This is a genomic window from Kitasatospora purpeofusca (assembly GCF_036010405.1).
Classification (GTDB): Bacteria; Actinomycetota; Actinomycetes; order Streptomycetales; family Streptomycetaceae; genus Kitasatospora; species Kitasatospora purpeofusca.
The window spans coordinates 6,173,590-6,231,260 of record NZ_CP108561.1 but is presented as its reverse complement, the minus strand read 5'-3'; the positions used below and the strand labels follow the sequence as shown (position 1 = coordinate 6,231,260).

Annotated in this window: 46 protein-coding genes, 1 pseudogene and 1 riboswitch (2 of these 48 only partly in view); of the genes and pseudogenes, 12 read left to right on the top strand and 35 right to left on the bottom strand. The window is 72.6% G+C overall.

Annotated elements, in window-relative coordinates; all coding sequences use genetic code 11:
• The 16 genes and pseudogenes from gatB to OG715_RS27315 form a co-directional block, all read right to left on the bottom strand.
• Window positions 1–1,448: the 5' portion of an Asp-tRNA(Asn)/Glu-tRNA(Gln) amidotransferase subunit GatB gene (gene gatB, locus OG715_RS27390; RefSeq protein ID WP_266271583.1), read on the bottom strand. Its footprint begins 61 nt before the window's first position; only the first 1,448 of its 1,509 coding nucleotides appear in the window; its start codon is at window positions 1,446–1,448; the stop codon falls past the left edge of the window.
• Between the two features lie 83 nt (window positions 1,449–1,531).
• A complete protein-coding gene (locus OG715_RS27385; protein WP_375977877.1) occupies window positions 1,532–1,792 on the bottom strand; it encodes a hypothetical protein in 261 nt (86 codons plus the stop codon).
• Window positions 1,789–3,282: an Asp-tRNA(Asn)/Glu-tRNA(Gln) amidotransferase subunit GatA gene (gatA, locus tag OG715_RS27380; RefSeq protein WP_030392704.1), complete on the bottom strand. Its 1,494-nt coding sequence runs from the start codon at window positions 3,280–3,282 to the stop codon at window positions 1,789–1,791. Before gatA ends, OG715_RS27385 begins: the two co-directional genes overlap by 4 nt.
• Before the next feature lie 3 nt (window positions 3,283–3,285).
• Window positions 3,286–3,582, bottom strand: a complete 297-nt coding sequence (gatC, locus tag OG715_RS27375) for an Asp-tRNA(Asn)/Glu-tRNA(Gln) amidotransferase subunit GatC (RefSeq protein WP_073926050.1) — start codon at window positions 3,580–3,582, stop codon at window positions 3,286–3,288.
• A gap of 187 nt (window positions 3,583–3,769) precedes the next feature.
• Window positions 3,770–5,425, bottom strand: a pseudogene (locus tag OG715_RS27370) (putative bifunctional diguanylate cyclase/phosphodiesterase); the annotation flags it as partial.
• Between the two features lie 374 nt (window positions 5,426–5,799).
• On the bottom strand, window positions 5,800–8,304 hold the full coding sequence (gene ligA, locus OG715_RS27365; RefSeq protein WP_407661134.1) for an NAD-dependent DNA ligase LigA: 2,505 nt from the start codon (window positions 8,302–8,304) through the stop codon (window positions 5,800–5,802).
• 24 nt (window positions 8,305–8,328) lie between these two features.
• Complete coding sequence (locus tag OG715_RS27360; protein WP_266271581.1) at window positions 8,329–9,357, bottom strand: methionine synthase; 1,029 nt, start codon at window positions 9,355–9,357, stop codon at window positions 8,329–8,331.
• Between the two features lie 116 nt (window positions 9,358–9,473).
• The gene (locus OG715_RS27355) at window positions 9,474–10,163 is read right to left on the bottom strand and encodes an SDR family oxidoreductase (RefSeq protein ID WP_266271580.1); all 690 of its coding nucleotides are present in this window, start codon (window positions 10,161–10,163) and stop codon (window positions 9,474–9,476) included.
• A 13-nt stretch (window positions 10,164–10,176) separates the two neighbouring features.
• A complete protein-coding gene (locus OG715_RS27350) occupies window positions 10,177–10,701 on the bottom strand; it encodes an LOG family protein (protein WP_266271579.1) in 525 nt (174 codons plus the stop codon).
• Window positions 10,702–10,759: 58 nt separating this feature from the next.
• Window positions 10,760–11,317 carry a Uma2 family endonuclease gene (locus OG715_RS27345; RefSeq protein ID WP_266271578.1) on the bottom strand — a complete coding sequence of 186 codons (558 nt, stop codon included), beginning with the start codon at window positions 11,315–11,317 and terminating at the stop codon, window positions 10,760–10,762.
• A 28-nt stretch (window positions 11,318–11,345) separates the two neighbouring features.
• The gene (locus tag OG715_RS27340; RefSeq protein WP_266271577.1) at window positions 11,346–11,810 is read right to left on the bottom strand and encodes an NUDIX hydrolase; all 465 of its coding nucleotides are present in this window, start codon (window positions 11,808–11,810) and stop codon (window positions 11,346–11,348) included.
• Complete coding sequence (locus tag OG715_RS27335; RefSeq protein WP_266271576.1) at window positions 11,791–12,795, bottom strand: hypothetical protein; 1,005 nt, start codon at window positions 12,793–12,795, stop codon at window positions 11,791–11,793. Before OG715_RS27335 ends, OG715_RS27340 begins: the two co-directional genes overlap by 20 nt.
• Window positions 12,796–12,993: 198 nt before the next feature.
• Window positions 12,994–13,533: a GNAT family N-acetyltransferase gene (locus OG715_RS27330; RefSeq protein WP_266271575.1), complete on the bottom strand. Its 540-nt coding sequence runs from the start codon at window positions 13,531–13,533 to the stop codon at window positions 12,994–12,996.
• The gene (locus tag OG715_RS27325; protein WP_266271574.1) at window positions 13,530–14,720 is read right to left on the bottom strand and encodes a hypothetical protein; all 1,191 of its coding nucleotides are present in this window, start codon (window positions 14,718–14,720) and stop codon (window positions 13,530–13,532) included. The genes OG715_RS27330 and OG715_RS27325 overlap by 4 nt, the downstream gene beginning before the upstream one ends.
• A 494-nt stretch (window positions 14,721–15,214) precedes the next feature.
• Entirely contained in the window at window positions 15,215–16,354 is a 1,140-nt protein-coding gene (gene mnmA, locus OG715_RS27320) for a tRNA 2-thiouridine(34) synthase MnmA (RefSeq protein WP_266271573.1), read from the bottom strand.
• A gap of 143 nt (window positions 16,355–16,497) precedes the next feature.
• Window positions 16,498–17,679, bottom strand: coding sequence for a cysteine desulfurase family protein (locus OG715_RS27315; RefSeq protein WP_266271572.1), 1,182 nt, complete (start codon window positions 17,677–17,679; stop codon window positions 16,498–16,500).
• 300 nt (window positions 17,680–17,979) lie between these two features.
• On the opposite strand from OG715_RS27315, the gene OG715_RS27310 reads away from it, so the two are divergent.
• A complete protein-coding gene (locus OG715_RS27310; protein ID WP_266271571.1) occupies window positions 17,980–18,735 on the top strand; it encodes an IclR family transcriptional regulator in 756 nt (251 codons plus the stop codon).
• Here the strand turns inward: OG715_RS27310 and OG715_RS27305 are convergent.
• The 8 genes from OG715_RS27305 to OG715_RS27270 all read right to left on the bottom strand — a co-directional run bounded on the left by OG715_RS27305 (window position 18,671) and on the right by OG715_RS27270 (window position 27,871).
• Window positions 18,671–19,330: a trimeric intracellular cation channel family protein gene (locus tag OG715_RS27305; RefSeq protein ID WP_266271570.1), complete on the bottom strand. Its 660-nt coding sequence runs from the start codon at window positions 19,328–19,330 to the stop codon at window positions 18,671–18,673. The genes OG715_RS27310 and OG715_RS27305 overlap by 65 nt on opposite strands.
• A 43-nt stretch (window positions 19,331–19,373) precedes the next feature.
• Entirely contained in the window at window positions 19,374–20,438 is a 1,065-nt protein-coding gene (locus OG715_RS27300; protein ID WP_266271569.1) for an ABC transporter ATP-binding protein, read from the bottom strand.
• Between the two features lie 34 nt (window positions 20,439–20,472).
• Window positions 20,473–21,543, bottom strand: a complete 1,071-nt coding sequence (locus tag OG715_RS27295; protein ID WP_266271568.1) for an ABC transporter ATP-binding protein — start codon at window positions 21,541–21,543, stop codon at window positions 20,473–20,475.
• A complete protein-coding gene (locus tag OG715_RS27290; RefSeq protein WP_030392717.1) occupies window positions 21,540–22,550 on the bottom strand; it encodes an ABC transporter permease in 1,011 nt (336 codons plus the stop codon). Before OG715_RS27290 ends, OG715_RS27295 begins: the two co-directional genes overlap by 4 nt.
• Window positions 22,551–22,651: 101 nt before the next feature.
• The gene (locus OG715_RS27285; RefSeq protein ID WP_266271567.1) at window positions 22,652–24,433 is read right to left on the bottom strand and encodes an ABC transporter substrate-binding protein; all 1,782 of its coding nucleotides are present in this window, start codon (window positions 24,431–24,433) and stop codon (window positions 22,652–22,654) included.
• A 56-nt stretch (window positions 24,434–24,489) separates the two neighbouring features.
• Window positions 24,490–25,479 (bottom strand): ABC transporter permease, encoded by a 990-nt coding sequence (locus OG715_RS27280; RefSeq protein ID WP_045938975.1) that lies wholly within the window; start codon window positions 25,477–25,479, stop codon window positions 24,490–24,492.
• Between the two features lie 474 nt (window positions 25,480–25,953).
• Window positions 25,954–26,769 (bottom strand): enhanced serine sensitivity protein SseB C-terminal domain-containing protein, encoded by an 816-nt coding sequence (locus OG715_RS27275; protein ID WP_266271850.1) that lies wholly within the window; start codon window positions 26,767–26,769, stop codon window positions 25,954–25,956.
• Window positions 26,770–27,076: 307 nt separating this feature from the next.
• On the bottom strand, window positions 27,077–27,871 hold the full coding sequence (locus tag OG715_RS27270; protein ID WP_266271566.1) for an enhanced serine sensitivity protein SseB C-terminal domain-containing protein: 795 nt from the start codon (window positions 27,869–27,871) through the stop codon (window positions 27,077–27,079).
• A 241-nt stretch (window positions 27,872–28,112) separates the two neighbouring features.
• A riboswitch (glycine riboswitch) is annotated at window positions 28,113–28,219 on the top strand.
• 215 nt (window positions 28,220–28,434) lie between these two features.
• Between OG715_RS27270 and gcvT the strand changes: the two genes are divergently transcribed.
• From gcvT to OG715_RS27250, 4 genes are all read left to right on the top strand, one after another.
• On the top strand, window positions 28,435–29,556 hold the full coding sequence (gene gcvT, locus OG715_RS27265) for a glycine cleavage system aminomethyltransferase GcvT (RefSeq protein WP_266271565.1): 1,122 nt from the start codon (window positions 28,435–28,437) through the stop codon (window positions 29,554–29,556).
• Between the two features lie 87 nt (window positions 29,557–29,643).
• Window positions 29,644–30,027: a glycine cleavage system protein GcvH gene (gene gcvH / locus OG715_RS27260; RefSeq protein WP_266271564.1), complete on the top strand. Its 384-nt coding sequence runs from the start codon at window positions 29,644–29,646 to the stop codon at window positions 30,025–30,027.
• A 78-nt stretch (window positions 30,028–30,105) separates the two neighbouring features.
• Window positions 30,106–31,374 (top strand): serine hydroxymethyltransferase, encoded by a 1,269-nt coding sequence (gene glyA / locus OG715_RS27255; RefSeq protein ID WP_266271563.1) that lies wholly within the window; start codon window positions 30,106–30,108, stop codon window positions 31,372–31,374.
• Between the two features lie 190 nt (window positions 31,375–31,564).
• Window positions 31,565–32,932 carry an L-serine ammonia-lyase gene (locus OG715_RS27250; protein ID WP_266271562.1) on the top strand — a complete coding sequence of 456 codons (1,368 nt, stop codon included), beginning with the start codon at window positions 31,565–31,567 and terminating at the stop codon, window positions 32,930–32,932.
• Here the strand turns inward: OG715_RS27250 and OG715_RS27245 are convergent.
• From OG715_RS27245 to OG715_RS27235, 3 genes are all read right to left on the bottom strand, one after another.
• Entirely contained in the window at window positions 32,919–33,230 is a 312-nt protein-coding gene (locus OG715_RS27245; protein ID WP_266271561.1) for a VOC family protein, read from the bottom strand. The two genes, OG715_RS27250 and OG715_RS27245, sit on opposite strands and share 14 nt — an antisense overlap.
• Window positions 33,231–33,384: 154 nt before the next feature.
• Window positions 33,385–34,170 (bottom strand): S1 family peptidase, encoded by a 786-nt coding sequence (locus OG715_RS27240; protein WP_266271560.1) that lies wholly within the window; start codon window positions 34,168–34,170, stop codon window positions 33,385–33,387.
• Between the two features lie 71 nt (window positions 34,171–34,241).
• Window positions 34,242–34,958: a hypothetical protein gene (locus OG715_RS27235; RefSeq protein WP_266271559.1), complete on the bottom strand. Its 717-nt coding sequence runs from the start codon at window positions 34,956–34,958 to the stop codon at window positions 34,242–34,244.
• A gap of 212 nt (window positions 34,959–35,170) precedes the next feature.
• Here OG715_RS27235 and OG715_RS27230 point away from each other — a divergent pair, with 212 nt between their 5' ends.
• Complete coding sequence (locus tag OG715_RS27230) at window positions 35,171–36,439, top strand: helix-turn-helix domain-containing protein (protein WP_266271558.1); 1,269 nt, start codon at window positions 35,171–35,173, stop codon at window positions 36,437–36,439.
• Between the two features lie 17 nt (window positions 36,440–36,456).
• Here the strand turns inward: OG715_RS27230 and OG715_RS27225 are convergent, their stop codons facing one another.
• The 3 genes from OG715_RS27225 to OG715_RS27215 all read right to left on the bottom strand — a co-directional run bounded on the left by OG715_RS27225 (window position 36,457) and on the right by OG715_RS27215 (window position 38,990).
• Window positions 36,457–37,221 (bottom strand): HNH endonuclease family protein, encoded by a 765-nt coding sequence (locus tag OG715_RS27225; RefSeq protein ID WP_266271557.1) that lies wholly within the window; start codon window positions 37,219–37,221, stop codon window positions 36,457–36,459.
• Window positions 37,218–38,594, bottom strand: coding sequence for an AAA family ATPase (locus OG715_RS27220; protein ID WP_266271556.1), 1,377 nt, complete (start codon window positions 38,592–38,594; stop codon window positions 37,218–37,220). The genes OG715_RS27225 and OG715_RS27220 overlap by 4 nt, the downstream gene beginning before the upstream one ends.
• A gap of 186 nt (window positions 38,595–38,780) precedes the next feature.
• A complete protein-coding gene (locus tag OG715_RS27215) occupies window positions 38,781–38,990 on the bottom strand; it encodes an ATP-binding protein (RefSeq protein WP_266271866.1) in 210 nt (69 codons plus the stop codon).
• 325 nt (window positions 38,991–39,315) lie between these two features.
• On the opposite strand from OG715_RS27215, the gene OG715_RS27210 reads away from it, so the two are divergent.
• A complete protein-coding gene (locus tag OG715_RS27210; protein WP_266271554.1) occupies window positions 39,316–40,119 on the top strand; it encodes a MarR family transcriptional regulator in 804 nt (267 codons plus the stop codon).
• A 315-nt stretch (window positions 40,120–40,434) separates the two neighbouring features.
• Here OG715_RS27210 and OG715_RS27205 read toward each other — a convergent pair whose 3' ends face one another.
• The 4 genes from OG715_RS27205 to OG715_RS27190 all read right to left on the bottom strand — a co-directional run bounded on the left by OG715_RS27205 (window position 40,435) and on the right by OG715_RS27190 (window position 45,439).
• Window positions 40,435–40,932 (bottom strand): ATP-binding protein, encoded by a 498-nt coding sequence (locus tag OG715_RS27205; protein ID WP_233290167.1) that lies wholly within the window; start codon window positions 40,930–40,932, stop codon window positions 40,435–40,437.
• A 178-nt stretch (window positions 40,933–41,110) separates the two neighbouring features.
• Window positions 41,111–42,400 carry a L,D-transpeptidase gene (locus OG715_RS27200; protein ID WP_266271553.1) on the bottom strand — a complete coding sequence of 430 codons (1,290 nt, stop codon included), beginning with the start codon at window positions 42,398–42,400 and terminating at the stop codon, window positions 41,111–41,113.
• A 176-nt stretch (window positions 42,401–42,576) separates the two neighbouring features.
• The gene (locus OG715_RS27195) at window positions 42,577–43,866 is read right to left on the bottom strand and encodes a L,D-transpeptidase (protein ID WP_266271551.1); all 1,290 of its coding nucleotides are present in this window, start codon (window positions 43,864–43,866) and stop codon (window positions 42,577–42,579) included.
• A 187-nt stretch (window positions 43,867–44,053) separates the two neighbouring features.
• The gene (locus OG715_RS27190) at window positions 44,054–45,439 is read right to left on the bottom strand and encodes a L,D-transpeptidase (protein WP_327064165.1); all 1,386 of its coding nucleotides are present in this window, start codon (window positions 45,437–45,439) and stop codon (window positions 44,054–44,056) included.
• 221 nt (window positions 45,440–45,660) lie between these two features.
• Between OG715_RS27190 and glgX the strand changes: the two genes are divergently transcribed.
• The 4 genes from glgX to OG715_RS27170 all read left to right on the top strand — a co-directional run bounded on the left by glgX (window position 45,661) and on the right by OG715_RS27170 (window position 52,632).
• On the top strand, window positions 45,661–47,916 hold the full coding sequence (gene glgX, locus OG715_RS27185) for a glycogen debranching protein GlgX (protein ID WP_266271549.1): 2,256 nt from the start codon (window positions 45,661–45,663) through the stop codon (window positions 47,914–47,916).
• Between the two features lie 128 nt (window positions 47,917–48,044).
• Window positions 48,045–49,904, top strand: coding sequence for an ABC transporter ATP-binding protein (locus OG715_RS27180; RefSeq protein ID WP_266271548.1), 1,860 nt, complete (start codon window positions 48,045–48,047; stop codon window positions 49,902–49,904).
• On the top strand, window positions 49,901–51,754 hold the full coding sequence (locus OG715_RS27175; RefSeq protein ID WP_266271547.1) for an ABC transporter ATP-binding protein: 1,854 nt from the start codon (window positions 49,901–49,903) through the stop codon (window positions 51,752–51,754). The genes OG715_RS27180 and OG715_RS27175 overlap by 4 nt, the downstream gene beginning before the upstream one ends.
• A gap of 125 nt (window positions 51,755–51,879) precedes the next feature.
• Window positions 51,880–52,632, top strand: a complete 753-nt coding sequence (locus tag OG715_RS27170; protein ID WP_266271546.1) for a class I SAM-dependent methyltransferase — start codon at window positions 51,880–51,882, stop codon at window positions 52,630–52,632.
• 105 nt (window positions 52,633–52,737) lie between these two features.
• Here the strand turns inward: OG715_RS27170 and glgP are convergent, their stop codons facing one another.
• Window positions 52,738–55,401: an alpha-glucan family phosphorylase gene (gene glgP / locus OG715_RS27165; protein WP_266271544.1), complete on the bottom strand. Its 2,664-nt coding sequence runs from the start codon at window positions 55,399–55,401 to the stop codon at window positions 52,738–52,740.
• 1,037 nt (window positions 55,402–56,438) lie between these two features.
• Between glgP and OG715_RS27160 the strand changes: the two genes are divergently transcribed.
• Window positions 56,439–57,671 carry the 5' portion of an alpha-1,4-glucan--maltose-1-phosphate maltosyltransferase gene (locus OG715_RS27160; protein ID WP_266271849.1) on the top strand. The gene runs 723 nt beyond the window's last position, so the window shows 1,233 of its 1,956 coding nt (coding positions 1–1,233); its start codon is at window positions 56,439–56,441; its stop codon lies off the right edge, out of view.

Sequence of the window (57,671 nt, the reverse complement as noted above, 5' to 3'; positions counted from 1 at the left end):
CCCCGGGTGGTCTTCATGACCGCGCCGACCAGCGCGCCCACCGCGGCGACCTTGCCGTCGCGGATCTTGGCGGCGATCGCCTCGTTCTCGGCGATGGCCTGGTCCACGGCGGCACCGAGCGCGGAGTCGTCCGAGACCACGGCCAGGCCGCGCTGCTCGACGACCGCGTCCGGCTCGCCCTCGCCGGCCAGCACGGCCTCGATGACCTGGCGGGCCAGCTTGTCGTTCAGCTTGCCCTCGGCGACCAGCGCGGCGACCCGGGCGACCTGCGCCGGGGTGATCGGCTGCTCGGCCAGCTCGGTGCCGGTCTCGTTGGCCCGGCGGGCCAGCTCGCCCATCCACCACTTGCGGGCCTGGTCGGCCGGGGCACCGGCGGCGATGGTCTCCTGGATCGGCTCGACGGCGCCGGCGTTCAGCACCGACTGCATGTCCTTGTCCGTCAGGCCCCACTCGGCCTGCAGCCGGGCCCGGCGCACCCGGGGCAGCTCGGGCAGCCCGGCGCGCAGCTCCTCCACCCAGGCGCGGGCCGGCGCGATCGGCACCAGGTCCGGCTCCGGGAAGTACCGGTAGTCCTCGGCGTTGTCCTTGATCCGGCCGGCCGTGGTGCTGCCGTCCTCCTCGTGGAAGTGCCGGGTCTCCTGGACGATCGTGCCGCCGTCGGTCAGCACCGTGGCGTGCCGCTGGACCTCGAAGCGGGCGGCCCGCTCCACGCTGCGCAGCGAGTTGACGTTCTTGGTCTCCGAGCGGGTGCCGAAGGTCTCGGTGCCGATCGGGCGCAGCGACAGGTTGACGTCGCAGCGCATCTGGCCCTTGTCCATCCGGGCCTCGGAGACGCCCAGCGAGCGGATGACCTCGCGCAGCTCGGCGACGTACGCGCGGGCGACCTCGGGGGCGCGCTCGCCGGCCCCCTCGATCGGCTTGGTGACGATCTCGATCAGCGGGATGCCGGCCCGGTTGTAGTCCAGCAGCGAGTGGGTCGCGCCGTGGATCCGGCCGGTGGCGCCGCCGACGTGGCTGGACTTGCCGGTGTCCTCCTCCATGTGGGCGCGCTCGATCTCCACCCGGAAGGTCGAGCCGTCCTCCAGCTGCACGTCGAGGTAGCCGTTGAAGGCGATCGGCTCGTCGTACTGCGAGGTCTGGAAGTTCTTCGGCATGTCCGGGTAGAAGTAGTTCTTCCGCGCGAACCGGCACCACTCGGCGATCTCGCAGTTCAGCGCCAGGCCGATCTTGACGGCCGACTCCACGCCGATCGCGTTGACGACCGGCAGCGAGCCCGGCAGGCCCAGGCAGGTCGGGCAGACCTGGCTGTTCGGCTCGGCGCCCAGCTCGGTCGAGCAACCGCAGAACATCTTGGTCTTGGTGCCCAGCTCGACGTGGACCTCCAGGCCCATCACCGGGTCGAACGACGCGAGCGCGTCCTCGTAGGAGACCAGGTTCTTGACGCTCACAGCGTCCCCTTCACTAAAAAAGTCTTCGGTGGTGCGGGCCCGGCCCGCACACGGGAGTGCGGGCCGGGGCCTCACGGGCCGGGTCAGCCCAGCAGGACGTCGTCGTCGCCGAGGCGGCGCAGCTCACGGACCAGCAGGGCGGTGCCGGTGACCAGGGCGGCGGCGCCGACCAGGGCGTTGACCAGCTTGAGCGTGTCGCTCTCGCCGCGGGCCTTGCGCACGTCCTTGACGATGGAGATCGCGCCGAAGGCGCTGGTGCCGATGGACAGCCAGAGCCCGGGCTTGGAGTGCTTCCACCCCTTCAGCGATGCCGATTGGGCCTTGGCGTTCTCGATCTTGCTCACAGTGCCGGTGCCTCCTCCAGCAGGGTGTGCCCCCACTTGTCGTTGAGTGCGGCCTCGACGGCGCCGCCCACGCGGTACAGGCGGTCGTCCGCCATCGCGGGTGCGATGATCTGCAGGCCGACCGGGAGATTGTCCTCCGGGGCCAGGCCCACCGGCAGCGACATGGCCGCGTTGCCCGCAAGGTTGGACGGAATCGTGCACAGGTCGGCCAGATACATCGCCATCGGGTCGTCGGCGCGCTCGCCGATCGGGAAGGCGGTGGTCGGCGTGGTCGGCGAGACCAGCACGTCCACGCCCGCGAAGGCGGCGTCGAAGTCGCGGGAGATCAGCGTCCGCACCTTCTGGGCCGAGCCGTAGTAGGCGTCGTAGTAGCCCGAGGACAGCGCGTAGGTGCCCAGGATGATGCGGCGCTTCACCTCGGGGCCGAAGCCGGCCTCGCGGGTCAGCGCGGTGACCTCCTCGGCCGAGCGGGAGCCGTCGTCGCCGACCCGCAGGCCGTAGCGCATCGCGTCGAAGCGGGCCAGGTTGGACGAGGCCTCGCTCGGGGCGATCAGGTAGTACGCCGGCAGCGCCAGGGTGAAGGACGGGCAGGAGACCTCGACGACCTCGGCGCCCAGCTCGCGCAGCAGCTCGACCGACTCGTCGAAGCGCTGCATCACGCCGGCCTGGTAGCCCTCGCCGGAGAACTCCTTCACCACGCCGATCCGCATGCCGCGCACGTCGCGCAGCTTCGCGGCCTCGACCACGGCCGGGACCGGGGCATCGATCGAGGTGGAGTCCAGCGGGTCGTGGCCGGCGATCGCCTCGTGCAGCAGCGCCGCGTCCAGCACGGTGCGGGCGCACGGGCCGCCCTGGTCCAGGCTGCTGGAGAACGCCACCAGGCCGTAGCGCGACACCGAGCCGTAGGTCGGCTTCACGCCGACGGTGCCGGTGACGGCGCCGGGCTGGCGGATCGAGCCGCCGGTGTCGGTGCCGATCGCCAGCGGCGCCTCGAAGGCGGCCAGCGCGGCGGCCGAACCGCCGCCGGAGCCGCCGGGGATCCGGGAGAGGTCCCACGGGTTGCCGGTCGGGCCGTAGGCGGAGTTCTCGGTGGAGGAGCCCATCGCGAACTCGTCCATGTTGGTCTTGCCGAGGATGACCACGCCGGCGTCCTTGAGACGCGTGGTCAGGGTGGCGTCGTACGGCGGGATCCAGCCTTCGAGGATCTTCGAACCGCAGGTGGTCGGCACGCCCTTGGTGGTGAAGACGTCCTTCAGCGCCAGCGGGACGCCGGCCAGCGGGCCCAGCTCCTCGCCCTTGGCGCGCTTCTCGTCGACGGCCCGGGCGGCGCTCAGCGCGCCCTCGGTGTCGACGTGCAGGAAGGCGTTGACCTTCTTGTCGACGGCCCCGATGCGGTCCAGGTGCGCCTGGGCCACCTCGACGGCGGACACCTCGCCCTTGGCGACGGCGGCGGCGGTCTCGGCCGCGGTGTAACGGATGAGCTCGGTCATGGGTCAGTCCTCCCCGAGGATCTGGGGCACACGGAAACGCTGCTCCTCGGCGGCCGGGGCCCCGGCCAGCGCCTCGTCCGGGGTGAGCGACGGCCGGACCTCGTCCGCGCGCATGACGTTGGTCAGCGGCAGCGGGTGGGAGGTGGGCGGGACGTCCTGTCCGGCGACCTCGGAAACGCGGGCGACCGCGCCGATGATCACGTCCAGCTGCTCGGCGAAGTGGTCCAACTCTTCGGCCTGCAACTCAAGACGCGACAGCCGAGCGAGGTGGGCGACCTCCTCGCGCGTGATGCCAGGCATGCAGCGATCCTCAGGGTGAGTTCTGGTGAGGCCCGGATCCGCCTTCCGGCGGCGCCGGGCCCGGGCCGGGAGCCGCCTGTCCGGCGCTCCCGTCCTCGTGGTCTGTGGTCCCCATCCTAGGGGGCACGGGACGGCCACCGGCCGACGACCGGCGGTGGGACCGGGTCACCCCCGCCGCGCGGCACCCTCACTGCGGGCGGGTCGGCGCCCAACTCTGCTGCTTGGGCGCCTGGATCTCCAGCTTCGCCGCCTGCGCCGCCTGGATCACCGGCGGCAGGACGGGCTGGATCGCGGGCGGCAGCCGGTCGGCGGCGGCGGAGCCGAGCCGCTCCACCGGCGGGGCGCCGGTGCGGTGCACCCGCAGCCAGGCGGTGGCCTGCTCGGCCGGCAGCGCCGCCGACACCAGCCAGCCCTGCACCGCGTCCACGCCCATGCCGTGCAGCCGCTCCCAGGTCTCGTCGTCCTCGACGCCCTCGGCGACCACGGTCAGGCCGAGCGAGTGGGCCAGCTCGACCGAGCAGCGGACCACCGCCGCGTCGTGGTCGTCGGTGGCCATCCGGGAGACGAAGGAGCGGTCGATCTTCAGCTCGCCGACCGGCAGGCTGCGCAGCCGCACCAGCGAGGAGTGGCCGGTCCCGAAGTCGTCCAGGGACATCCCGACCCCGTAGCCGCGCAGCTCCGCCAGGGTGTCGGCGGCCCGGCGGGAGTCGTCCAGCAGCAGCCGCTCGGTGATCTCCAGCTGGAGCGCGTGGGCCGGCACCTGGTGGCGGACGAGGTGGCCGGCGACCCGCTGGGCGAAGCCGGGGTTGAGCACGTCGCGGGGCGAGACGTTCACCGCGACCTGCACCTGGAGGCCCTGCTCGCGCCAGCTGGCGAGCTGGCCGACGGCGGCCTCCAGCACGTAGTCGGTCAGCCGGGGCATCAGCCCGCTGGACTCGGCGAGGCCCACGAACTCGTCCGGGGACACCCGGCCCTGGCCGGGACGCTCCCAGCGCAGCAGCGCCTCCAGACCGACCACCCGGCCGTCGAAGGCCACCTTGGGCTGGTAGTGCAGCTGGACCTCGCCGGTCTCCAGGGCCCGCCGCAGATCGCCCAGCAGTCCGATCCGGTACGGGGTGTCGGCGTCCTGGGTCTCGTCGTACTGCTCGACCGAGGTGCGGCCGCGCTGCGCGTGCCCCATCGCCACGTCGGCGCGGCGCAGCAGCGACTCGGCGTCCTGGGCGTGCTGGGGGAAGACGCAGACGCCCGCGCTGGCCTCCAGCACCAGCAGCAGTCCGTCCAGGCGGATCGGGGCGGCGAGTTCGGCGATCAGCGCCTTGGCCACCTTCTCCAGCGAGTCCGGGCAGCCGATGCCGGGCAGCAGGACGGCGAACTCGTCGCCGCCCATCCGGGCCACCATCGGGCGGCCCCGGTAGTGCCGGGGAAGGCCGGCGAAGACGTCGTCGATGGACTCGCGGGTGGCGCTGCCGGCGGCCCCGCCGGAGCGCAGCGCCCGGTGCAGCCGGCGGGCGATGTGGACGAGCAGACGGTCGCCGGCGGTATGGCCGAGGGTGTCGTTGAGCGACCGGAAGCGATCGAGGTCGAGCAGGATCAGACCGACGCTGTAGCCCTCGGTGTGCTCCGCGATCGACTCCTGGGCGGCGAGGAGTAACGCCTGGCGGTTGGGCAGATCCGTCAGCGGATCGGTGAGCTGGTCGCGCGCCCGGTCGCGGGCGATCCGCCAGGCCGCGACCAGGACGGCCAGCGGCACCGCGAACAGTGGCAGCAGCTCCGCCTCGTAGCGGTAGACCAGCACGGCCAGCGGGATGAGCGGCGCGGCGCCGGCCAGCAGCACGCCGAGCAGCAGGACCGCTCCCGCCACCCCCTGCGGCGGGCGTGTGGGCGCACCGCCGGTCGTACGATCCATAAGCCCAGTCCTCCGTCGGGCCCGCCCCGTCAGGCCGCCTAGCGGTGAGGCACCGTACCGGTGCCGGCAGCCTGCCAGGCATGGAGCGGCCCCGCGGAGTCCGGCTCGGCCGGTACCCCCACCCCTGCTGACACTCTGTTGCGCTCCAGGGTATGCGCGGCTTCACCCGACGGGCAGACTTTCGGACAACCGGACATACGCCACCGCGCTGGGTGCCGCACAGTGTCACGATGCCCGCTATCACTGTGCGGCACCCGATGACGTTGCATCAGGACGATAACAAGCCGGATTCGGGGCTTCCGCGCGCGGGGTCAGCCCTCGGCGCCCTCCTCGACGGGCTCGGCGGCGGCCTCGGTGGCGGTCTCGGCGGCGGCCGGTGCCCCCACCTCGGGATCCTTCGCCGCGGCGGCGCTCCCGGCGCCCCCGGCGGCGTCCTCCGCAGCGTCCCCGGCGGCGTTCTCGGCGGCGTTCTCGGTGGCCTCCCCCGCGTCCCCGGCGGCCTCGGCGGCCTCGGCGGCGTTCTTGGCGGCGGCCTTCTTCCGGGCCGGTGCCTTCTTCACCGGCTCCTCCGGCGGCTCCGCCGGCAGCCCGAGGTGGACCCTGGCGGCGGCCGGGCCCTGCTCCAGCAGGATCGTGAAGCCCGCGTCGTCGAGGACCGGCAGCCCCAGCTGAACGGCCTTGTCGTACTTGGACCCGGGGTTGTCGCCCGCGACCACGAAGTGGGTCTTCTTCGACACCGAACCGGTCACCTTCGCACCCCGCGAGGTCAGCGCCTCCTTGGCGCCGTCCCGGGTGTGCCCGGCCAGCGTGCCGGTGACGACGACGGTCTGCCCCTCCAGGGGGCGCTCGCCCTCCTCCTCGGTGGCCTCCTCGGTGAAGCGGACCCCGGCGGCGCGCCACTTCTCCACGATCTCCCGGTGCCAGTCGACCTGGTACCACTCGACGATCGAGCGCGCGGTGCCCGCGCCGACCCCCTCGGTGGCGGCCAGCCGCTCCTCGCTCGCCGCGAAGATCGCGTCCAGGTCGCGGAACTCCCGGGCCAGGTCCTGGGCGGCGACCGGGCCGACGTGCCGGATCGAGAGGCCGTTGAGGAAGCGCCAGAGCGGGCGGTCCTTGGCCTTCTCGATGTTCTCCAGCATCAGCCCGGTGTTCTTCTTCGGCGCACCGGCGGTGGTGGCGAAGAAGAACACCTCCTTCTCCTCGCCGGTCTCGTCGTCCAGCTTCGGCATACCGGTCTTCTGGTCGCGCACCAGCACCTTGATCGGCAGCAGCCGCTCGACCGTCAGGCCGAAGATGTCGCCCTCGTTCCCCACCGGCGCCTCGACCGGCTCCAGGGGCTGGGTCAGCGCGGTGGCGGCGACGTAGCCGAGGCCCTCGATGTCCAGCGCCGAGCGCCCGCCGAGGAAGGCGATCCGCTCCCGGATCTGGGCCGGGCAGTACTGGGCGTTGGGGCAGCGCAGGTCGATGTCCCCCTCCGCCATCGGCCGCAGCCCGGTGCCGCACTCGGGGCAGTGCGAGGGCATCACGAACGCCTGCTCGCCGCCGTCCCGCAGGTCGTAGACCGGGCCGAGGATCTCCGGGATGACGTCACCGGCCTTGCGCAGCACCACGGTGTCGCCGAGCAGGACGTCCTTGGCCTTGACCACGTCCTGGTTGTGCAGGGTCGCGTACTGCACCATCGAACCGGCCACCTTCACCGGCTCGGCCAGCACCGCGTACGGGGTGGCCCGGCCGGTGCGGCCGATCCCGACCTTGATCGCGGCGAGCTTCCCGGTGACCTCCTCCGGCGGGTACTTCCAGGCGATCGCCCAGCGCGGGGACTTCGAGGTGGAGCCGAGCCGGCCCTGGAGGGCGATCTCGTCCACCTTGACGACCACGCCGTCGATCTCGTGCTCGACCGAGTGCCGCTGCTCGCCGAAGTGCGCAATGAACTCCCGCACCTCCGCCAGCGTGCCGACCACCCGGTTGTGCCGGGCGGTGGGCAGGCCCCACCCGCGCAGCAGCTCGTAGGCGTGCGACTGGTTGTCGATGTCGAAGCCGACCCGGGCGCCGATGCCGTGCACCACCATCCGCAGCGGGCGGGAGGCGGTGACCAGCGGGTCCTTCTGGCGCAGCGAGCCGGCCGCGGCGTTCCTCGGGTTCATGAACAGCCGGATCATCGCCCGGGGCCGCTTGCCCTCCTTGGCGCGCTCCTCGTTCTCCAGCCGGCGGCGCTCGTTCTCCTCCGCGAAGGAGGCGTTGAGCGCCTCGAAGGCTTCGGTCGGGAAGTAGACCTCGCCGCGGATCTCGACCAGCTCGGGCACGTCCTCGCCGGTGAGCCGGTGCGGGATCTCCTCGATGGTGCGGACGTTGGCGGTGATGTCCTCGCCGACCCGGCCGTCGCCCCGGGTCGCCGCCTGCGTCAACCGGCCGTTCTCGTAGGTGAGGTTGACGGCCAGGCCGTCCACCTTGAGCTCGCACAGGTAGTGGTAGTCGATCCCGGCCAGCTCGCCGGCGACCCGCTCGGCCCAGGCGGCGAGCTCCTCGTCGTCCATCGCGTTGTCCAGGCTGAGCAGCCGCTCGCGGTGCTCGACCGGGGCGAACAGCAGGGTCGGCGCGCCGCCGACCCGCTGCGAGGGCGACTCCGGGGTGACCAGGGCGGGGTGCTCCGCCTCCAGCCCCTCCAGCTCGCGCATCAGCGCGTCGAACTCGGCGTCGCTGACGACCGGCGCGTCCTGCTCGTAGTACCGGGCCCGGTGGTCCGTGATCTCGGCGGCCAGTTCGGCGTGCCGCTTGCGCACCTCCGCCGGAACGTCCTCCCAGCCCTCGACAGCCACCACCGCAAGCCCTCCGTCAATCTCTCATTCCGGGTTGTCCACCAGGCTCCGGGCCGCGTTCACACTGAGTGACAACGCCCGGCGCGCATAGTCCGGGGAGGCCCCGGCCAGCCCGCAGGTCGGCGTCACCAGCACGCGGCGGCCCAGCAGCTCCGGGGAGAACCCGAGCCTGCGCCACAACGCCCTGACACCCTGGACACTACCGGCCGGGTCCGACAGCGCCGTTGATTGAGCAAGCGCCCGCTCGGTGGAGGGGACGACGCCCGCGAGGATCACGGTGCCGGCGTCGACCGCCTCGCCGAACTCCTCGTCCTCACGCTCGGTCAGCAGCGAGAAGTCCAGCGAGACACCCGCGACTCCGGCCCGGCGCAGCAGCGGCAGCGGCACCCCGGGGGCGCAGCAGTGCACCACCACGGGCACGTCCAGGGCACCGATCACGTCCCGCAGCGCCTCCTCGGCGCGCTGCCGGTCGACGGAGCGCAGCCGCTGGAACCCGCTCGCCGTCCGCACCTCGGCGGACAGCACGGCGGGCAGCGAGGGCTCGTCGAGCTGGAGCACCAGCTCCGCCCCGGGCACCCGGCGGCGGACCTCGGCGAGGTGGCGGCGCAGGCCCTCGGTGAGCGAACCGGCGATGTCCCGGCAGGCGCCGGGGTCGGCCAGCGCCTTCTCGCCGTACTTGAGCTCGATCGAGGCGGCCAGCGTCCACGGCCCGACCGCCTGCACCTTCAGCGCGCCGGTGTACCCCTGGGTGAACTCCTCCATCGCGTCGAGGTCCTCGCCCAGCCAGGAGTGGGCCCGCCTGGTGTCCCGGCCCGGACGGTCGGCGAAGCGCCAGCCGCTCGGCTCGGTCTGCGCGAACAGCTCCACCAGCAGGCCGGCGGACCGGCCGATCATGTCGGCACCCGGCCCCCGGGCGGGGAGTTCGGGGAGGAACGGCAGGTGCTCCAGCGCCCCGGTGGAGGTCCTGGCGGCCTCCCGGGCGTCGGTGCCGGGCAGCGATCCGACGCCGGTGGCGGCGCCGACCAGGTCGGGGAAGGACAGTGGGTTGCTCACGGCCGAAGCCTATGGGGTCGGGAACGCCGACGGCCCCGGCACCGGGCGCGGGGCTCGGTGACGGGGCCGTCGGGTGGTCCGGGAGACCGGGTCGTCCGGGGGACCGGTCCCGGGCGCTACCGCCCGGGGCGGACGGTGATGTCGGTGATCTCCGCGTCCCGGGAGGCGTCCAGCGCCGCCAGGATCGCCCTCGCCACCGACTCCGGCTCGATCCACTGGCCGGCGTCGTACACCCGGCCCTCCTGCTGGTGCACCTTGACCTGCATCGCGGTGGCGGTGCGGCCCGGGTACACCGAGGTGACCCGCACGCCGTTGCCGTGCTCCTCCAGCCGCAGCGAGTCGGCGAGGGCCCGCAGCCCGTGCTTGCTCGCCGCGTACGCCGACCAGTCGGCACTCGCCCGCAGCCCGGCACCGGAGTTGACGAACACCACGTGGCCCTTGGCCAGCCGCACCGACGGCAGCAGCAGCCGGGTCAGCTCGGCGGGGCCGACCAGGTTGACGTTCAGAGTCGCCTGCCAGGCCTTGACCGGCAGTTCGCCGACCGGGGCCAGCTCGACCATGCCCGCCACGTGCAGCAGCGAGTCCAGCTCGACCGGCGGCGCCTGGTGCCCGAGGGCCCAGGAGAGCTTCGCCGGGTCGGCGAGGTCGCCGACCAGGGTCTGCGCGCCGGGGAAGCGTTCGCGCAGCTCGGCGGCGCGGCGGGCGTCGCGGGCCAGCAGCCAGAGTTCGTCCCCGCGCTCGGCGAGACGGGCGGCGAGAACCGCGCCGATGCCGGAGCCGGCGCCAGTGATCAGATGAGAGGCCATGACCGTGATCCTCTCAGCCCTTGAGCTGCTCGAAGACCTGGGCCGGGGTGTCGGCGAAGGTGATCAGCTCGCCCAGCGGGCGGGGCAGGAAGCCCTCGGCGTCCATCCGCTCCAGCTGGGTGCGCAGGCCCGCGTAGAAGCCCTCGGTGTCGAGCACGACCACGGGCTTGTCGTGCAGCGCGTGCTTCTTCAGCTCCAGCACCTCGGTCACCTCGTCCAGGGTGCCGAGACCGCCGACCAGGACCACCAACGCGTCCGCACGCGCCAGCAGCTTCGCCTTGCGCTCGGCGAGGTCGGCGGTGGTGACCAGCTCGTCGGCCCCGTCGTACGCCTTGTGCTTCAGGAACTCGACGGAGATCCCGACCAGCCTGCCCCCGGCCTCCTTCACGCCGTCGGCGATCAGCCCCATCAGCCCGGCGTTCGACCCGCCCCACACCAGGGTGTGCCCGCCCTCCCCGAGCAGCCGGGCGAATTCGGCGGCGGGCACGGAGTAGCGGTCGTCGAGCGAGTACGCGGAGCAGAAGACGCAGATATTCATAGTGCCTCCCGGTCTATCACGCCCCCGCACCCCCGCTCACCAGGTTTGTTCGCCCGCCTCAGTCCCGGTAGGGGACGAGCACCGCCAGGTCCAGCGTGAAGCCGAACGGCTCCGGAATTCCGATCCCGTCGCCGAACTTCCGGTCAGTACGGGTGTGGTACCGGTCGTGGTCGGGCTCGGAGAACAGCGTCACCGTCCGCTCGCGCGGGTCCACGATCAGGTAGAGCGGGATCCGCATCACGGCGTAGTCGTGCAGCTTGTCCATCCAGTCGTTGCCCGGGTTGGACGGCGACACGATCTCCACCGCGATCAGCGCCTCGGCGGCGGGGGCCCGGTTGCCCGGCTCGGAGAGCACCTCCACCGGCAGGTAGGTGAGGTCAGGCTCGCGCCCCTTGGAGACGTCAGGGCTGACGATCCTGGCCCGTTCACCGGAAACGTACCCGTCCGGAGCGTGCCGCTCGAACTGCCCGCGCAGCAACTCGACGTCGAGCCGATGAATGTCCGGCGGCGACGCCTGCATGACCAGCACGTCCCCGAACCACTCGATCCGGACGCCTTCCGGAGCGATCCGCTCCAGCTCCTCGACGAACTCGCGGTGCCGTTCGTAGAAGCTCACGCCACGCCCTCCAGGCGGCTCGCGACCGTCAGCCGAGCAGCTGCCGGCCGTCATGGGACCGCGCGGCCGGTGCGGCACCCTCGCGGAGCGCGTCCAGTACACGCACCGCGTACACCTCGGCCATCCGGTCGGAGACCTCGGCCGGTGTGAGCCAGGCGACGGCGGTCGACTCCTCCGAGAGCCGCTCGCTCCCGCTCTCCGGTCGGCAGCGGAACACCAGGGCGACGATTCCGCGGCTCACGTTCTTGTACACGCCGGTCAGCCGCTCCACGCCGACCTTGATCCCGGTCTCCTCGAACACCTCGCGCCGCACGCCGTCCTCGACGGCCTCCGTCACCTCCAGCACTCCGCCCGGCGGCTCCCAAGTCCCGTTGTCCGCTCGCCTGATCGCCAGCACCCGGCTGTCCTCACGGACGACCGCCCCGGCGACGGACACCGAGTGGAGCGGCGTCGACCCGCGATTCCCGGTGCGGTCACTCATGCGCAGGAGCATACGACCCCCGGCCCACCTGGGCATGTCGGTCCGAGAGGACACCCAGGACGGCGACCAGACCTGCGGCAAGACGGTCCGCAGGGGCGGGCTCGTCGGGGGCCTGCGCCAACCGGTGGGACGCCAGGCGGGCGGCGAGCCAGCCCGGGGAGGCCCAGCCGGCCCCGATGGCCATGGCAGTGACCCGGCGCAGCAGGTCGTCGCCCGGGACGGCGCGGGCGGGCTCCTGGAGGTCGGGCGGCAGGTGCTCGGTCATCCGCTCCCAGCCCGTGGGGTCGGGCGGTGCGGGCTGCTCGCTCGCGCGCGGAGTGGTACCTGTCACCACAACAGCAACCATCTTCTCTACCTGGTAAGGGACTTCCTGGTTGAATCCGCACGTGCGGAGCTTCGAGCCTTCACGTGCGGACCTGCCCGAATCCGCACGTGCGGACTTCTTCTCGCCGCAGCGCGGTTGCGGCAGCACCGCACGTGCGGACCTCACCGACTCCGCACGTGCGGACTTACCTGCGTCGCAGCGGAGTTGCTCCTGCTTGACACGCCGGGCGTCGGCACGCAGGACGGCGAGGGCGGCGTCCCAGTCGGGGACGCCACCCAGGGGCATGGTGACGGCGTAGCCGCGCACCCGGACGCCGGAGGGGCCGTGGACCAGGGCCATGAGTCCGGCGGCCTCGGCGGCGCGATAGAAGCCGGGGACGGAGTCCTTGGAGACCCGGCAGGCGCGGGAGAACCAGAGGTTGGACGGCGGGCAGTGGAGGTTGGTGCCGTCCGCATCGGCCTTCTGTGCGGCGTGCATGAGGAAGAGGACGAAGGACGACCCGAGGGACTTCCAGGGCCCGCCGGTCGGGACGCTCTGCATCCACTGCCCGACCCGGATCCGGAACTCGTTCGCGGGCGGGGTGCCGGTGGGGCGGGAGAGGGCGAGAGCTTCGGTCGTGACGACGTGCACGTTCAGCCTTTCGTGGCCGATGTGCGAGCCGGAAGACAGCACGGCTGGCATACTGGCCGGTGTGGAATGCGCGTGCGCCGGAACCGCCAAGTTGTAGGCGTACGCGGGAATGGCCACCGCCCAGCTGGGCGGTGGCCATTGCAGTTTATGCCACGAAGGCAGTGGATTTGACGGACAGTCATAGATTCACTGCGCTGAGTGTTCCCACGTGCGGAGGGGTCCCCGGGGCTCCGCTGCGGATCAGAGCAGGTCGAGAACCATCACGTCGTGCCGGGCCGCACCCTCCCACGGAATCGCCGAGCCGACCCGCTGGTAGCCCCATGCGCGGTAGGAAGCCTGAGCCCCCTTGGCCTCCGGTCGGCTGTTCAGCATCACCCGGGCATTGTCGAGGTCCTCGACAAGCGCGTGATGCATCCGGGTGGCGACGCCTTGGCGGCGCCACTTAGGCCGAACCGCCAACTCGAAGAGCCCGAACGTACGCTTCCCGTCCTCCCGCCTGAGATCGTCGGGCACGGGATCGGTCAGGGTGTCCCACCACCCGGTGTTCGCCGACAGCGGGTAGCCGTACGCCATACCCACCACGGTGTCGCCGTCGAAGGCGACAACCGCCCGAAAGCCGCGCCTCCGCACCTGCGAGCGGAACCGGCGGAAGGCCCGCTCCACGTCGGCCGGCCCCTCCCCGTACGGGGGCTCCGCGAACGCCTCGGAGAAGACCTCTTTCAACTGCCCCTCAAGCCCGGCTGTCTGCTTGCCATCCAGAGGGCGAATCGTCACCGTCACACCGTGCTCCGCTTCCGTACCGTCACGCCGAGCGCGCGGAGTTCCTCAACACAGTCCCGTGCCACCCCTGTATCCAAGCCTGCGGCCGAAGATGCCACCGTACGCAGCCGGTCAGCGAGTCTGGTTGAGGTCATCCCCTGCGCGGCGTCGGCACTGGCAACCGCCTCGGCGCAGGCTTCATCAACCTCGCCCGCATTCATCAGCACCTCGGCCAAGCGTGCCCGATACAGCGCCGCATTTCGGCTGTAAGTCGGTCCGAGCCGGTCAATGGCTGACCGGAGGAACGGGATCGCGTACGCCAGGTGCCCGGTCTCCACATGCCACGCGGCCGTTGCGTAGTCCACCTCGACCTGACCGGCGAACGCCGTCCACGGAGGTGCATCGGTGTCCTTGTCGGACCGGTCTTGCCACGTCAACGCCTGCGAGAGAGCCCGACGGGCCCCCTGATGGTCCCCCGCCGACGACAGCGCCCGGGCCTGCCGAAGCGCAACCACTGATTTCACCTTCGGTCCGCCGTGCACCTGCGCGATCTCCCCGGCGGCGGTCGCCGCCGCGACTGCTTCCCATGGTCGTTTCTGCTCAACCGCGAGCAGGGACAGGCTGTCAAGTGCCCTGACTTCCAACAACGGGTCGTCGACCAGCCGCGCCGAGGTCAGCGCCTCTGTGCACGCCGCGCGCGCCGCCGTCGACCTCCCCGCATCAAACTCGATCCACCCGAGGTGGGAGTGCAGTGTTCCGACCAGCGCATGAAGGTCACGACCGACCGGGGCTAGGTATGCCCCGCCGGTCATGACCTTCTCGACGCTCTTCAACACGCGCTTGGCAGCTTGCCGAGCGACTCGGCCGCCGTGTGAGTGGTCGATGGCATAGAGGCCGGCAACGTCCGACTGGAATGCCTGGACGTCGAGTGCGCCGATGCGCCGGCCGGTCCGTGTGTTGGGGAGAACGGACACACCGAGGAGTGCTCCGACGTCTACGACGAACTGTCGACGGTGCAACACGTCCTTCTGGTACCCGTCCATCGATGTACTGCGCGCACGCTCCGGCGGGACGGTGAACCCGAGCTCGGTGAGCGGGACGCCCAACATCGCTTCCAGCACGGCCTGTTGACCCGGGTGCGGCAAAGGTGGATCCGGTGACTCCCAGCGGCGGAGCTGGCGCACACTCACTGCCGCGTCGACGCCCATGCACCGCGCCATATCCGAGAACGCCGTGACAAACGCCTCTTGGGTGTATCCAGCAGCCTTCCTCTGATCGGCTAGTGGCAGTGCTGACACAAGCCCCCCCTCAACAGACTTACGACTACAACACCCTGCCACCGACGAACGCCGACTGCACCCGAAACGTCCGGTGAAACGTCCGGTCCTTCTCGGCCCACGGGCCCTCCCGAGACGGTGAACTAGGAATACCTCGCCAGCGAATCAACTGTCGGTGAGAGATCACCCAAACCACCCGAGGGAGTGACCTCGATGCCTCGACTCACCACGTTGTCGGCTCGCACGGGCTGTGGCGACGGGCGGCCGCTCCGCCCGTCGCCGGCCGTCGTCACCGAATCCTGGCGGCAGCACGAACCGAACACGCCACTCATCCCCCAGTGGTGACCCGACGCCGACCGCTGCGGCACCCACCCCGCAGAGCCGGGCTGTGTTCCTCCGGCCCGACCCTTTCGTCTTTCGTCGGACTACGCGGTGACGGCCGGGCGTTCCGTGGTGGCGATGGTGGCGGAGCCGACGACGCGGGTGCCGTCGTACAGCACCACGGCCTGGCCGGGGGCGATGCCGCGGGCCGGGGTGTCGAGGTCGACGCGGAGGGTGTCGTCGGTGACCGAGGCGCTGACCGGGACCTCTTCGCCGTGGGCGCGCAGCTGGGCGGTGTAGCGGCCGTCGGACAGGGGCTCGGTGCCGCACCAGCGGGGGCGGATCGCGGTGAGGCCGGTGACGTCGAGGCCCTCGACCGGGCCGACGGTGACGGTGTTGTTCACCGGCGAGATGTCGAGCACGTAGCGCGGCTTGCCGTCGGCGGCCGGACGGCCGATCCGTAGGCCCTTGCGCTGGCCGATGGTGAAGCCGTAGGCGCCGTCGTGCTCGCCGAGCTTGGTGCCGTCGACGTCCAGGATGTCGCCGGTGGCGGTGCCGAGGTGGCGGGCCAGGAAGCCCTGGGTGTCGCCGTCGGCGATGAAGCAGATGTCGTGCGAGTCGGGCTTCTTGGCGACGGCCAGGCCGCGCCGCTCGGCCTCCTCGCGGATGACGTCCTTGGTGGTGTCGCCGAGCGGGAAGAGCGAGTGGGCGAGCTGGTCGGCGTCGAGCACGCCGAGCACGTACGACTGGTCCTTGGCCGCGTCGACGGCCCGGTGCAGCTCGCGGGAGCCGTCCGCCAGGTCGACGATCCGGGCGTAGTGGCCGGTGCAGACGGCGTCGAAGCCGAGGGCCACCGCCTTGTCCAGCAGCGCCGCGAACTTGATCTTCTCGTTGCAGCGCAGGCACGGGTTGGGGGTGCGCCCGGCCGCGTACTCGGCCACGAAGTCGTCGATGACGTCCTCGCGGAAGCGCTCGGCGAGGTCCCAGACGTAGAACGGGATGCCGATCACGTCGGCGGCCCGGCGGGCGTCCCGGGAGTCCTCGATGGTGCAGCAGCCGCGCGCGCCGGTGCGGAAGGACTGCGGGTTGCTGGACAGCGCCAGGTGCACGCCGGTCACCTCGTGGCCGGCCTCGACCGCGCGGGCCGCGGCGACGGCGGAGTCCACCCCGCCGGACATCGCCGCGAGCACACGCAGGCGGCCGGTGGTGGACGGAGCGGTCGGGGCACCCGGGAAGTCAGTCATGATGACAACAAGCGTACGTGGTGCCGCCCGGCATTCCGCCGGGGTTCCGGCGCTCGGCCGGACGGCCTTCCCGCTCGGCGCCGGACGGCCTTCCCGCTCGGCGCCGGACGGCCTTCCCGCTCGGCGCCGGACGGCCTTCCGGCTCAGCGCCGGACGGCCGCGAGACCGGCGTTGCGGGCGCGCTGGACGGCCGGGGCGATGGCCTCCGCGAGCGCGGTGACATCGTCGCGGGTGGACGTGTGGCCGAGCGAGAACCGCAGCGAGGCCCGGGCGAGCAGCGGGTCGACGCCCATCGCCAGCAGCACGTGGCTGGGCTGCGGGACGCCGGCCGAGCAGGCCGAGCCGGTGGAGCACTCGATGCCCCGGGCGTCGAGCAGCATCAGCAGCGCGTCGCCCTCGCAGCCGGGGAAGGAGAAGTGCGCGTTGGCGGGCAGCCGCCCCTCCCCCGCCGGGTCGCCGTTGAGCACCGCGTCCGGGACGGCGGCGAGCACGGTCGCGACCAGTTCGTCCCGCAGCGCGCCCAGGGCGAGCGCGTGCTCCTCGCGGCGCTCGACGGCGATGGCCGCGGCGGCCGCGAAGCCGGCGGCGGCGGGCGCGTCCAGGGTGCCGGAGCGGACGTCGCGCTCCTGGCCGCCGCCGTGCAGCAGCGGGACGGGCGTCGCGCCGCGCGACAGCAGCAGCGCGCCGATGCCGAACGGGCCGCCGATCTTGTGGCCGGTGACGGTGAGCGCGGTGAGTCCGGAGCCCGCGAAGGAGACCGGCACCTGGCCGAGCGCCTGCACCGCGTCGGCGTGCATCGGGATGCCGTACTCGGCGGCGACGGCGGCGAGTTCGGCGACCGGCTGGACGGTGCCGACCTCGTTGTTGGCCCACATGACGGTGACCAGCGCGACCGAGGCGGGGTCGCGTTCGATCGCCTCGCGCAGCACCGCCGGGTGCACCCGGCCGAGCGCGTCCACCGGCAGGTAGTCGACGGTGGCGCCCTCGTGCTCGGCGAGCCAGTGCACGGCGTCCAGCACCGCGTGGTGCTCGACGGGGCTGCACAGCACCCGGGTGCGGGCCGGGTCGGCGCCGCGGCGGGCCCAGTACAGGCCCTTGACCGCCAGGTTGTCGGACTCGGTGCCGCCGCCGGTGAGGACGATCTCGCTGGGCCGGGCGCCGAGCGACTCGGCGAGCGACTCGCGGGACTCCTCGACCACCCGGCGGGCCCGGCGTCCGGCCGCGTGCAGGGAGGAGGCGTTGCCGACGACCCCCAGGTGCGCCGTCATCGCGGCGATCGCCTCGGGCAGCATCGGCGTGGTCGCCGCATGGTCCAGGTATGGCATAACCATGCGATTGTAGTGGCCCTCCGGCCTGCACCGGACCGGCGTGCCCGGGACGGCCGGGCGCACCGCACCGATCCGGCCACCGGACAGCGGTCACCGGGCCGCTGCCCCTCGGGGCAGCCCAGGTACGGGAGAAGGCCCCCGAACGGTTAGCCTGACGGCCACCACCACGCGGCCCGACGGCCATCGCCAGGCGGCCGGACGGCCACCACCACCAGCACCACCCGGCCGGACGGCCACCACCACCCGGCCCGGCGGCCCCTGCCCGCGGCCCGGCCGGAACCAGGAACGGGGAGCCCCATGTCGCAGTCGGTCGATCGGGCGCTGACCCTGCTCGGCTCGCTCGGCGACGGACCGGTGACCCTGGAGCAGGCCGCCGGCTCGATCGGGGTGCACAAGTCCACCGCCCTGCGGCTGCTGCGCACCCTGGAGGAGCACGGCTTCGTGCACCGGCTGTCCGACCGCCGCTACCGGGTCGGCGGCCGGGTGCTGTCGCTGGCCCAGCGGGCGCTCCAGGAGATCGACGTCCGGCAGGTCGCCGCCCCGTACCTGGCCGCGCTGAACGAGCGCTGCGGCTGCACCGTGCAGTTGGCCGTGCTGCAGGACGACGAGGTGCTGTACCTGGACGAGCTGGCCGGCCGCTGGAGCAGCGATCCGGGGCGGCCGACCCGGATCGGGCGGCGGGCCTCGGCCGCCGGGACGGCGATCGGCCGGGTGCTGCTGGCCGGGCTGCCCCCGACCGGTGCGACGACCGACGCCCTGGCCGCCGATCTGGCGGCGGTGCACCGCCGGGGCTGGGCGGCGGAGTCGGCCGAGCACCTGGAGGCGGTCACCTGCGTGGCGGCGCCGGTGGCGGGCAGCGACGGGCGGGCGGTCGCGGCCTGCGCGATCTCCGCGCCGGCCGACCGGATACCCTCGGCCGAGCTGCTGCGACTGGTGCCGGAGCTGCTCTGCACCGCCGAGGCGGTCTCGCTGGCGTACGGCGGCTCGCCTACTCCTCGCTGGTGCGAGAACCGTTGCGGTGCCAGGCCCGCGGCGCGCGCCAGCCGTACTTGAGGGCGAGCATCCGCAGGCCGAACGCGGTCAGCGCGGCGGCGGTGCCGGTGGCGGCGGTGAGGCTGCCGAGGGCGATCAGCACGGCGACCAGGGCGGCGCCGACGAGGGCCGGCACGGCGTAGATCTCGCGGTCCCAGCGCAGCAGCGAGGGCAGTTCACCGGCCAGGACGTCGCGCATCACCCCGCCGCCGGCGGCGGTCACCATGCCGAGGGCGACCGAGGAGACCGCGCCGAGCCCGTAGTCGTGCGCCTTGGCGGTGCCGGTGACGCAGAACAGTCCGAGGCCGAGCGCGTCGAGGGTCTGCACTGCGCGGTTGATCCGCTCGACCTCGGGGTGCAGGAAGAAGACCACCAGGCCGGCGAGCAGCGGGGTGACGAAGTAGCCGAGGTTGCTGAACGCGGCGACCGGGGTGGCGCCGATGACGAGGTCGCGCATCACGCCGCCGCCGAGCGCGGTGACCTCGGCGAGGACGCAGATGCCGAAGATGTCCATGTTCTTGCGGACGGCGAGCAGCCCTCCGGAGAGGGCGAAGACGAAGATGCCGACGAGGTCCAGCGACTGCTGCACGTCGGAGGGGAAGATCTGCGAGGTCACCGCACCAGTGTGACCCGGCCGGCCCTCCCCTCCGACCGCGCGGTCAGGCCGAGGCCTTCGCCCCGTCGCCGGTGACGGCGTTCTCCGGGAAGTGGCAGGCCACCTGGTGGCCTGCCGTCGCCGCGACGAGCGGCGGCTCCTGGCTCGCGCAGATCTCCTGGGCCTTCCAGCAGCGGGTGCGGAAGCGGCAGCCGCTGGGCGGGTTGATCGGCGAGGGCACGTCGCCCTTGAGCAGGATCCGGTCGCGCCCGCCGCTCTGGCGCCGGCGCGGGTCGGGCACCGGGACGGCCGACATCAGCGCGGTGGTGTACGGGTGCATCGGGCTGCGGTAGAGCGAGTCCCGGTCGGCGATCTCGACGATCTTGCCGAGGTACATCACGGCGACCCGGTCGGAGACGTGCCGGACCACCGAGAGGTCGTGCGCGATGATCAGGTAGGTCAGGCCGAGCTCCCGCTGGAGGTCGTCGAGCAGGTTGACCACCTGGGCCTGGATGGAGACGTCCAGGGCGGAGACCGGCTCGTCGGCGACGATCATCCGGGGCCGCAGGGCGAGCGCCCGGGCGATGCCGATGCGCTGGCGCTGGCCGCCGGAGAACTCGTGCGGGTAGCGGTTGTAGTGCTCGGGGCTGAGCCCGCACAGCTCCAGCAGCTCCTGGACGGCCTTCTTGACCCCGCCCTCGGGCTCGGCCTTCTGCAGCCGGAACGGCGCGCCGACGATGGTGCCGACGGTGTGCCGCGGGTTCAGCGAGGAGTACGGGTCCTGGAAGATCATCTGGATGTCGCGGCGCAGCGGCCGCATCGCCCCGACGCCCAGGTGGGTGATGTCGGTGCCCTCGAACTCGATCTTCCCGGCGGTCGGCTCGTCGAGCCGGGTGACCAGCCGGCCCATCGTCGACTTGCCGCAGCCGGACTCGCCGACGACGCCCAGGGTCTCACCGGCGTCGACCGTGAAGTCGATGCCGTCGACCGCCCGGACGGCGCCGGTCTGGCGCCGCATCAGGCCGCTGTGGATGGGGAAGTGCCGGGTCAGGCCGGTCACCCGGAGCAGCGGCTGCCGATCCGGGGCGGGCGCCGGCGCGGGGATGGTCGCCGCCTGGGTGTCCGTCATCGGTTCTCTCCAGAAAGGTGGTACGAGTCCGGGCTCACAGCCGGGGCGCGATCTCTTCGGTGAAGATGCGGTGCCGCTCGGAGAGCGCGAGGTGGCAGGCCGCGTGGTGGCCGGGCGCGACCTCGGTGAGCCCCGGGGTCTCCTCGGTGGAGCGCCCGCCGGTCAGCGCCGCGTACGGGCAGCGCGGGTGGAAGGCGCAGCCGGACGGCACGTTGATCAGGCTGGGCGGGGTGCCCCTGACCGGGACGAGCCGCTCCTGGAGCTCCCGGTCGAGACGCGGCATCGAGCCCAGCAGGCCCCAGGTGTAGGGGTGTTCGGGCGAGTCGAAGAGGGTCTCGGCCGGGCCGCGCTCGACGCACTTGCCGCCGTACATGACCAGGATGTCGTCGGCGAGCTCGGCGACCACCCCGAGGTCGTGGGTGATGATGATGACGGCCGAGCCGAACTCCTCCTGGAGGTCCCGGATGAGGTCCAGGATCTGCGCCTGGACGGTGACGTCCAGGGCGGTGGTGGGCTCGTCGGCGATCAGCAGCGAGGGGTCGTTGACCAGGGCCATGGCGATCATGGCGCGCTGGCGCATGCCTCCGGAGAACTGGTGCGGGTAGTCGTCGACCCGGCGGTCGGGCTGCGGGATGCCGACCCGGTCGAGCATCTCGACGGCGCGGGCGCGGGCCTGCTTCTTGGTCGCCTGCGGGTGGTGCACCCGGTAGGCCTCGACGATCTGCTGCCCCACCGTGTAGTAGGGGTGCATCGCGGTCAGCGGGTCCTGGAAGATCATCGCCATCTGGCGGCCGCGGAGTTCCCTGACCCGGTCCGGTCCGGCCGCGACGAGGTCCTCGCCGTCGAGCCGGATCTCGCCGGTGATCCGGGCCCGCTTGGAGCGGTGCAGGCCCATGATGCCGAGCGAGGTGACGGACTTGCCGGAGCCGGACTCGCCGACGATGCCGAGGGTGCGGCCCTTGGCCAGGTCGAAGCTGACCCCGTCCACGGAGCGGACCAGGCCGTCGTCGGTGTCGAAGTGGATCCGCAGGTCCCGGACGGAGAGGTACGGTTCCCCTCCGGCCGGGGCGGCCGCGCGGGCCGGGGTCTTCTGGAGCTCGGTCACGACAGCCTCACCCGGGGGTCGACAGCGGCGTACAGGAGGTCAACCACGAGGTTGCAGAGGACGATGAAGAAGGCGGCGAGCAGCGTGGTGCCGAGGATCTTCGGCAGGTCGTTGTCGGAGATCGCCTGGACGGCGAACTGGCCGACGCCCTGCAGCGAGAAGACCTGCTCGGTGATCAGCGCACCGCCGAGCAGCAGACCGAGGTCCATGCCGAAGATGGTGACGATCGGGGTGAGCGCGGCGCGCAGTCCGTGCCGGGTGACGACCTTGCGCTCGGCCAGGCCCTTGGCCCGGGCGGTGCGGATGTAGTCCTCGCTCATCGTCTCCAGCATTCCGGCCCGGGTGAGCCGGGCGTAGAGAGCGGAGTAGAGGAAGGCCAGCGAGATCCAGGGCAGGATCAGGTTGCGGGCCCACATCAGCGGGTCGTCGGTGAAGTTGACGTACTGGAGGTTGTCCAGGATCGGCCACTCGTAGCTGAAGACCGTGAGCAGCAGCGCGCCGGTGAAGAAGACCGGCAGCGAGACGCCGGCGAGCGCGATGCCCATCGAGATCCGGTCGAAGATCGAGCGCGGCCTGAGGGCGGAGACGACGCCGGTGGCGACGCCCGAGACCAGCCAGAGCGTGGCCGCGCCGATGGCGAGCGACAGCGTGACCGGGATCCGCTTGGACAGCTCGGGCCAGACCTCCAGATGGTTCTTGAAGGAGTAGCCGAAGCAGGGCACGTGGCAGGTGGCCGGTTCCGGGCCGAACTTGTATTCGGCGCCGCTGACCAGCCCCTTGAGGAAGTTCCAGTACTGGGTGTACAGCGGCTGGTCGAGGCCGAGGTTCTTCTTGACCGCCGCGATCGCGTCGGGAGAGGGGTTCTTCCCGATGTACTGGGTGGCCAGCTGGTCGACCGTCTCGCCGGCGAGGCGCGGGAGCAGGAAGAAGATCGCGAAGGTGACCGCGCTGACGACCAGCAGCAGCACCGCGGCGGCGAGGATCCTGCGGATGATGTAGGCAAACACAGTTGGTCGGCTCCGGCCGCCCGCCGCCGTCCGGGATCCTCCGGACGGCGGCGGGCTTTGCCGCTGCCTTCACCTGCCTTCAGGGATGCAGAGCCAGGCTCTTACTTGGTGGTGCCGATGTTCAGGTAGTCGTACTCACCCGAGAAGGCCGGCGTGGACGCGAGGTTGGTGGCGTTGTCCGGGCGGTACAGGAAGACCTTGAAGTCGGTCAGCGGGACGTAGACCGCGGCCTCCATGACCTTCTTGTCGATGTCGCCGTAGATCTTCTCGCGGGCCGCGCGGTCCGGGTTGGTGGCGGCGTCGTCGAGCAGCTTGTTGACCGCGGGGTCGTTCAGCGAGGCCAGGTTGCTGTTGCCGGAGGCCTTGATGGCGCGGCCGTCGACGATCTGCTGCAGGAAGCCGTAGCCGGTCGGCCAGTCGGCGCCCCACTGCATCATCATCAGACCGATGTTGTGCTCCTTGGCGAACTTCGGAGCGCCGGCGCTGTCGGCCAGGTACTTGCCCTGCGGGAACTGCTGGATCTCGGCGTTGATGCCGACCTTCTTCAGCGCGGCCTGGATCGAGGTCGCGGCGGCGACCTCGGTGGCGCGCTCGGTGCGGGCGGAGAGCACGGTGGTGATGCTGTCCTTGCCGCAGGCCTTCAGGGCCTCCTTGGCCTTGGCCTCGTCACCCTTGTTGTCCTTGGTCTCCCAGACGTTGAAGTCCTGGTGGCCCGGGATGTCGGGCGGGAGCACGGTGTTGGCGACCTGGCCGCGGACGGGGCCGCCGAGCGCGGTCTGCACCGAGACCTTGTCGACCGCGTACTGGACGGCCTTGCGGCACTCGATGTTGTCGAACGGCGCGACATCGGTGTTGATGGCCATGTAGACCAGACGGCCGCCGTAGGCGTTGTCGGTGTTGGCCTTCAGCTTCGGGTTCTGCAGGATCTGCGCCTGGGTCTGCGGGTCGACACCGCCGCCCACCAGGTCGACCTGGGCGTTGCCGGCCAGCAGGTCCTTGTCGATGGTGGCCTGGTCGATGTTCATCCGGAGCACGATCTTGTCCGGCAGCTGCTTGCGGATCGGGTCGGTGCTCGGGTCCCAGTTGGTGTTCGGGACCAGGACGGCCTGCTTGCCGTCCTCGTAGGACTCGAACTTGAAGGAGCCGGAGGAGACGATCTTCTTGACGTACTCGGCGCCGGTGTCCTTGGCCTGCGGGACCGGGACCGTCTGCGGCGCGCTGACCAGGTAGTCGAAGTCGGCGAAGGCGTGCGTCAGGTGGAAGACGATGGTGGTGTCGTCCGGGGTCTCGATCGACTTCAGGTCGCCGGTCTTGTCCTTGTACGGACCCTCGTACGGCGTGGGGTTGTCGACCAGCAGCTCCTTGAAGTACGTCGGGCCGTTGGAGTTCACGTCCGGCGCGAAGTTGGAGCGCTCGACGGCGTACTTGACGTCCTTCGAGGTGATCGGGGTGCCGTCGTCGTACTTCAGGCCCTTGCGCAGCTTGTACGTCCAGCTCAGGCCGTCGGCGCTGACCTGGCCGAGCGACTCGGCGAGGTCCGGGACGAGCTTGTTGCCCGCCTCGCCGGCGCCCGGCTGGAAGGTGGTGAGCGGACGGCCGTACAGACGCGAGAAGTTGTAGATGTACGCGTAGTACGTGTTGCCCGGGTCGAGCGAGTCGGGGGTGCCCTTCATCTCGAAGGTCACCGTCCCGCCCTTCTTGTCCGAGGCGTTGACGATGCCCTTGGTGGCCGCGTTGGCACCGGTGCCGCCGGCGGCCTCGGTGGCGGAGCCGGAGGCGGTGGACTTGGCGTCGGTGCTCTTCGTGCTGGACGAGCAGCCGGTGACGACCAGGACCGCGGCAGCAGCCGTGGCGGTCAGTGCGACGGTACGGGACCTACGCATGGGTGAGATCAACCCCTTGAGGAAGTGTTGGCCGAACGAGGGATCCTGACGCGGCGTCAGTTGCTCTTGGGATCGAGGGCGTCACGCAGCCCGTCGCCGAGCAGGTTGAAGGCGAGTACGGTGACGAAGATCGCCACACCGGGGACCACCATGTACTGGGGGTCCACCTGGTAGTACCGGATCGCGTCCTGGAGCATGCCGCCCCAGGAGGCCTGCGGGGGCTGGATGCCCACACCGAGGAAGCTCAGCCCGGCCTCGAAGAGGATGTTGGTCGGGATCAGCAGGGTCGAGTAGACCAGGATCGGACCGACCAGGTTGGGCAGCAGCTCCTTGAACAGGATGAACGGCCCGCGGGCGCCCAGGCTCCGGGCCGCGTAGACGAACTCGCGCTCGCGCAGCGAGAGGGTCTGTCCGCGCACGATCCGGCCCATGTAGGGCCAGTTGAAGAAGCCGATCACGAAGATCAGCACCATGATGTGCAGCGGGAGGCCGTGCAGTCCGAACGCGCCGCCCTGCAGCGAGGTCGAGATCGCGATCGCGAACAGCAGCAGCGGGAAGGCGAGGAAGACGTCCATCACCCGGCTGATCAGGGTGTCCACCCAGCCGCCGTAGTAGCCGGCCATGATGCCGAGCACGGTGCCGATGGTGTTGGACAGCACGGTCGCGCCGAAGGCGACCAGCAGGGAGACCCAGGAGCCCTCGATGACGCGGGTCAGCAGGTCACGGCCCTGCAGCGGGTCGACGCCGAGCGGGTGGTCCCAGCTCATGCCGCCCCAGTCGCCGAACGGCAGACCGCCGAGGTCGGCGTCCAGGAGGTCCTGGTGGAGGGCGTCGGGGTCGAGGCCGAAGGCCGATTCGATCGGCTTGGCCAGCACGGCGAGCAGGATCAGCAGGATCACCACGACGCCGCCGGCGACGGCGGCCTTGTCCCGCTTGAAGCGGGTCCAGGCGATCCGGCCGAGCGAGCGGCCCTCGATCTTCTTGGCCGGGCTCGCGGCGGCGTCTGCCTCCGGTGCGTTGCCGGCGGTCTTGATGGGTGCGGTCATGGTCAGTTCGGTCCCCTCGCCGACGGTGGCCGGCCCACGGGTGCCGGGCACCGGGATCGGCGGCGCGGCTGGTGCGGACGTGCTTGGGTGCGGACGTGCTGAGGTACAGGAGCGGAGTGCTTCCAGCGGTACGACTGGCTCAGTACTGCTGCCACGCGGGATGGGCGTCACGTGGATCATGCGGTCCGCCAGCGCGTTCGCCCTTGTGGGACGCCAACCACGCGCGGCGGGCTGTTGCAGAACTCTCTGCCATCCGAACTGGCTTACGCCAGCCCTGACCACCGACAGATGCCCAACTGTGATCTGTGCGCATGCACCTCCCGGACCATCGGCATATCCCTCTTCACACAGCTGTAACAGCCATGTCAAGATGGGTTCCATCCGATTCGGGGAGAACGTCCGAAAAAACGCCGAAACCGGCCTGACATGGCGTCAAGCCGGTTTCGTGGAACGGGACTCCGAAGATCCGCCCGGTCAGCGACCGGGGTAGCCGGGCCACGGCTGCTGCGGCGGGGGCTGCTGCCCCGGCCAGGCCGGAGCCGGCGGCTGGGTGCCGTAACCGAAGCCCTGACCCTGGGCCGGGCCCTGCTGCGAGGCGTACGGCGGCGGGGGCACCGGCGGGTACGGGCCGGTCTGCGGACGGCCGTGCCCGGACGCCTCCCGGTCGTAGAACGGGCGTGCGTGGGCCCGCATCCACAGCGCCACCGGATCGAACTCGTCCGCCATCGCCACCGTCGAGACCGCCAGCCCCTCCGGCGCGACCGCGATCGCCCGCTGCATCAGCGCCCGCACCGCCTCCACCGTGGGCGGCGAGCTCTCGTACAGTTCGAGGCCGATGGCGAGGTACGGCTCGCCCACCGACGGCTGCACCCAGGCCCGGCGCAGCGCCCGCACCGCCCGCACCTCGGCCGCCTGCCGCTCCAGCAGCGCGAAGAACTGCTGGGCCGGCACCTGCGGCTCGCTCAGCCGCAGCGGACCGGCCGGCAGCCGGTCCAGCCCCGCGGCCACCCGGCGCAGGTCCGCCCACGGCACCCCGACCCCGCCGCCCGGGGCGTGCGGGTTCAACCACAGCCCCCAGCGGGTCCGGTACAGCGAGGTCGCGATCTCCCGGCCGGAGATCACCTCGTGCGCCCGCGCCCAGCCGGACGCCGCCAGTTGCTCGGGCGAGGTGACGGCCGGCGCGTAGCCGTGGCCGCTGATCTCCATGTTCCCGTACTGGGCGTCGGCGCTGCCCGGCGTCCCGTGCCACAGCAGCATCCAGACCCGGCCCTCGGCGAGCGCGTTCAGCATCGTCTCGTAGGCCTCGTAGCGCTCCGGCGCCACCTCGCGCAGGGCGCGTTCCAGCGCGCCCGGATCCGGGCGTCCGGTGGGCGCCTGGCCCCAGGGCCCCGGTGCACCGCCAGCTACCGATCCCGCACTCATGCGCCCACCTCGTTGCGCCTCTTCGTTCCTCGTCCGTCACCGGCGGCCCGGCGGCCGTCAGCACGCACCTTATGGGGCACCGTCGACCACCGCCACGCCGACGTGCCAGGGCCCCCGCCGCTCCCCCGCCGAGCATCCGGCCCGACAGGCACCGGACGGACGGCCGGGGACCGGCTCAGCCCCGTACGTGGAAGGGCGCGACCCGGTTCACCATCCACTCGACCACCGGATCGTCCGCGAGGTCGAGCAGTACGAGGTGGACGCCACCGGGCAGCGGCGCGGTTCCCAGCGCGCGCCCCAGCGCCTCGTTCACCGCCCCCGGGTCGGCCGGGGCCGCCGGGTCCAACTGGACGCCCACGAACATCACGGTCGGCTCGCCCTCGACACTGGCCAGCGCCCGCCGGGCGCTCAGCACCCCGGGCAGCAGAGCCAGTTCGGCGCGGCAGGCGGCCAGGAACAGCTCCGGGTCCTCGCCCGGCACCGGCTCGCGCAGCGCCACCCGGCCCCCGGACGGCGCGTCCTGGGCGACGTCCCAGCGGTCCTCGCGCGGCCCCCGGCGCAGCTCGGCCACGCCCTCCGGCGGGACCGGGATGCCCACCGGGGCGTCGGGGTTGACGGCGATGCCGACGCCCAGCGGCAGACCGCGGGCGAACTCCCACACCGGCGCGACCGCGAACGCCATCCCCGGCGCCTGCTGGAGCAGCACCTCCTGGGAGGAGAACACCGGGACGTAGGGGCCGCCGGCCAGTTCGAGGGTCGGCAGGTCCAGCGCCCGCCCCTGCGGGTCGCCGCCGGACGGCAGCGGGATCCACACCTGGCTGCGCGCCAGCACCTCGATCACCCGCGGGGTCGCGCCCGGGTCGCCGAGCGCGGCGGTGAGCACCTGCTCCAGCTCGTTGGCCGGCCACGCGCCGCCGGCCGGCGCCGACTGCGCCCCGCCCCAGCCCTGCTGCTCCACCGGGTTGCCCATCCGCCCCTGTACCGCCCTCCGCTCGCCGATTCCCGCAGCCTAGCGTCCGGGCGGGACGGAACGGGACGCGGAACGGAAGCGGAAGGGCGGCGCGGGGAGGCGGGGCGCGGCAGAGGGAGCGGCACGGGGAGCGGAGCGGGCGTGTGAGGCAGCCCCCTCTCCCGCCAGCGGTGCGGACGTGCCATGATGTGCGCGTCTGCGGTGGCATCCACCCAGGCCCTCCAACTCCATACCGGCCGCTCGAACCCGCGCGGGAGAGTCCGGAGTGCCCCGTCCTGGTGGCACAGCCGGCGCCGAAGGAGCAAGTCCTCCCCGGAATCTCTCAGGCCCCCCTACCGCACGGGTTAGGCAGATCTGGAAAGCGGTGCACGGCCCTGCCGTCCGCCCACCCACGGTGCAAGCCGCCATGCTGTCCTTTGCAGGGCAGTGGACGGTGAAGCTCTCAGGTACGACGACAGATGGGGAGACCCAGCCGCCGCATGCCCGCGCGCAGGGTCCGCCCCGTGCCCGGGCCGGTCCCGGCGTGCGCACCCCTGAGTGCCCCGACCGAGGAGTTCCTGGCCATGTCGTCCCTCCGCCTCACCGCGCTCGACGCGCTGCACCGCGCCCTCGGCGCCACCATGACCGACTTCGCCGGCTGGGACATGCCGCTGCGCTACGGCAGCGAGCGCGAGGAGCACCTCGCCGTCCGCACCAGGGCCGGCCTGTTCGACCTGTCCCACATGGGCGAGATCACCGTCACCGGCCCGCAGGCCGGCGAGATGCTGGACCACGCCCTGGTCGGCTTCGTCTCCGCGCTCGGCGTGCTGCGCGCCCGCTACACCATGATCTGCGCCGAGGACGGCGGCATCCTGGACGACCTGATCGTCTACCGCCTGCGCGAGGACGCCTTCCTGGTCGTCGCCAACGCCTCCAACGCCCAGCTGGTGCTGGACGAGCTGATCGCCCGCGCCAAGGGCTTCAACGCCGTCGTCTCCGACGACCGCGACGCCTACGCGCTGATCGCCGTCCAGGGCCCGGAGTCCACCGCGATCCTGGCCGACACCACCGAGGCCGACCTGCCCGGCCTGAAGTACTACGCGATCCTCCCGGCCCAGGTGGCCGGCCGCGACGTGCTGCTCGCCCGCACCGGCTACACCGGCGAGGACGGCTTCGAGATCTTCTGCAACCCGGGCGACGCCGAGCAGATCTGGCAGGCGCTGACCGCGGCCGGCACCGACCGGGGCCTGATCCCCTGCGGCCTGTCCTGCCGCGACACGCTGCGCCTGGAGGCCGGCATGCCGCTGTACGGCCACGAGCTGTCCACCGAGCTGACCCCGTTCGACGCCGGCCTCGGCCGAGTGGTGCGCTTCGACAAGACCACCAACGAGGGCGCCTTCGTCGGCCGCAAGGCCCTGGAGCGGGCCGCCGCCGAGGCCGAGGCCAACCCGCCGCGGGTCCTGGTCGGCCTGGTCTCCGACGGCAAGCGGGTGCCGCGCGCCGAGTACACCGTGGTCTCCACCGAGGGCGCCCCGATCGGCCGGATCACCTCCGGCTCGCCCTCCCCCACCCTGGAGAAGCCGATCGCGATGGCCTACGTGGACGCGGCGCACGCCGCCCCGGGCACCACCGTCGCGGTGGACGTGCGCGGCAAGCACGAGCCGGTGCAGGTCGTGGCGCTGCCGTTCTACAAGCGCGCCCGCTGACCCCGCTCCCCCACCTTTCCCTCGCGAGGCTCGTCCGCGCCCCGGGCCGCTTCGCCGTACCCGCTTCCCATCCTGGAGAATGACGCCATGAGCAACCCCCAGCACCTGCAGTACACCGAGGAGCACGAGTGGCTGACCACCGCCGAGGCCGGTGAGGTCGCCACGGTCGGCATCACCAAGCACGCCGCGGACGCCCTCGGCGACATCGTCTACGTGCAGCTTCCCGAGGTCGGCGACACCGTGACCGCCGGTGAGACCTGTGGCGAGCTGGAGTCGACCAAGTCGGTCAGCGACCTGTACTCGCCGGTGACCGGTGAGATCACCGAGGTCAACGAGGCCGTCGCCGACGACAACAGCCTGGTCAACAGCGACCCGTTCGAGGGTGGCTGGCTGTTCAAGGTCCGCGTCGAGTCGACCGGTGCGCTGCTGAGCGCCGACGAGTACACCAAGCTCACCAACCCCTCGGCCTGAGCCATCCGGGGCGGCCGCAGCGCGGTGGCCGCCCCGCCCGCCGGCCCTCCTCCCTCTCACTTCCGGGAAGACTCCACCATGACGGTTCTGAACCAGTCCCTGCACGCCCTCGACCCGGAGATCGCCGCCGCGGTCGACGCCGAGCTGCACCGCCAGCAGACCACCCTGGAGATGATCGCCTCCGAGAACTTCGCCCCGGTGGCGGTCATGGAGGCCCAGGGCTCGGTCCTGACCAACAAGTACGCCGAGGGCTACCCCGGTCGCCGCTACTACGGCGGCTGCGAGCACGTCGACGTGGTCGAGCAGATCGCGATCGACCGGATCAAGGCCCTGTTCGGCGCCGAGCACGCCAACGTCCAGCCGCACTCGGGCGCGCAGGCCAACGCCGCCGCGATGTTCGCGCTGATCAAGCCGGGCGACACCATCCTGGGCCTGAACCTGGCCCACGGCGGTCACCTGACCCACGGCATGAAGATCAACTTCTCCGGCAAGCTCTACAACGTGGTGCCGTACCACGTGGACGACAAGTCCGGCCAGGTCGACATGGCCGAGGTCGAGCGCCTGGCCAAGGAGCACCGCCCGCAGCTGATCATCGCCGGCTGGTCCGCCTACCCGCGCCAGCTCGACTTCGCCGAGTTCCGCCGGATCGCCGACGAGACCGGCGCGCTGCTGATGGTCGACATGGCCCACTTCGCCGGCCTGGTCGCCGCGGGCCTGCACCCCAACCCGGTGCCGTACGCGGACGTGGTCACCACCACCACCCACAAGACCCTGGGCGGCCCGCGCGGCGGCGTCATCCTCTCCAAGGCCGAGCACGCCAAGAAGATCAACTCCGCGGTCTTCCCCGGCCAGCAGGGCGGCCCGCTGGAGCACGTCATCGCCGGCAAGGCCGTCGCCTTCAAGGTCGCCGCCTCCGAGGAGTTCAAGGAGCGCCAGCAGCGCACCCTGGACGGCGCCCGGATCCTGGCCGAGCGCCTGCTCCAGGCCGACGTCACCGAGGCCGGCGTCTCGGTGCTGTCCGGCGGCACCGACGTCCACCTGGTCCTGGTCGACCTGCGCAACAGCCAGCTCGACGGCCAGCAGGCCGAGGACCGGCTGCACGAGGTCGGCATCACCGTCAACCGCAACGCGATCCCGAACGACCCGCGCCCGCCGATGGTCACCTCCGGCCTGCGGATCGGCACCCCGGCGCTCGCCACCCGCGGCTTCGGCGCCGAGGACTTCCGCGAGGTCGCCGACATCATCGCCGAGGCCCTGAAGCCGGCCTTCGACGAGACCGTCGCCGCCGACCTGAAGGCCCGGGTCACCGCCCTCGCCGAGAAGTACCCGCTGTACCCGAACCTGTAGGTCCCTCCTGTTCGGCCGCGGGTGACCGGGCTCACGCCGCCCGGACACCGGGGATTCCGGGGCACCGCGCACACTGGAAGGTGCGCGCGGTGCCCCGACCCGTGTCGGTCGCCCGAAACACCACCTCAGCCACTGCCGTCCCTCCCTCCCTGCCGGCACCATCCACGAGACCAGACAAGGACGTCACTCCGTGGCCATCAGCGTCTTCGACCTCTTCTCCATCGGCATCGGCCCGTCCAGTTCCCACACCGTCGGCCCGATGCGCGCCGCCCGGATGTTCGCCCGCCGCCTGAAGTCCGAGGCCCTGCTGGACGAGGTCACGGCCGTCCGCGCCGAGCTGTTCGGCTCGCTGGGCGCCACCGGCCACGGCCACGGCACCGCGAAGGCCGTCCTGCTGGGCCTGGAGGGCTACTCCCCGCGCACCGTGGACGTCGACCGGGCCGACCTCGACGTCGAGCGGATCATCGCCGAGAAGCGACTCAGCCTGCTCGGCACCCACGCCATCGACTTCGACCGCGACACCCAGCTGGTGCTGCACCGGCGGCGCTCGCTGCCGTACCACGCCAACGGCATGACCCTGTGGGCCTACCGGGCCGACGGCTCCACCGTGCTGGAGAAGACCTACTACTCGGTCGGCGGCGGCTTCGTCGTGGACGAGGACGCGATCGGCGCGGACCGGGTCAAGCCCGACGACACCTCGCTCAAGTACCCCTTCCGCACCGGCGACGAGCTGCTCCGGCTCAGCCGGGAGACCGGCCTGTCCATCTCCGGCCTGATGCTGGAGAACGAGAAGGCCTGGCGCAGCGAGGAGGAGATCCGGACCGGGCTGCTGGAGATCTGGCAGGTCATGCAGGAGTGCGTCCGGGCGGGCATGTCCCGCGAGGGGATACTCCCCGGCGGCCTCAAGGTGCGCCGCCGCGCCGCCTCGGGCGCCCGCGCGCTGCGCGCCGAGGGCATCGGCCCGGCCAACGCGATGGAGTGGGTGACCCTCTACGCGATGGCGGTCAACGAGGAGAACGCCTCCGGCCGCCGGGTGGTCACCGCCCCGACCAACGGCGCGGCCGGCATCATCCCCGCCGTCCTGCACTACTACCTGAACTTCATCCCCGGCGCGGACGACGACGGCATCGTCCGCTTCCTGCTCGCCGCGGGCGCGATCGGCATGCTCTTCAAGGAGAACGCCTCCATCTCCGGCGCCGAGGTCGGCTGCCAGGGCGAGGTCGGCTCGGCCTGCTCGATGGCGGCCGGCGGCCTCGCGGAGGTCCTCGGCGGATCGCCCGAGCAGGTCGAGAACGCCGCCGAGATCGGCATCGAGCACAACCTCGGCCTCACCTGCGACCCGGTCGGCGGCCTGGTCCAGATCCCCTGCATCGAGCGCAACGGCATGGCCTCGGTCAAGGCCGTCACCGCCGCCCGGATGGCCCTGCGCGGCGACGGCCGCCACCACGTCTCCCTCGACAAGGCGATCAAGACCATGAAGGAGACCGGCGCCGACATGAAGATCAAGTACAAGGAGACGTCCCGCGGCGGCCTCGCCGTCAACGTCATCGAGTGCTGACACCGGCCCCACTCACGCCCGCGCCCCCGCCCACCGGCGGGGGCGCGGGCGTGAGTGGGGCGGCCGCGCTCCCGCAGGACGGCGGAGAGCGCCCGGCCCCGCGCGACGCCGCCCCGATGCTGATCTCCGCGTGCAGGACGCCGCCGGGGGCGTCGATCCGGAAGTCCTCGCGGGCACCGAAGGCCCGCTGGTAGAAGTCGATCGCCGCCGCGGCGTCGTCGACCATGATGCGCGGGACGACGGCGTAGCGGTAGCGATCGGGCACGACGGAGTCGGTGCCGGCGGCGGCGGTGGTCATGGCGGATCCCCCCTCGATGTCGCCGCCGGCGGTGCGCCGGCGGCCTCGGGACCAAGGCAGGAACTGAAGTCGGCTTCAGGTCAAGGCCGGACGGTCCTCGCGGTCGGGACACCCGCGAGGACCGCCCGCTGCCGGAGGCCCCTCCGCCCGGCCGCTACTTCAGGATCGACCGGGGCACGTCGGTGGCCCGGGTGAAGACCGAGACCGGGATCTGGGTGTCGCAGTACTTGTTACCGGTCGAGACGACGCCGATCACCACGCCGTCCACGACCAGCGGGCCGCCGGAGTCGCCCTTGCAGATGCTGTCGGTCGTGCCGAGCCCCGGCAGGCCGCAGACCTTCAGCAGCGGCGAGGCGTCCGGCTCCGTGTACGGGACGCAGCCGGCCGGCGCCGCGAGGGTGAGCACCGCCTGCTTCAGGTGCGTCCCCGGGCCGCCGTCCCCGGTGCGCCCGTAGCCGTACACGGTGGCCGTGCGGCCGTAGCGGTAGAGCTTCTCGTCGCCCTTCCCCGCCACCCGGACCGTCCGCTGCGGGAGCGGCCGGTCGAGCGTGAGCACCGCCGAGTCGTGGTCCAGGCCGGTCGTGAAGCGGGGGTCGACCTTGAAGCTCTTCACCCGCCGCTCCTGACCGCCGGTGCCGGTGAGGTCGGTCCGGCCCGCGATCGCCCGCAGTGCGGTCGGGTCGTCGGCCTCGGTGACGCAGTGGCCGGCGGTGAGGACCTTGGTGGGGGCGATCAGCGCGCCGGTGCACCACTGCTGGCCGTCTGCCGTCTGCAGGGCGATGACGAAGGGGTTGACCCTGGTGGTCGTGTCCGACCCGCCGTGGACGGCGGCGGCGGGCCCGGCGGCGACCGCGACCAGCCCGGCGGCGGCCGTCAGGACGGCGAGCGGGCCCCGCGCGGTGCGGGCGGTGCGGTGCGGGCGACGGTTCGGGATGCGCATGGTGGGTGTTCCTCTTCTTCCGAAATCCGCTGGATTCTGCTGGGTACTGCCGGGTTCGTCGGCCGGGCCGGTCACTGCCGGAGGGCTTCGGCCTCGGTCGACCGCCACAGGCCGACCGAGGGGGCGTGGACGAAGGACGTGGTGCGGACGGTCACGGTGGCGCCGCCGTCGAGCGCGACGGTGAACGACGACGTGGTGGCGCCGCTGCCCGGGGCGCCCTCACGGACCAGCGTGACCGCCTCGTGGTTGGCCTGTCCCGGCATCAGGATGTTCGGGCCGCCGCCGATCCCCCCGGGGAGGGTCGCCCCGACCCCACCCGCGAAGGTGACGGTGCCGACCAGCCCCAGGTCGCACGGGGCGGTCCCGGTGTTCCGGGCGGTCAGCAGCAGGCGCCCCGCCGGGCGGGACACGGGCTTCGCCGTGACGGCGAGCTGCCCGGGCATGCAGGACGGCGCCCGGTCGGGCACGGCCGCGGGGCCCGGGTGCCGGGCCGCAGGAGGCACGGGGCGCGGGGCCTTGGCTGCGGGCGTGCCCGGCGCAGTGGAGGCCGGACGGGGCGCGCTGCCTGACGTACCCGCCCCTCCGGCACCACCTGCGACCGCTCCGGCAGGGCGTGCGGGCTCGGCCGCCGCCGGGGCTTCGGCCGAGGCCGTGGTCGCAGCGGTGGCGGGCGGGGGCACCGCCCCGGTCGCGGCGGCGCCCGCCGGACTGCCGCCGGAGCACCCGGCCAGGGCGGCAGCGCCGAGCGCGAGGAGCGTGCCGGGGATCAGGATCCGGTGGATCGTCATGGGTGAGTCCTCTTCTCCGCTGGAGGGGGCCCCGGCCGGTCGGGCGGCTCCCCGGCCGGGGTGCGTTCTGCCGCCGGATCGAAGACTCGCCCGGGCCCTGTCCCAGCCACCAGGTCTCCCGGCCGATTCGGGACGCTGGAACGCCTACAGGTACTCTGAGCTGGGGATTCGGCGGAGCCTGGAACTCCGCTGCGGGACGAGGGGGCGCCTGGATGAGTGTCGAGACGGAGAAGTTCGCCGAGCTGCTGCGTGCGCTGAAGGACCGTTCGGGGCGCAGCTACGGGGTGCTCGCGGCCCGGCTGCACGTCAGCACCTCCACCCTGCACCGCTACTGCAACGGCGCGGCCGTCCCCACCGAGTACGCGCCGGTGGAGCGGCTGGCGCGGGTCTGCGGGGCGAGCGCCGACGAGCTGGTCGAGCTGCACCGGCGGTGGATCCTCGCCGATGCGTCCCGCCGCCGGGAGTCGGCCGCCCCGGCTGCCCCGGCTGCCCCGACACCTCGCCCGGCGGCCGAGCCCACCCCCGCGCCAGACACCACCACCGCCGAGCCCGACGAGACCTCGGAGGGGCAGCCGACCCGGGAGCCCCACCGCCGGCGGCGCACCACCCGGATCCTGCTCAGCGCCGCCGCCGTGGCCGTGGTCGCTGCGCTGGTCCCGGTCGTGGTCCTGTCCGGACGTTCCGGAACCCCCGCGGCCGGCCCCGGGCCCTCGGCCTCGGCCGCCGCGACGGCGTCCGCCCCCGCCTCCGCCGCGCCCGACCCGGCGGGCCAGCCCGGTCCGCCCGGTCCGCCGGCCGACCCGACGACGACCCCCACCCCCACTCCCACTTCCGCTCCCACTGCCGCCGACGAAGAAGCGCCGTTCCACGTAAACGTCCTGACCGACAACTGGGGTAGCCCCTGCGGCCAGTGGCTCGTGTCCGCCCAGCCGCCCGGCACGACGCCCGCGCCCCCGGCAGGCCGGCGGACGGACTCCTGGGCGGCCGCCCAGCACGCCGTCCCCGGCGGGCACCTGCGGCTGCAGCTGACCGCGCAGGGGTCCGAGGACAAGCCCGTCGTCCTGCACGCCCTCTACGTGCAGGTGGCCAGCACCCGCCCGGCGCCCAAGTGGAACGCCTACACGATGGGCTCGGGCTGCGGCGGCAGCCTCACCCCGGCGGCCTTCGCCGTCGACCTGGACGCGGCCGCGCCCCGGTCCGTGCCAGTCCCGGCGATGGAGGGCAACAGGAAAGGCCGGACCTCGGACTTCCCGTTCCGGGTCTCGTCCACCGATCCGCAGGTGCTGAACGTCGACGCGTCGACCGCCGGCCAGGACGTCAGCTGGTACTTGGAGGTGGTGTGGAGCAGCGGCGACCGCCAGGGCACCCTGCTGGTCAACGACCACGGCAAGCCCTTCCGCACGGTCGGCCTGCGCGGCGCCCCCGGCTACTTCTGGGCGGACGACACCCGGGGCTGGACCCGCACACCCACCGACGCCTAACCCCGGCGCCGACCGGTTCAGAGCGGAACGGCCCCGACCGAGAGCCCTGCCCTGAGCTCCGGTCTCCGCAACAGATCCAGCAGCCTGACCTTGTCCTCGATCCCTTCGAAGAGGAGGTCCGCCTCCTCCCGGGCGGCCTGCCGGAGCATGGCCTGGAACACGCCGGCGAACGGCTGGTCCCGGAGGACGCTGATGGCGGTGGCGACGCCCGACCGGTTCCCGGACGAGGTGGCGCTCCACCACTTGTCGATCACCAGGGCCATCACGGACAAGGCATGGCACCGCGCCTCGGGCCGTTTGTCCTCGTTGAGCCCGACCGTGGCGATGGTGTACTCGCCCCGGTCGCTGATTCCGAGGTACTCCCCGGTACTCAGCACCAGGTGGATGTGGCGGAACGGGTCGTCGACCGTCGGATCGATCAGCAGCGGCACGCCCAGCGCGTCGACGGCGTGGAGCTGACGCTTGAACCTGCTGTTGCAGGCACTGCACGCCAGCAGGTAGTTCAACCAGGAGAAGGCCCTGGCCGGGTCGGCGTCCATCGGCACGTAGTGGTCCACGGTGTCGGCCAGCCCCTGCCCGCAGTACATGCAGCAGTCGATCCCGGGGGCCATCTCCTTCAGCCGGGAGAGGACGGGCGGGTAGGTGTCACGACGGAAGGAGTTCCGCTTCCACGCCCGCTTGGCGACCTGCAGACCGTCGGCGCCGTCGGCCACCTCCTCGGTGAGGGCCGCGAGGCGCGCCTCCACCTCCTCGGGCAGCGCCGATCTCTGCACCGGGATCACGGCGCGTCACCGTCACCGAGGAGCCTCGCCGAGATCTCGTCAACCCTGGTCACCGGCGAACTCGAAAGCCGCGTCTTGAGGGCCCTCAGGTCCCGCTTGTCCTCCTCGGTGGCCCGGCCCAGGACGAGTTCCCGCTCCAGGGCCACGAGCCGTCGCCTGAGTTCCTGGGACTCGGGCGAGTAGGGCGTGTCCAGGCCGAACAGGTCGGAGATGACGGCATCGTCCCCCGTGCCGTGGACGACACGGCGGTAGAGGTCCTGCTCCACCACGCACGGCGCCGATTCCTCGCTGGGGCCGGGGAGTCGGATCAGGCCGTTCTGGTCGGCCGCCTGGCAGATGTAGGGGCTGTGCGTGGTGACGATGAACTGCACCTGCGGGAAGTGCTGCTTCAGCCATTCACCGATGCGCTGCTGCCAGGAGACGTGCAGGTGGGCGTCCACCTCGTCGATCAGCACGACGCCCGGGTGGCGGAGCGTCGGCACCTCGTTCTCGTAGACGAGTGCGCGTTCGCCCGGGTAGGGATAGGCCTCGAACATGCAGCGGATGATGTCCAGCACGAGGACGACCACGGTCCGGTAGCCGTCGCTCACCCGGTCGAGCGGCGCTGTCCGGCCGGTCTCCTCGTTCGTGATCCACAGTCCCCCACTGTCGAGCTTGCTGACCCGGTGTCCGTCCGGCAGCAGCCCGTCCTGCAACAGGGCGATGATCATCTCGACGAGTTCGGCCGCCTCCCGCCGCCCCTCCAGCCGGTCCGTGTGCAGCCGCAGCAGCCAACCGGCGGTTTCGGAGAGCGCGAACTTCTCGCCGAAGAGGGTCTGCACGGCGTTCTGCTTCGCGGAGAAGTCGGGCATCCGGTCCGTGTAGCCGTGCCGGCGCGCGCCGCCGTCACCGCCGGAGAGCCGACGGAACGGCCCGTACGCGGCGACGAACCACCCGGGGATGTCGGCCCCGGACCACAGGATCTCCTCGAAGAGGTCCGGGGCCGCCTCGAAGCGCACGCGCGCGAACCTGAGCTTCTTCATGACCGCCGGTTCGAAGAGCGTCGTGCCTACCGCGAAAGGACCCACCCGCCAGCGGAGCACCAGCTCTCCGACCGACTCTTCCTGGGAACCAGCGTCCCAGAGCGGGTCGCTCACGATCTCCAGCCCGATCCTCCCCGCGTCGGCCCCCTCGGAGAGCCACCCTTCCAGCCGGTCCTCCAGCTGGACGCCCAGCCGTTCCCCGGCCCAGGCGAGGGCGATGGCGCGCAGCAGGGTGGTCTTGCCGGAGCCGTTGCGCCCGGCCAGGACGGTCCAGCCCGCGTAGCTGCCGTCCGGGCGGGCGAAGTCGAGGTCCACCTTCCGCTGCCCGTCGAATCCGCGGACCCCGTTCATCGTCAGTCTTTTTACGTACATTCAATGATCTCCGTCGGGCGCGGCACTCGGGGTGAAGCCGGTGTTCTCGGTTCCGGGGCGGGGCACGGGGAGCGGTGGCGAACAGCCGTGTTCATCACCGGCACACCACTCACCCCGTCCCTCGCACACACGCACGCGACAGTACCCGGTCCGACCGGGGGAGCCTCAGAACCCCGTCACCCGGCCTTCGAGGGCGGCACCCGTCAGTTCGAACCAGACGGTCTTGCCGATGCGGCCAGGGCCGCGGGGGTTGGCGCCCCAGGTGGTGGCGAGGGCGGCGACGAGTTCGAGGCCGCGGCCGCACTCGTCCTCGGGGCCGCCGAAGCTCAGGCTCCGGAAGGCGAGTGACTTCCATGGGAACGGGTGGGTAACCACCTCCCACCCGCGCGCCCAACTAGCCTTCCGGCCAGCCGATATGACTTATCGTCACTGTTCGCCACGGCGCATCACGACCATGTAGCGTGCGGCTCGGACGAAACAACCCCCGCCGGTGCTGGAACACCGAACGGGGGTCTGACCCTCACGATCGAAGCGATTCGAGGTCGATCCTGTGGCTAGCCACGACTTTAGCTCCATCACGCTCCCTCCCGGGCCGGAACTCGCCTCCCCGGGGTACGGAAAGCGCTGCGCCCCCGGTGAACTCCCCCGGGAGGCCAGCGACTTCGCACACCTGCCCGTTCGCGAGGCTTACCTCGCCAATATGATCGACCGCTTCCCCGAGGGCGCCGCGATGGACGTGAAGTCCCTCGCCGCCTTCAACCCGCTCTACGGGCAGCAGGCCGTCCGCACCGCACTGAACAAGCTCTCCGCCGCCGGCCACCTGCGCCGGGTCCGCGAGCGCGTCGGCGCCGACCGCTCCCAGTGGGTGTTCCGGACGTACTTCTCCCGCACCCCGCGCGGCGACGGCTGGTGGAACCACTTCATCGCCACCGGCGAGGCGCTGCCCGAGACGCCTCCCGGCGCCCTCCCCGAGGCCGCACCGCCCGCACGCCCCCGGGAGGAGTCAACCGACGCCCAACCCCCTCCCCCGGAAGAGACACCCGCCTACCGCGCACTCGCCGGACTCGGCGCCGCCGACCGCCGCCTCGCGCTCTCCGCCGCCGACTGCGCGACCCTCGAACCGCTCGCCGCCGAGTGGCTGACCCGAGGCGCCACCGAGGCGGCGTTCCGCTCGGCGATGACCGCCGGTCTGCCACCGGAGATCCACAGCCCGGCCGCGTTCACCCGCAGACGACTGGTCGACAAGCTCCCGCCGATCCGCCCGCCGCACCCGGGACACCCGGCCGTCGCCCCACCGGTGACCCGCCTCGCCGAGTGCACCGACTGCCGTCTCCCGGCCCGCCCGCAGGCCCTGCTCGGCGGTCTCTGCCGGGCCTGCCGCACGGGCGGCCGATCGGTCGTACCGCCACCGCCCGCGCGCCTGGCCCCCACCGCCGTGCACCGGCACGCAGCACGCGCCAGAGCAGCACTGTATGCGGGGGCGAATAGTGTCGATCGTGAATAATCTCAGGCGCGGACGTGAACCTATGCAAATTCCCAAGGTGAACTAGGTTACAAACCTTGAAATCGAAGCCACTCGGTTTGCCCACATGCTGAGATCCATGCGATAGTCGAAGCGTTCGAGGGTGAACGTCAGCGACTGACGGAGCCCCGGGCAACGATGACTTCGGCCCGCCCGACCCGGCACGGCCGACACCCATCGCACGGCACGCACCCCCTTGGCCGCGCGATGACCTGCAAGGGCCCCCAGCCGCCGACCACGGCGATATCGGGGGCCCTGCGTGTTTTCCCGGCCCGGTGCGCACCGGACGGGCCCGGCTCAGACCCGCTCGCGGACCTTCAGCTCGAACCAGACGCCCTTGCCGCGCGGCAGCAGGTCGGCGCCCCAGCGGTCCGCCAGGTCGTCGACCACCTGGAGCCCGCGCCCGCGCTCGGTGACCGGCAGCGGCTCCGCCAGGATCATGCACGGCAGCGCCCGTGAGGAGTCCCGCACCTCCACCCGGAGCCAGCCCGGTTTCCGCACCACCTGGAGCCCGATCGTCCGCCCCGCGGCGTGCCGCACGGCATTGGCGACCAGCTCGCTGGTGAGTAACTCGCACACCTCCAGGTGCTGGTGCAGCTCCCAGGCACCCAGGACCGCGAGCACCAGTCGGCGCGCCACCGGTCCGGTCTCCGGCCGGGACGGGAGCCGCACCTCACCCGGCGTCGTCCGGTCGCACAGCCTGCCGGCGTACAGCCGCTCCAGCTCGTCGCAGCTGAGCCGTTCCAGCGCCGCCAGGGAGTCCTGGAACGACCCCCACGACGCTTCGGCGACCAAGCTGGAACCCGGAACCGATGACTGATCTGTTTCGCCCCAACCCGCCATGCGCCCCATCATTGCGGAACGCAAGCGGCCGCGTACGGACAATGAGCAAACGATCACTACTCTTTCGGCATATGCCGGGTGCAACCCGAACCCGCGTTCGCAAGGTCCGGGTCGCCGGCCCGCCGAGTGCCTACCAGGCGCTCCAGTCCATGTTCCAGCCGCTGAGGCCGTTGTCCGGCTTGACCTGTCCGCGCGTGGAGTTCAGCACCGTGACGATGTCCCCGATCAGCGAACCGTCGTAGAACTTGCCCGCCTCGGTGCCCGGTGCGCCACCCTCGACGTCCTTGAGCGCCACGCAGCCGTGGCTGGTGTTCTGGGTGCCGAACACCGACGAGGGGCGCCACCAGTTGCCGTGCACGTAGGTGCCGCTGTCGGTCAGCCGCATCGAGTGCGGAACCTGCTTGTCGTAGGGGTCGCCGGTCATGCCGGGCAGGGTGCTGGACTGCATCCGCACCACGCCCTCCTTGGACATCACGACCATGGTGCCGTTCCAGGTCGGGAACTCCGACGAGCCGGAAGTGATGTCCAGGACCGAGCTCCGGCCGTCCCGGACCACCGTCATCCTGTGCGTCTTGGCGTCAACGGTCGAGACCTGGGATCGCCCGATAGTGAAGGGCTCGTCCCGGTCGACTCCCCCGTAGACGCCCGGCGCGAGCTCCACGCTCTTCAGCCGGTACTTGACGGTCACCTTGGTACCGGGGGTCCAGTGCTTCTCGGGACGGAAGTCCAGCCGGCGGTTGCCGAACCAGTGACCCTTGAGCACGGTGCCGTTGTCGGTCTCGAAGGTGATGCCGCGGGCCACCGCGTCCTTGTTCTTGACGTCCTTGTCGAAGGAGACCGAGACGATCATGCCGACGCCGTAGGTGGCGTTGTCGGTGATGTTGTCGCTCGCCTTCGCCTCCCGCTCCGGCGTCAGCGTGGTGAAGCCGCTCTCCGCCTCGGTGACCACGCCGCCGGCGTCCGCCGCCAGCGCGTTCACCTGGTACGCGGTGCCGACCGCCAGCGGGCCGGACGGCGTCCAGCTCGACCCGTCGGCGGCGAGGGAGCCGGCCACCTCCTTGCCGGCCTTGTCGCTCACCTTGACCGTGGTGAGCTTCCCGCCCGTCACCGCGACCTTGAGCGCGCCGTTGGGGGCGACGTCCACCGCGCCGCTCTTCGGCTGGATGTCCACCACGGCCTGCGAGACCTTGGGCGCGGCGGCGGTGGCGGCCCCGGTGGCGGCACCCGCGGCGGCCGGGGAGCCGGGGGCCTGCCCGTCGGCCGGGGCGGCGGCCGACGGGACCCCCGCGGTCCCGTCGGCCCCCAGCTCGGCCCTGGCCGCCGTCCCGCCCCCGGACCCGCCGCTCCCGCCGCAGGCGCTGGTCAGCACCAGCGCTCCGCCGACCAGTCCCGCGGCCACCGCCCTGCGTATCGACTTCACCGTCGTCCCCCTCGTTCGTGTCACGGTGTTCGACATTTACACGCGCCGTGCACCGGAAAGGTTGCGCCGTTCGGGGGGGCATCGGCCCCGGAAACGCGACCGGCCCGACCCCAACGAGTGAGGATCGGGCCGGTCGTGGCGGTTCCGCGACTGACGGGGGCTACTGGCGGGTACGACTACCAGTTCGCCCAGGCGATGTTCCAGCCGCTCAGGCCGTTGTCGGGGGCGACGACCTTCTCCTTGGAGTTCTTGATGGTGATGACGTCACCGATCATCGAATCGTTGAAGAACTTGCCGGCCACCGAGGCGTCGCTGCCGCCCTTCTCGTCCTGCATCGAAATGCAGCCGTGGCTGGCGTTGCTCTTGCCGAACGGGTTGGCCCAGTAGTTGCCGTGCACGAAGGTGCCCGAGTTGGTCAGCCGCATCGCGTGCGGCACGTCCGGGATGTCGTACTCCCCGCCGAGGCCGACGGTCTGCGAGTTCATCCGGGTGACCTTCTCCTTGGACATCACCACCATGGTGCCGTTCCAGGAGGGGTTCTTCTCGTCGCCCAGGGTCACCGGCACGGTGCGGCTGTCGCTGCCCCGCGTCACCGTCATCTGGTGGCTGGCCGAGTCGGCGACCGACACCTGGGAGCGGCCGATGGTGAACGGCTCGTCCTTGTCGATGTCGCCGTAGACGCCCGGCGAGACCTCGACGTTCTTCAGGCGGTACTTGATGAGGACCTTGGTGCCCGGGGCCCAGTACTTCTCGGGGCGGAAGTCCAGCCGCTTGGTGCCGAACCAGTGGCCCTTCACGGTGGTGCCGTCGCTGGCCTCGAAGGTGATGCCCTGGACGACGGCGTCCTTGTTCTTGACGTCCTTGTTGAAGACCACCGAGACGATCATGCCGACGCCGTAGGTGGCGTTGTCGGCGATGTTGTCGTTGGTGGAGATCTTCTTCGCCGGGGTCAGCGTGGTGAACGAGGTGGTCGACGCGGCCACCAGGCCCTCGGCGTCGGTGGCCTGGGCGTTCACCTTGTACGCCATGCCGACGGCCAGCGGGGCGCTGGGCTTCCAGCCGCTGCCGTCCGCGGCGATGGCGCCCGCGACCGGCTTGCCCTCCTTGTCGGTCACCTCGACCGTGGTGAGCTTGCCCCCCGTCACCCCGACCTTCAGCGCGCCGTCCGGGGCGACGTCCTGGGAGCCGTCCTTGGGCTCGACGTTCAGCACGGCGGCCGAGGTCTTCGGCGCGGCGGAGCTCTGGCCGGGGGCCGGCGTCCCGCCGTTGCCCGCGGCTCCGGCGTCGGTGGCGCCCGCGCCGGCGGTCGCGTCACCCCCGCCGGCGGCATTGTCGTCACCCCCGCTGTTGCAGGCCGCGGTGAGCAGCAGAACCCCACCCATCGCCAACGCCACCGCGCTCTGGCGCAGACGGCGGCTGGTGACGGTGGTACGTATCGCGGCGTCGGCCGCCCTAACCGGCTTCACGGTCTCTCCCCTCCCGGTGTCCATCACTGTGGACGCGCTGGTGCCCGAACGGGTTGCACCGGACCGGCGATCTTCCGCGCCGGTCTTCGGCGCGGCAAGCAGGATAGCTGGGCCGATCGGGTGAATCCTGGGAGGGCTGCCGGTGAACGGGGGTGAAGATCGTCCGCACAGGGCCGTCACACGGCCGTCAGGGCCTCACCCCGGGGGACGGGTCCGGGGAGGGACTCGGCGGCAGAACCGGCGACGCGCTCGGCGACGGACCGGGCGACCCACCGGGAGGCGCACTCGGCGACGGACCGGCGCCCGGCCCGGCGCCCGGAGCGCCGGAAGGGCTCGCGCCCGGCTGGAGGGCGCTCCCGGCCACCCACTGCGCCCAGGGCAGGTTCCAGCCGTTCAGCCCGTTGCTCGGCGGCACCGCGTCCCCCGTCGAGGCCCGGACCTCCAGCACGTCCCCCGGGATCGTGTGCTCGAACAGCCATCCCGCCGGCGTCTCCCCGCTCGTCCCGCCCTTGGCGTCGGCCAGGCCGATGCAGCCGTGGCTGGTGTTGGCGGTGCCGAACACCGACGGACTGGCCCAGTAGTTGCCGTGCACGAACGTGCCGGAGTTGGTCAGCCGCATCGCGTGCGGCACGTCCTTGATGTCGTACTCGTCGCCCATCCCGACGGTCTGCGAGTTCATCCTGGTCACCCGGTACTTCTCGGACACCACGAGCACGCCCCGGTAGGTCGTGTGCTTGGCGTCCCCGCCGGACACCTTGAGGGTGCGCACCACCCGGCCGCCCTGGCCGGCCCGGACGGTGAGGGTGTGGGCGTCCAGGTCGACGGTGGAGACCTGGGCCCGGCCGACGGTGAACCGGACGTCCTTGTTCTGGGTGCCGAACTCGCCCGGGGCGCCCTGGACGTCCTTGAGCCGCAGCGCGACCGCCACCTTGGTGCCCGGCGCCCAGTACGCCCGGGGGCGGAAGTCCAGCCGCTGGCCGCCGAACCAGTGCGCGGCCACCTCCACCGGCGGGTCCGCCGTCACCGCGATCGCCCGCTCCACCGCCGCCCGGTCGGTGACCGGGCGGCTGAACCGCAGCGAGACCGGCATCCCCACCCCGACCGTGGAGCCGTCCTCGGGGGTGAAGAAGGCGACGAAGGTGTGCGCCCGGGCCATGGTCGAGAAGTCGGCGTGCTGGACCGCCCGCTGCCCCTGGTCGTCCTCGGCCACCGCGTCCAGGGTGAACTTCGTGCCCAGCGGCAGCGGGCCGTCCGGCGCCCAGCCGGTGCCGTCCGCCGACAGCGAGCCGGGAACTTCGCCGCCCCGGCTGTCGGCCAGCCGCACGGACACCAGCCGGCCCTGGGCGACGCTCACCCGGACCGGGCCCTCGGGCGGCAGGTTCTGGGTGTCGTCGGCCGGCAGCGCGGTGATCGACGCCCGGGAGGCCGGCGGCGGACCGGACGGCTCCGCCCCGACGGCGTCCGCGCTCGTGCTCCCCGGCCCGCCACCACCGCCGGAACACCCGGCCAGCACGACCAGGCAGCAGCCCACCGCCGCCAGCCGCCGTGCCCACATCCGTCCTCGGGGCCGCATCCCGGGGCCTCCCGCCGTAGCCGTCCGATACCCCGCACAACGAGGGCGGCCCCGGCAGGACACGCCGACACGCCGGAAGCACCCACTCCGACGGCCCAGCAACGCGGCCGTACCCGGGCGCCATCCGCCGGTAACACGGTGTTAAGCCGCTTCCGTCCGGTGCGATCAGGGAATGAGACACCGCACGGGGTCCGGGACACCCCGCCAGGGAGGGCACCGCCATGGCGTCAGGGCAGGAGTCGGCGGCCGCCGTGCGCGCGCACGCCCCCACGGCCGTCAACGGGCACCGCGTGCACGGGCACCCGGGCGAGCGGCCGGACGGCGAACCGCCGTGGCCGGGCAGCAGGCTGCCGCTCGGCGCGCGCTTCCACCCCGGCCCGGACGGCCGCCCGGGCACCAACTTCGCGCTCTGGGCGGGCGGCGCCGAGGCCGTCGACCTCTGCCTCTTCGACGAGGACGGCCGGGAGAGCCGGCTGCGCCTCACCGAGCAGGACGCCCACACCTGGCACGGCTTCGTCCCCGGGGTCCTGCCCGGCACCCGGTACGGCTACCGGGTGCACGGCCGCTGGGACCCGTGGACCGGCGCCCGGTGGAACCCGGCCAAACTGCTGCTCGACCCCTACGCCCGGGCGGTCGACGGCGGCTACACCGCGCACGACGCGGTCTGCTCCGCCGCCCGCAACTGGCCCGAGGCCGAGGTCGCCGACACCGTCCGGGACAACCGCGACTCGGCCCCGTACGTGCCCAGAGCCGTGGTCGTCCGGGACGACGACGACTGGTCCGACGACCACCGGCCGAAGACCCCCTGGGCCGAGACCGTGCTCTACGAGCTGCACGTGCGCGGCTTCACCCGCCGCCACCCCGACGTCCCGCCCGAGCTGCGCGGCACCTACGCCGGACTCGCCCACCCCGCGGCGATCGCCCACCTCACCGGCCTGGGCGTCACCGCGGTCGAACTGCTCCCGGTCCACCACCACGTCAGCGAGGACCACCTCCAGGCCCGCGGCCTCGTCAACTACTGGGGCTACAACACGGTCGGCTACTTCGCCCCGCACGCCGGCTACTCCGCCGCCGGCTCGCGCGGCGGCCAGGTCGGCGAGTTCAAGCGGATGGTCCGGGCGCTGCACGCCGCCGGCATCGAGGTGATCCTCGACGTCGTCTACAACCACACCGCCGACGGCGCCGAACTCGGCCCCGCGCTACTGCTGCGCGGCATCGACAACGCCGGCTACTACCGGCTGCCGCCCAACCGCCCGCGCGGCTACGCCGACTACACCGGGTGCGGCAACAGCCTCGACACCCGCCGCCCCCAGGTCGTCCGGCTGATCACCGACTCGCTGCGCTACTGGGTGCACGAGATGGGCGTGGACGGCTTCCGCTTCGACCTCGCCGCCACCCTCGCCCGCGGCGCCGACGGCGGCGTCACGATGGAGCACCCGCTGCTCTCCGCCGTCGCCCAGGACCCGCTGCTCAGCCGGGTGAAGCTGATCGCCGAGCCCTGGGACGTCGGCCCGGGCGGCTACCAGGTGGGCGGGTTCCCGCCGCCCTGGGCCGAGTGGAACGACCGCTACCGCGACACCGTGCGGGACTTCTGGCGCGGCGCCCGCCCGGACGTCCGGGAGCTCGGCTACCGGCTCTCCGGCTCCTCCGACCTCTACCAGCGGGACGGCCGGCGCCCGTACGCCTCCGTCAACTACGTCACCGCGCACGACGGTTTCACCCTGCGCGACCTCGTCTCCTACGACCGCAAGCACAACGAGGCCAACGGCGAGGCCAACCGGGACGGCACCGACGACAACCGGTCCTGGAACCACGGCGCCGAGGGCGAGAGCACCGACCCCGCCGTCACCGCCCTGAGGCGGCGCCAGCTGCGCAACCTCACCGCCACCCTGCTGCTCTCCGCCGGGGTCCCGATGATCACCGCGGGGGACGAGTTCGGCCGCACCCAGGGCGGCAACAACAACGCCTACTGCCAGGACAACGAGGTGAGCTGGCTGGACTGGTCGCTGCTCGACGACCCGGCCTGGCGGAGCCTGTACGAGTTCACCGCCCGGCTGGTCCGGCTCCGCCGCGACCACCCGGTGCTGCGGCAGCGGGCGTTCTTCTCCGGCCGGGCCACCGCCCCCGGCGGCCTGCCGGACCTGGCCTGGTTCACCCCGCTCGGCAAGGAGATGACCGAGGCCGACTGGTTCGCGCCGACCGCCGCCGTGGGCATGCTGCTGGCCGGCACCGCGATGTCGGAACGGGACGCGCGCGGCCGCCCGCTGCTGGACGACAGCTTCCTGCTGCTGCTCAACGCCGGCCACGAACCGGTCCCCTTCGTCCTGCCCGGCACTCCCCGGGCGGGCGACGGCACCGGTTACGAGACCGTGGTCGACACGGCGGCGGCGGACGGCGCTCCCGCGGGGCGGCACCTCCCCGGCGACCCGGTCCCGCTCGGCGCCCGCGCCCTGCACCTGCTCCGGGCCGTCCCCTGACCGGCCGTCCCCGGAGCGGACCGTTCCGCTCGGCGGCCCCGGCCGACGGCTCCCGGCTGGCCGGTTCTCGACGACAGGTCCGAAAAACCGGATGAGAAATGACGCGTACCCGGCCTACCCTCACCGCGATGGCCGAGAACCAAGCCCCCGACACCGCCCCCGACTCCGAGACCGGCTCCGACCCCGAGCCCGGCAGCGAGCCGCCCGCCCCCCGCCGGTCGACGGTGCGCTCGCTGCTGCGCCTGTGGCCCTACGTCCGCCCGATCCGCGCCCGGCTGGCCGTCTCGGTCACCGCCGCGATGCTCGCCTCGCTCAGCGCCCTGCTGGTCCCGACCGTCCTCGGCCGGATCGTGGACGGCCCGATCGCCGAGCGCGACCTCGACGGCCTCTGGGCCCCGGCGGCGCTGCTGCTCCTGCTCGGCCTCGCCGAGGCCGCTCTGTTCTGGACCCGCCGGGTGGTGCTGGCCCGGCCGCTGTCCGGCGTCGAGACGGCGATGCGCGGCGACCTCTTCGCCAAACTCCAGCGGCTGCCGGTCTCCTTCCACGACCGCTGGGGCTCCGGCCAGCTGCTCTCCCGCGCCACCTCCGACATGTACACCATGCGGCTGTTCCTGGCCTTTCCGCTGGTCTTCCTGATCGTCAACACGGTGACCTTCCTGGTCGGCACCGCGCTGATGTTCACCCAGGACTGGCGGCTGGCCCTGATCGTGCTCGGCCCGGCCGTCCCGCTGCTGGTCCTCACCCGCCGCTTCGAAGCCGGTTACTCGGGCGCCGCCCGCCGCGCCCAGGACCAGAACGGCGACCTCGCCACCGTGGTCGAGGAGTCCGTGCTCGGCATCCGGATCCTCAAGGCCTTCGGCCGCCACCGCTCCATGGCGGAACGTTTCCGCGAGCACTCCCGGCAGCTGCGCCGCACCGAGCTGCGGAAGGCCGGCCTGCTCGCCAACCTGTGGTCGGTCATCGTCGGCCTGCCCGAACTGGCCCTCGGCTGCGCCCTCGCGGTCGGCGTCCACCTGGTCGCCCAGGACCAGCTGTCCGCCGGCACCCTGGTCGCCTTCCTGTCCACCGCGCTCTCGCTGCGCTGGCCGGTCGAGTCGCTGGGCTGGCTGCTCGCCTACGCCAACGAGGCGGCCACCGCCACCGACCGCTACTTCGAGGTGCTGGACGAGCCCGAGGCGGAGGCCGCCGAGGCCCCCGCGGGCAGCACCGCGGGCTCCACCGACACCCAGGACGGCATCCGGCTCACCGGCGTCCGCTTCCGCTACCCCGACGCTCCGGCCGACACCCCCGACCTGCTCCGCGGCGTCGACCTGCACATCCGCAGCGGCGAGACGATGGCCCTGGTCGGCGCCACCGGCAGCGGCAAGACCACCCTCACCGCCCTGCTCCCCCGCCTCTACGAGGCCACCGGCGGCAGCATCACCCTCGACGGCCGGGACATCCGCGAGTTCGACCGCACCCGGCTGCGCGAGCTGGTCGCGGTCGCCTTCGAGGAGCCCACCCTGTTCTCCGCCACCGTCCGGGAGAACGTCCTGATGGGCGCCCCCGGCGCGGACGAGGAGCGGCTGCACACCGCGCTCGCCACCGCCCAGGCCGGCTTCGTCGAGAAGCTGCCGGAGGGCGTCGCCACCGAGGTCGGCGAGCAGGGCCTCAGCCTGTCCGGCGGCCAGCGCCAGCGGCTCGCGCTGGCCCGCGCCGTGGTCGGCGACCCGGCCTTCCTGGTGCTCGACGACCCGCTGTCGGCGCTGGACGTGCACACCGAGGCGCTGGTCGAGCGCGCCCTGCGCCAGGTCCTCGCCGCCACCACCGCCCTGGTGGTGGCCCACCGGCCGAGCACCGTACTGCTCGCCGACCGGGTCGCCGTCCTCGCCGAGGGCCGGATCGAGGCCGTCGGCACCCACCAGGAGCTGCTGCGCGACTCGGCGCGCTACCGCGAACTGATGTCGGGCGAGGCCGCCCTCGTCCCCGAGGGGAGCACCGCCCGATGACCACCACCGTCGAACCCGCCGCCGCGCGCACCGACCCGGCCGCACCGGACGAGGAGGAGCTGCCGGCCCCGCCGGCCGACGAGGAGGACATCCCCGTCCCGCCCGGCGCGCCGCGCGCCCTGCTGCGCTCGCTGCTCGGCCCGCACCGGGGCCGGATCGCCACCGCCATGGCGGTGATCCTGCTCCAGCAGGCCGCGCTGCAGGCCGGACCGCTGCTGGTCGCCTTCGCGATGGACCGGGGCATCCCCGCCCTGCGCGAGCACGACTCCGGACCACTGGTCGCGGTGGTGGCCGCCTACCTGGGCTGCGCACTGCTGGGCACCCTGCTCCAGTGGGCGTTCATCAAGATCAGCGCCCGGGTCAACCAGGACATCCTGCTGGACCTGCGCGGGCGGATCTTCCGGCACGCCCAGCGGCTCAGCCTGGACTTCCACGAGCGCTACACCTCGGGCCGGATCATCTCCCGCGCCACCAGCGACGTGGACGCGCTGCGCGAGCTGCTCTCCGAGGGCCTCCAGGAGCTGCTGACGGTCTTCCTCTCGGTCTGCTCCATCTCGGTCATCCTGCTGGTGCTGGACTGGCGGCTCGGCCTGGCCTCGCTGGCCTCCTTCCTGCCGCTGTGGCTGGTCGCCCGCTCGTTCCGGCGCCGCTCGCGCCGGGTCTACCGGCGTTCGCGCACCGCCGCGGCCTCGCTGATCGTCCGCTTCACCGAGACCATGAACGGCATCCGCCCGGTCAAGGCGTTCCGCCGCGAGCGGGCCAACGACGCGGCGTTCGGCGTGGTGAACCGGCAGTCGGCCAACGCCACCGCGGACGGGCTGCTGGAGATCGCCCGGTACGTCGGCCTCTCCCGGGGGACGGCCAATGTGTGGAGCACCGGCGTGCTGCTGCTCGGCGCCTGGCTGGTCACCGACGGCGCCGTCGAGCTGGGCGTGCTGACCGCCTTCGTGCTCTACCTGCGCAGGCTGTTCGACCCGATCGACCAGCTGGCGATGTTCCTCAACAGCTACCAGTCGGCCGCCGCCGCCCTGGAGAAGATCGCCGGCCTGCTGGCCCACGAGCCGACCGTCGCCGAGCCCGCGGAGCCGAAGGAGCTGCCGGCCTCGACCCTGACCGGCCGGGAGGTGCGCTTCGAGAAGACCCGCTTCGCGTACCGCACCGGCAAGGAGGTGCTGCCGCCGTTCGACCTGGAGCTGCCGGCCGGGCAGACCGTGGCCGTGGTCGGTGCGACCGGGGCCGGCAAGTCGACGGTGGCCAAGCTGCTGGCCCGGTTCTACGACCCGACCGAGGGCCGGATCACCCTGGACGGGGTGGACCTGCGCGACCTCGCCGGTCCCGAGCTGCGGCGCGGGGTGGTGATGGTGACCCAGGAGTCCTTCCTGTTCTCCGGCACCGTCGCCGAGAACATCGCGATCGGCCGGCCCGGCGCCACCCGGGCCGAGGTCGAGGAGGCGGCCCGGGCGATCGGGGCGCACGCCTTCGTCGCCGAGCTGCCGGACGGCTACGACACCGATGTGCGCAAGCGCGGCGGGCGGATCTCGGCCGGCCAGCGGCAGCTGGTGGCCTTCGCCCGCGCGCTGCTCGCCGACCCGGCGGTGCTGATCCTCGACGAGGCCACCAGCTCGCTGGACGTGCCCGGCGAGCAGGCGGTGCAGCGGGCGATGCGCACGGTGCTGGCCGGACGGACGGCCGTGATCATCGCCCACCGCCTCTCCACCGTGGAGATCGCGGACCGGGTGCTGGTGATGGAGCAGGGCCGGATCGTGGAGGACGGCAGCCCGCGCGAGCTGATCGACGGTGCCGGGCGCTTCGCCCTGCTGCACCGGGCCTGGCGGGACAGCCTGGTCTGACGCCCCGCCCGCGGCTCTTCCCGCACCTTCCGAGTAACAGTCCATAGACCCTTTCATCCATTACCGAAAGGGTCTATGGTCATTCTCAGGGCTTACCGGCTCCGGGTTCGCGAAGGGGAACGAGCATGGTCGACCGTCAGCACTGGGAGCAGTGGCAGCGCAGCTGGGACCGGCAGCAGGAGTGGTACCTGCCAGACCGCGAGGAGCGGTTCCGGGTGATGATCGACCTCGTCGGGGCCGTGACCGGCCCGGCCCCGCGCGTCCTCGACCTCGCCTGCGGCACCGGCAGCATCACCGAGCGGCTGCTCGCCCGGCTGCCCGGCGCCACCAGCGTGGGCGTGGACCAGGACCCGGCGCTGATGACCATCGCCCGGGGCGTGCTCGGCGAGGACGAGCGGTTCACCCTGGTGACCGCCGACCTCAAGGACCCGGAGTGGGCCCGGACCCTCCCGCCGGGGCCCTTCGACGCGGTCGTGACCGCCACCGCCCTGCACTGGCTGCCCACCACCGACCTGGCCCGGCTCTACGCCGATCTGGCCGGACTGCTCCGCCCCGGCGGGGTGTTCCTCAACGCCGACCACATGCCGGACCCGGAGGTCCCGCTGCTCAACGCCGCCGAGCGGGCCCAGCGGCACGGACGGCAGGAGCGCGAGAAGGCCGACGGGGTCCTGGACTGGGAGTCCTGGTGGCTCGCCGCCGCGGCCGACCCGCTGCTCGCCGACCAGGTGGCCGCCCGCAACGCGCTGTACGGCTCGCACGCCGACGGCGAGTCCCACCCGGTCGGCTGGCACACCGAGCGGCTGGTGGCCTCCGGCTTCGCCGAGGCCGGGGTGGCCTGGCGCTCGGTCACCGACGCCATGGTGGCGGCCGTCCGCTGAAACCGGACGTCCACCGAACGGGCCGTCCGCCGAACAGGTCGGCCCGCTGAGCGGCGTGGCCCCTCGGACGGGGCGCCGGTCCGACCGGCGCCCCGCCCGGCGCGCTCAGCGCAGCAGGACCGCGTCCATGCCCGGCACCTCCGGCGGCAGCGCCACCAGGCCCAGCTCGGCGGGCGAGGCCAGCCGGGGGTGCGAGGGCAGCACCCGCACCGTGTAGCCGAACGGGCCGGTGCGGCCGAGCTCCAAGGAGCCCTCGTACCTGGTCCGCCCGTCGAGGTCGGGCCCGCCGACCGGCTTGAGCGCGAGCAGGCTGGCGTCCGAGATCCGGTCCGACTCGTCCACCCGGCCCGAGACCACCTGGACCTCGACGTCGGACGGCTCCAGCGGGCCGAGGGTCACCTGCACCCTCAGCGCCAGGGCGCTGCCCAGCTCCTGCGCCTCGTCCGGGCAGTCCGCCTCGACGTGCTCCACCCGGACGGCCGGCCAGGCCTCGCGCACCGCGGCCTTCCACCCGGCCAGCTCCCGGGCGGCGCGGTGCGCCCCGCTGCCGGCCAGCTCCCGCTGGGCCTGCGCGGCCGGGACGTAGAGCCGTTCGACGTACTCGCGGACCATCCGTCCGGCCAGCACCTTGGGCCCGAGGGTGACCAGGGTGTGCCGGACCATCGCGATCCACCGGTGCGGCAGGCCGTCCGAGCCCCGGTCGTAGAAGCGGGTGGCGACCTGGTCCTCGATCAGGTCGTAGAGCGCGGCGGCCTCGATGTCGTCGCGCCGCTCGGCCTCCCGGCTGTCCGGGTCGAGCACGCCGTCGCCGGTGTCGGCGGTGGGGATCGCCCAGCCGTTCTGGCCGTCGAACCACTCGTCCCACCAGCCGTCCAGCACCGACAGGTTGAGGCAGCCGTTGAGCGCGGCCTTCATCCCGGAGGTGCCGCAGGCCTCCAGCGGGCGGAGCGGGTTGTTCAGCCAGACGTCGCAGCCCGGGTAGAGGTGCCGGGCCATCGCCATGTCGTAGTCCGGCAGGAAAACGATCCGGTGCCGGACGGCGGGGTCGTCGGCGAAGGCCACCATCTGCTGGATCAGCCGCTTGCCGCCGTCGTCGGCCGGGTGGGCCTTGCCGGCGACCACGATCTGCACCGGCCTGGTCGGGTGCAGCAGCATGGCGCGCAGCCGCTCCGGGTCGCGGAGCATCAGGGTGAGCCGCTTGTAGGAGGGCACCCGGCGGGCGAAGCCGATGGTGAGCACGTCCGGGTCGAGCACCGAGGAGACCCAGCCGAGCTCTGCCTCGCCGGCCCCGCGCTGGTGCCAGGAGGCGCGCAGCCGGTGGCGGACCTCGTCGACCAGCTGGGCGCGCAGGGTGCGGCGGAGGTCCCAGACCTCGGTGTTGCCGATCCGCTCCAGACCGGTCCAGCGCTTGGTCTCGCCGGTGGTCATGGCCTCCTCGGCGCGGTCGGCGCCGATCTCGGCGGCGCCGAGCCGGACGACCGCCGGGTCGATCCAGGTGGCCGCGTGGACGCCGTTGGTGACCGAGGTGATCGGCACGTCCGCGGCGTCGAAGCCCGGCCAGAGGCCGTTGAACATCGAGCGGCTGACCTCGCCGTGCAGGGTGGAGACGCCGTTGGCGCGCTGGGCCAGCCGCAGGCCCATGGCGGCCATGTTGAACAGCTTCGGGTCGCCGCCGCGCCAGGTCTCGGCGCCGAGCGCGAGCACCTGCTCGACCGGGACGCCGGGGAGCGCGGTCTCGCCGCCGAAGTGCCGGGCCACCAGCTCGCGGTCGAACCGGTCGATGCCGGCCGGGACCGGCGTGTGGGTGGTGAAGAGGGTGCCGGCCCGGACCGACTCCAGCGCGGCCGCGAAGTCGAGCCCGGCGTCCGCGACCAGTTCGCGGATCCGCTCGACGCCGAGGAAGCCCGCGTGGCCCTCGTTGGTGTGGAAGACCTCGGGCGCGGGGTGGCCGGTGAGCCGCTGGTAGGCGCGCACGGCCCGGACGCCGCCGACGCCGAGCAGCATCTCCTGCAGCAGCCGGTGCTCGCTGCCGCCGCCGTAGAGGCGGTCGGTGACGTCGCGCTCGGCGGGCGAGTTCGCCTCGATGCCGGAGTCCAGCAGCAGCAGCGGGACCCGGCCGACCTGGGCCTTCCAGATGTGCGCGGCCAGGGTGCGGCCGCCGGGCAGGGCTAGGTCGACCCGGCTGGGCGTGCCGTCGGGCTCGCGCAGCAGGGTGACGGCCAGCTCGTCCGGGTCGAGCAGCGGGTAGCGCTCCTGCTGCCAGCCGTCCCGGTCGAGGGACTGCCGGAAGTAGCCGTGCCGGTAGAAGAGGCCGACGCCGATGATCGGGACGCCGAGGTCGCTGGCGGCCTTGAGGTGGTCGCCGGCGAGGATGCCGAGGCCGCCGGAGTACTGGGGCAGCGCGGCGGCGATGCCGTACTCGGGCGAGAAGTAGGCGATGGCGGCGGGGGGCGGCGCGGCGGCCTGCTGCGCCGCCGTCTGGTACCAGCGCGGGCCGGCCAGGTACTCCCGCAGGTCGTCGGCGAGGTCGCCGAGCCGGCGCAGGAACCTGCGGTCGGCGGCGAGCGCGGCGAGCCGGGCGGCCGGGACCTCCCCGAGCAGCCGCACCGGGTCCTCGCCCGTCGCGGCCCACACGTCCGGGTCCACGGACCGGAAGAGGTCCCGGGTCTCGGGGTGCCAGGACCAGCGCAGGTTGAGAGCCAGCTCGTGCAACGGCTGGAGTTGTTCGGGCAGGACGGTGCGGACGGTGAATCTGCGGATTGCCTTCACGGCGTGAAGCGTAGCCTCGCCCGATGGCATGATGGTGCGTCAGTTGGGCTATTCGGCATCCGTTCGGCCTATTGATGAGATCGCATTCGGCGCATTGGACTGCACGGGGGGCGCACGAGGCGCACTTTCCGGGGCGCCGCGCCACCAATACGTGAACACGGCGGAACAGATCCATTTCCACCGGCGGGCCCGCGCCCGATCACCTCCGAAACTCCGGCCGGACCGGTGCGGAATCCGCTCCACCGGTGCGAGGATGAACCGCGGTCGTCGATGCTGCGGGGAGTGCGGAGACGGGTGGCGTTCCCCCCGAAGCAGCACGTCCGAATCCTTTTCGTGTTGATCGTTCGTCATCCTGATTGGTCCATTCGGCGCCCATCGCGGACCGCCGCGTGTCCTCGCGATCATCCCGCTCGTTCACGGGTGGGTCGGGTCCTCCGGGGGCGCGCTCCGAGAGGCGTGCGCCGGGACGCGCGCGGGCTCTCGGGCCCTCCGCCACGGGCTCGGCGGGAGCGGGGCAGGTTGCCCGGAACGGCGGCGCGGGCAGGCTTCCGGTCGCAGGTCCTCCCCACCCAGCAGTCCTCCCGGTACTCCCCTGGCCCTGCCGGCCCGCGGGAGCTGCCGCCGATCTCGGGCAGGAGTTTGGCATGCACGGCGACACGCGGGACCAGTCCACACCGGTGGCCGACACCCTCGACGCAGCGGTCGCGGAATCCGCCGGACGGATGGATTCTGACGCTCGGACGGACGCGGCGATGCCGGGACCCCGGGGTGCCGGGGCAGACCGTACGGAGCGACCGGACGAGCCGGCCCGACAACCCGGGGCCGAGGACAGCCGGACCGCCCCCGGCCCGACCAGGGCCGCGACCCCGCGCGGGCGCACCACCGCCCGCGGCGCGAGCGCCTCCGAACCCGCCACCGGCCGGGCCGGGGGCGCCGCACCCGCCGGGAAGTCCGCCGCGCGCCCCGCCGCCGGCCGGGCCCGCGCGAAGCCCGCCACCACCCGCAAGACCGCCCGCACGACGACAGAGAGCGACACCGTGATCGGCCGCATCCCCGTCCTGGACGTCAGCCCCCTCGTCGATTCCGGCCGCCGCCCGGCCAAGGCGGTGGTGGGCGAGTCCTTCCCGGTCTCCGCGACCGTGTTCCGCGAGGGGCACGACGCGGTCGCCGCCAATGTGGTGCTCCGCGACCCCCGCGGCCGGGGCGGCCCCTGGACGCCGATGCGCGAGCTGGCCGAGGGCACCGACCGCTGGGGCGCGCACGTCACCCCGACCGCGCCCGGCCGCTGGTCGTACCTGGTCGAGGCGTGGTCGGACCCGGTGGCCACCTGGCGCAGGGCCGCGGCGATCAAGCTGCCGGCCGGGATCGACACCGCGCTCGTCCTGGAGGAGGGCGCGCAGCTGCTGGAACGCGCCGCCGCCGGGGTGCCGAAGAAGGAGGGCCGGGCGGTGGTGCTGGCGGCCGCCGAGTCGCTGCGCGACCCGGCCCTGCCGCCGCTGTCCCGGCTGGCCGCCGCGCTCGCCCCCGAGGTGCTGGAGCTGCTGGGCCGCTTCCCGCTGCGCGAACTGGTGAGCGCCTCCCGGCCGGTGCCGCTCCAGGTGGACCGGGAGCGGGCGCTGTTCGGCTCCTGGTACGAGTTCTTCCCCCGCTCCGAGGGGGCGGTGGTCGACCCGTCCGGGGTGGAGCCGCCGCGCTCGGGCACCCTGCGGACCGCCGCCGAGCGGCTGCCGGCGGTCGCCGCGATGGGCTTCGACGTGGTCTACCTGCCGCCGGTCCACCCGATCGGCCGAGCCTTCCGCAAGGGCCCGGACAACAGCCTGACGGCCGGCCCGCACGACGTCGGCTCGCCGTGGGCGATCGGCTCCCCGGAGGGCGGCCACGACGCCGTCCACCCGGACCTCGGCACGATCGAGGACTTCGACCACTTCGTCGCCGAGGCCACCGCGCTGCACCTGGAGGTGGCGCTGGACTTCGCGCTCCAGTGTTCGCCGGACCACCCGTGGGTGAACAAGCATCCGGAATGGTTCAGTCACCGGGCGGACGGCACCATCGCCTATGCCGAGAATCCTCCGAAGAAATATCAGGATATTTATCCGATCAACTTCGACCAGGACATGGACGGAATCGTCAAGGAGACGATCCGGGTCCTCCGGTTCTGGATGGCGCACGGGGTACGGATCTTCCGGGTCGACAACCCGCACACCAAACCGGTGATCTTCTGGGAGCGGGTGCTCGCCGACATCGCCCGCACCGACCCGGACGTGGTCTTC

Coding starts and splice junctions, on each gene's coding strand:
- gatA (WP_030392704.1), bottom strand. CDS start 3,282: ATGACCGAGCTCATCCGTTACACCGCGGCCGAGACCGCCGCCGCCGTC.
- gatC (WP_073926050.1), bottom strand. CDS start 3,582: ATGCCTGGCATCACGCGCGAGGAGGTCGCCCACCTCGCTCGGCTGTCG.
- OG715_RS27355 (WP_266271580.1), bottom strand. CDS start 10,163: ATGGCCTCTCATCTGATCACTGGCGCCGGCTCCGGCATCGGCGCGGTT.
- OG715_RS27350 (WP_266271579.1), bottom strand. CDS start 10,701: ATGAATATCTGCGTCTTCTGCTCCGCGTACTCGCTCGACGACCGCTAC.
- OG715_RS27340 (WP_266271577.1), bottom strand. CDS start 11,810: ATGCTCCTGCGCATGAGTGACCGCACCGGGAATCGCGGGTCGACGCCG.
- OG715_RS27325 (WP_266271574.1), bottom strand. CDS start 14,720: ATGGGCGTCGACGCGGCAGTGAGTGTGCGCCAGCTCCGCCGCTGGGAG.
- mnmA (WP_266271573.1), bottom strand. CDS start 16,354: ATGACTGACTTCCCGGGTGCCCCGACCGCTCCGTCCACCACCGGCCGC.
- OG715_RS27315 (WP_266271572.1), bottom strand. CDS start 17,679: ATGCCATACCTGGACCATGCGGCGACCACGCCGATGCTGCCCGAGGCG.
- OG715_RS27310 (WP_266271571.1), top strand. CDS start 17,980: ATGTCGCAGTCGGTCGATCGGGCGCTGACCCTGCTCGGCTCGCTCGGC.
- OG715_RS27300 (WP_266271569.1), bottom strand. CDS start 20,438: ATGACGGACACCCAGGCGGCGACCATCCCCGCGCCGGCGCCCGCCCCG.
- OG715_RS27285 (WP_266271567.1), bottom strand. CDS start 24,433: ATGCGTAGGTCCCGTACCGTCGCACTGACCGCCACGGCTGCTGCCGCG.
- OG715_RS27280 (WP_045938975.1), bottom strand. CDS start 25,479: ATGACCGCACCCATCAAGACCGCCGGCAACGCACCGGAGGCAGACGCC.
- OG715_RS27275 (WP_266271850.1), bottom strand. CDS start 26,769: ATGCTGAACGCGCTCGCCGAGGGCCGGGTCTGGATGCTGCTGTGGCAC.
- OG715_RS27270 (WP_266271566.1), bottom strand. CDS start 27,871: ATGGGCAACCCGGTGGAGCAGCAGGGCTGGGGCGGGGCGCAGTCGGCG.
- gcvT (WP_266271565.1), top strand. CDS start 28,435: ATGTCGTCCCTCCGCCTCACCGCGCTCGACGCGCTGCACCGCGCCCTC.
- gcvH (WP_266271564.1), top strand. CDS start 29,644: ATGAGCAACCCCCAGCACCTGCAGTACACCGAGGAGCACGAGTGGCTG.
- glyA (WP_266271563.1), top strand. CDS start 30,106: ATGACGGTTCTGAACCAGTCCCTGCACGCCCTCGACCCGGAGATCGCC.
- OG715_RS27245 (WP_266271561.1), bottom strand. CDS start 33,230: ATGACCACCGCCGCCGCCGGCACCGACTCCGTCGTGCCCGATCGCTAC.
- OG715_RS27240 (WP_266271560.1), bottom strand. CDS start 34,170: ATGCGCATCCCGAACCGTCGCCCGCACCGCACCGCCCGCACCGCGCGG.
- OG715_RS27235 (WP_266271559.1), bottom strand. CDS start 34,958: ATGACGATCCACCGGATCCTGATCCCCGGCACGCTCCTCGCGCTCGGC.
- OG715_RS27230 (WP_266271558.1), top strand. CDS start 35,171: ATGAGTGTCGAGACGGAGAAGTTCGCCGAGCTGCTGCGTGCGCTGAAG.
- OG715_RS27220 (WP_266271556.1), bottom strand. CDS start 38,594: ATGAACGGGGTCCGCGGATTCGACGGGCAGCGGAAGGTGGACCTCGAC.
- OG715_RS27210 (WP_266271554.1), top strand. CDS start 39,316: ATGATCGACCGCTTCCCCGAGGGCGCCGCGATGGACGTGAAGTCCCTC.
- OG715_RS27190 (WP_327064165.1), bottom strand. CDS start 45,439: ATGCGGCCCCGAGGACGGATGTGGGCACGGCGGCTGGCGGCGGTGGGC.
- glgX (WP_266271549.1), top strand. CDS start 45,661: ATGGCGTCAGGGCAGGAGTCGGCGGCCGCCGTGCGCGCGCACGCCCCC.
- OG715_RS27180 (WP_266271548.1), top strand. CDS start 48,045: ATGGCCGAGAACCAAGCCCCCGACACCGCCCCCGACTCCGAGACCGGC.
- OG715_RS27175 (WP_266271547.1), top strand. CDS start 49,901: ATGACCACCACCGTCGAACCCGCCGCCGCGCGCACCGACCCGGCCGCA.
- OG715_RS27170 (WP_266271546.1), top strand. CDS start 51,880: ATGGTCGACCGTCAGCACTGGGAGCAGTGGCAGCGCAGCTGGGACCGG.